This is a genomic window from Pseudomonas sp. MPR-R2A5 (assembly GCF_058793055.1).
In genome coordinates, this window is the sequence record NZ_JBXAFK010000058.1 from 1 (window position 1) to 47162 (window position 47162).

A 47162-nucleotide genomic window follows, 5' to 3' on the forward strand; every position below is an offset into this window, starting at 1 on the left:
GTTAGCCGTCCTGGGCCAGGGATGGCCCATGACGGCGGCCCACGCTCCAAAGCCGGAGTGAGGGCACACCGAGCCTAAGCGAGGTGCCGAGTGGTGGGGCACAAACCTTTTGGTTACTTTTGGCTGGGCCGGCATCCCGGGCGTTTGCCAAAAGTGACCCGCTGTAAGAGCGGAACCATAGGTGGCCGTTACCGCAGCAACGGATATGCCCCCAAACCTCCAACCCACCCACCAAGAGAACACCACCCCAAGGGAACTTTGCCAACAAATAACCACCTGAATCCGGTACGCTCACCTTTTTATTCAAGGAGTTACTCCCATGGCCAAAGCCACTGCCCGTCACATCCTGGTTGCCACTGAAGACAAGTGCAACGAACTCAAGGCCCAAATCGAAGGCGGCGCCGATTTCGCAGAAATCGCCAAAGCCAACTCCACCTGCCCGTCCAGCCGCCAAGGCGGCGACCTGGGTTCGTTCGGTCCAGGCCAGATGGTCAAGGAATTCGACACCGTCGTGTTCAGCGCCCCGGTCAACACCGTGCAAGGCCCGGTGAAAACCCAGTTCGGTTATCACCTGCTGGAAGTGACCAGCCGTCAGGACTGATCCCGTCCGCGCTGATGCTTGAAACAACGGCCCGCCTTTTTGGTGGGCCGTTGTGCATGGGATGACTGGCGATGCCCTGGCCGTTAGCGTACAAATCCCTATTCTTCTTCACCCGGCGCTCAAGGCTGATAATGCGACTGGCTTTTTCGACTCTGTTTGGCTCCGCCCTGGCCCTGCTGCTGGCCAGCACGGCCGTGATCGCGGCCCCGCAAACCTACCTGACGGTGTACGGCGAACCGGCCAAGTACGCTGCCGGCTTCACCCATTTCGACTACGCCAACCCCAACGCGCCCAAGGGCGGCAGCCTGCGGCGTTCGGCGATCGAGATCGGGCGTTTCGACCATGTGCTGCCCTATATCGACAAAGGTATCGGCGTGTCTCAGGTCGACGGCTGGCTGTATTCGCCCCTGGCCCTGCGCTCCCTCGATGAGCCCTACACGGTCTATGGCCTGGTGGCCGAAAAGATGGAACGGGCCGACGACGGCCTGTCGTTGCGTTTCTACCTCAACCCCAAGGCGCGCTTTGCCGATGGCAAGCCGATCACCGCCGAAGACGTGCGCTACAGCTTCGATTTGCTGATGACCCAGGGCAGCCTGCGCTTTCGCACCCTGTTCGCAGACGTGAAACACGTCGAAGTCGAAGGCGAGCGCCAGGTGCGTTTCGAATTTTCCAGCAATGAAAACCGCACCCTGCCCCTGGATATCGCCACCCTGCCGGTGTTCCCCGAGCACTGGTGGAAGACCCGCGACTTCGCCAATGGCGGCGGCTACGAAGCGCCACTGGGCAGCGGCCCGTACAAGGTCGGCAAGATCGACTCGGGCAGCACCATTACCTTTACCCGTAACCCAGACTGGTGGGGCAAGGACCTGCCCGTCAGCCGCGGCCTGTACAACTTCGATCACCTGAGCCTGGAATACTTCGGCGACACCGAAGTGGCGCGCCAGGTATTGCGCGGCGGCGCCTATGACTTCAACCGCGAATTCTCCGCCACCGGTTACTCCATCGGCTACAACGGCCCGGCCCTGGATGACGGGCGCCTGCAACGTGCACACCTGGCCAAGGAAATGCCGCAACCGGCCCAGGGCTATGTGTTCAACGTGCAGAAACCGATGTTCAAGGACCGCCGCGTGCGCCAGGCCCTGGCGATGCTCTGGGATTTCGAATGGGCCAACCGGCAGATGATGCGCAACCTGTACATCCGCCAGCAGAGCTACTTTTCCAATAGCCCGCTGGCCGCCAGCCAGTTGCCCACCCAGGAAGAACTGAAAATCCTCGAACCGCTGCGCGGCCAAGTGCCCGACGAAGTGTTCACCCAGGTGTTCAAGGCGCCGGTCACCGACGGCAGCGGCATGATCCGCGACAAGCAACTGCAAGCCCTGGCCCTGTTGGAAGAGGCCGGCTGGAAGCCCGAAGGCGACAAATTGGTCAACGCCGAAGGCGAGCCGCTGGAGTTCACCTTCCTCAATGCCCAGGCCGGCCTGGAACGCCTGTTGCTGCCCTACAAGCGCAACCTGGCGCAGATCGGCATCACCCTGAATATCCGCCGCATCGACTCCTCGCAGTACGTCAACCGCCTGATGACCCGCGACTACGACATGATCGTCACCGGTTTCCCGGTCACCACCTCGCCGGGGATGGAGCTGTACAACTACTTCGGCTCCAGCGCTGCGTTCGACCCGGGCGCGAACAACTACATGGTGCTCAAGGACCCGGCCGTCGACACGCTGATCAAGGGCCTGGTCAAGGCCGACACCCAGGCGCAGATGCTCACGTATGCCCACGCCCTGGACCGCGTGCTGCAATGGAATTACCTGTGGATTCCCAACTACTACCCGCCCGGCACCTCTGCCGCGTGGTGGAACCGCTTCGGGCGCCCCGCCATCGAGGCCAAGAACGACGAGGCCTTGGAAACCTGGTGGGAAATCAGCCCCACGCCACTGACGAATGAACAGATGAATGCCGAGCTGAAAAAACGCGGGGGGACGCGCTGATGTTTGCCTATATCGTGCGGCGCCTGCTGCTGATCATCCCAACCCTGGTGATCATCCTGTTGGTGAATTTCGTGATCGTACAGGCGGCGCCCGGTGGCCCGGTGGAACAGGCCATTGCCCACCTGCAAGGCATCGGCGGCGGTGCCGTCGGGGGTTCCTCCGGCGAAGGCCTCAGCAGCGGCTCGCGGGCCAGCCGTGGCCTGGACCCGAAACTGATCAAGGACATCGAGAAACAGTACGGCTTCGACAAGCCGGCCCCGGAACGCCTGTGGTTGATGCTCAAGAGCTACGCCCAGCTGGATTTCGGCAACAGCTTCTTCCGGGGTTCAACGGTGATCGACCTGATCCTGGAAAAGATGCCGGTGACCATCTCCCTCGGCCTATGGGCCACGCTGATCACCTACCTGGTGTCGATCCCCCTGGGCATTCGCAAGGCGGTGCGCCATGGCAGCAACTTCGATGTGTGGAGCAGCACCGCCATCGTCATCGGCTATGCCATGCCGGCGTTCCTGTTTGCCATGTTCCTGATCGTGGTCTTCGCCGGCGGCACGTCGCTGAACTGGTTCCCGGTACGGGGCCTGGTCTCGGAAAACTTCGACGAGCTGAGCACCGTGGGCAAGATCGCCGACTACTTCTGGCACCTGGTATTGCCGGTCACGTCACTGGTGATCGGCGGGTTTGCCACCTTGACCATCCTGACCAAGAACTCGTTTCTCAATGAAATCACACGCCAGTACGTGGTCACCGCCCGTGCCAAGGGCCTGAGCGAACGCCGCGTGCTGTACGGCCATGTGTTTCGCAATGCGATGCTGCTGGTGATCTCCGGGATTCCCCAGGCGTTTATCAGCGTGTTCTTTGCCGGCTCGCTGCTGATCGAGGTGATCTTTTCCCTCGACGGGCTCGGGCGCATGAGCTACGAAGCCGCCGTGTCCCGCGACTATCCGGTGGTGTTCGGTTCGCTGTTCATCTTCACCCTGTTCGGTCTCTTGATAAAACTGATCGGCGACCTCTGCTACACCCTGGTGGACCCGCGTATCGACTTCGCCGCGAGGAACGCCTGATGCTCAACCTGTCTCCCGTGGCCCGTCGACGCTTCGAGCGGTTCAAACAGAACCGGCGCGGCTGGTGGTCGCTGTGGCTGTTCATCGGCCTGTTTATCCTGACCCTGGGCGGCGAGTTGATCGCCAACGACAAGCCCCTGGTGCTCAGCTACAAAAACGAGCTGTATTTCCCGGTGTTCAAACGCTACACCGAGCAGCAGTTCGGTGGCCAACTGCCGTTCCAGGCCGACTACCGCAGCGACTACGTACAGAAGCTGATCAAGCAGGACGGCGGCTGGATGCTGTTCCCACCGATCCCGTTCAGCGACGACACGCCCAACTACGAGCTGACCCGCCCTGCCCCGAGCCCGCCCTCGGCAGTGAACTGGCTGGGCACCGACGATCAATCGCGCGATGTGCTGGCTCGGGTGATCTTTGGCGCACGGGTGTCGATCCTGTTTGCCCTGGCGCTCACGGCGATCAGCGCGAGCATCGGCATCGCCGCCGGCGCCTTGCAGGGCTACTACGGCGGCTGGGTCGACTTGCTTGGCCAGCGCATCCTCGAAGTCTGGTCCGGGCTGCCGGTGCTGTACCTGCTGATCATCCTGTCGGGCTTTGTCGAACCGAATTTCTGGTGGCTGCTGGGGATCATGGCGCTGTTCTCCTGGCTGGCCCTGGTGGACGTGGTGCGCGCCGAGTTCCTGCGCGGGCGCAACCTGGAGTACGTCAAGGCCGCACGGGCATTGGGCCTGGGCGACGGCAAGATCATCCGCCGGCATATCCTGCCCAACGCGATGACCGCCACCCTGAGCTACCTGCCGTTTATCTTGACCGGGGCGATCTCCACCTTGAGCGCCCTGGACTTCCTCGGCTTCGGCATGCCGGCCGGCAGCGCGTCGCTGGGTGAGTTGATCGCCCAGGGCAAGCAGAACCTGCAAGCGCCGTGGCTCGGCTTGACGGCGTTTTTCACCTTGGCGCTGATCCTGTCGCTGCTGGTCTTTATCGGCGAGGCATTACGTGATGCCTTCGACCCCCGTTCATGAGTGACTGCAGATGAACCTGATCGAAATTCGTGACCTGTGCGTCGCCTTCAGTGGCCAGACCGTGGTGCACAACCTGAGCCTGGACGTGCGCCCCGGCGAGTGCCTGGCGCTGGTGGGCGAGTCGGGCTCGGGCAAGTCGGTGACCGCTCACTCGATCCTGCAACTGTTGCCCGAGGCCGGTACGCAAACCACCGGTTCGGTGAAATATCGCGGCCAGGAACTGATCGGCGCGCCGGCGACCACCCTGCAAAAGCTACGCGGCAATCGCATCGCGATGATCTTCCAGGAGCCGATGACCTCGCTCAACCCGTTGCACAGCATCGAAAAGCAGATCGGCGAAACCCTGCTGCTGCACAAGGGCCTGGGCGGCAAGGCGGCGCAGGCGCGCATCCTCGAACTGTTGGGCCTGGTGGGCATCCAGAAACCCCAGGAACGCCTCAAGGCGTATCCGCACCAACTGTCCGGCGGCCAGCGCCAACGGGTGATGATCGCCATGGCCCTGGCCTGCGAGCCACAACTGCTGATTGCCGACGAACCCACCACCGCGCTGGACGTCACCGTGCAGCGCAAGATCCTGCTGCTGCTCAAGTCCCTGCAACAACGCCTGGGCATGTCGATGCTGCTGATCAGCCACGACCTCAACCTGGTGCGCAGCATCGCCCAGCGGGTGTGCGTGATGCATGCCGGCGAGATTGTCGAGCAGGCCGCCTGCGAGACCTTGTTCACCGCGCCGCAGCATCCCTACAGCCGCCTGCTGCTGGATGCGGAGCCGGCGGGCGACGTGTTGTGCGGCGAGGAGCGCGAGACCGTGTTGCAGGTGGACGACCTGAGCGTGCAATTTCCTCTCAGCGGTGGGTTGTTCCAGCGCAAGACCTACCTGCGCGCCGTGGACGGCATCAGCCTCAGCGTGCAGCGCGGCAAGACCCTGGGCATCGTCGGTGAGTCGGGCTCGGGTAAATCCACCCTGGGCCAGGCGATCCTGCGCCTGCTCGACTCCACCGGCAGCATCCGCTTCCAGGGTAAAGCCCTCGACCCGCTCAACCACCACCAGATGCGCCCGTGGCGCAAGCAGATGCAGGTGGTGTTCCAGGACCCCTACGGCAGCCTCAGCCCGCGCATGTCGGTGCAGCAGATCATCAGCGAAGGCCTGGAAGTGCATGCACCGTGCAGCCTGGCCGACCGCGAAGCGCAGGTGATCCAGGTGCTCAAGGAGGTGGGCCTCGACCCCGCCAGCCGGCATCGCTACCCACACGAGTTTTCCGGCGGCCAGCGCCAACGCATCGCCATCGCCCGCGCGCTGGTGCTCAAGCCGGCGCTGATACTGCTCGACGAACCCACCTCGGCCCTGGACCGCACGGTGCAGAAGCAAGTGGTGGCATTGCTGCGCGAGTTGCAGGAAAAATACGGCCTGACCTACCTGTTTATCAGCCATGACCTCGCGGTGGTGCGCGCCATGGCCCATGACATGATCGTGATCAAGGATGGCAAGGTGGTGGAGCGCGGGCCGAGCCATGCGGTATTTGAATCGCCACAACATCCCTATACCAAGGAACTGCTGGCCGCCGCGCACATCCCCTTGTAGGAGCGAGCTTGCTCGCGAAGAATCCAAGTACGCCACGTTCTTCCAGATGTACCGCGTTATCGTTGACGACCTTCGCGAGCAAGGACTAGCCGTCCGCCTCGCTCCTACAGGATTCTGCCGGCATGAACATCACCGAAAACCTCAAGGATTACGAACAGGTTCGCGGCCTGGCGATCCAGTCGCTGTTCGAGATCATCGAGCAGTCCAGCGAAGGCACGGTGATTGTCGATCGCGACGCGAATATCGTGTGGATGAACGAGCGCTACGCCAAGCGCTTCGGCCTCAAAAGCGCTGACGAAGCCATCGGCCAGCCCTGCGAACAGGTGATCTCCAACAGCCTGTTGCGCCAGGTGGTGCGCAACGACCAACCGATTCTGCTGGATATCCAGGACACGCCCAAAGGCCCGCTGGTGGTGATGCGCCTGCCGATCCACAACAATGCCGGCACGGTGATTGGCGCGATAGGCTTTGCGCTGTTCGATGAGCTGCGCAACCTGTCGCCGCTGATCGAGCGCTACCTGAGCATGCAGGCAGAACTGGCCTCCACCCGCTCACTGCTGCGTTCGCGGCAGAGCAAGTACAACTTTGCACACTTTATCGGCACCAGCGCCGCCAGCCTCGACGTCAAACGCCGGGCGCGGCGCAGTGCGAGTGCCGAGTCGCCGGTGTTGCTGCTCGGCGAAACCGGCACCGGCAAAGAGCTGCTGGCCCAGGCGATCCACGGCGCATCCAAGCGTGCGCACAAGGCGTTTGTCAGCATCAACAGCGCGGCCGTCCCCCACGACCTGCTGGAAGCCGAGTTCTTCGGCACCGCCCCCGGCGCGTTTACCGGTGCCGACCGCAAGGGCCGGCCCGGCAAATTCCAGATCGCCCAGGGCGGCACGCTGTTCCTTGATGAAATTGGTGACATGCCCCTGCCCCTGCAAAGCAAGCTGCTGCGGGTGTTGCAGGAAAAAGAATTCGAACCGGTGGGCTCCAACGAGATGCTGCACAGTGATGTACGGGTCATCGCCGCCACCTCCATGGACCTGGAGGCGGCGATCAAGCGCGGTGAGTTTCGCGCGGATTTGTACTACCGCCTGAATGTGCTGCCCATTCAGGTGCCGCCATTGCGTGAGCGCCTGGAGGATATTCCCGCGCTGAGCGAAGCGATCCTCGAAGAACTGCACAGCCAGCATGAACTGGACCGTGAAGCCCTCGTGTTGTTGGCGCAGCATGCGTGGCCGGGGAATATCCGTGAACTGCGCAATGTGCTGGAGCGGGCAGCCTTGTTGAGCGATGACCTGGTATTGAATGCCGCCGAGATTCGCGCGGCGATCGGCACGTTCAGCCCGGTAGCGCGCAACGAAGTGAAAACGGTCGAAGGCGAGACGTTCGCGGCGGCGCGAGCGCGGTTCGATCGGCAGCTGATTGCGGCGACGCTCGAGGCCTGTGAAGGGAATGTGGTGGAGGCGGCCAAGCGATTGGGGCTCGGGCGGTCGACGTTGTACAAGAAGATGGTGGCACTGGGCATCGCCTAGTCTCAAAGTAGAGACTTTATTCTCCAAACAAAGACAATCCCTGTGGGAGGGGGCTTGCCCGCGATAGCGCCGGATCAGTTAACAAATAAGTGACTGATACTCCCTCATCGGGGGCAAGCCCCCTCCCACATTTGAGCTGTGCTTGTCTCCAGATTGAGACAGAATCTGGAGCCCTGCCCGAAAAACTCAAAAATACCCATATATTTCAACAAGTTAAATAATTGGCATACATCTCGCTATAGCCCTCCCCACAGCTTTACCCACAACAATAACAATCCGATGGAGACACACCATGAGTGTGATCATTGCCCTGGCAGCCCTCGCGCTGCTGATGCTGGCTGCCTACCGTGGCTATAGCGTTATCCTGTTTGCCCCCATCGCCGCCCTCGGCGCTGTCCTGCTCACCGACCCGTCCGCTGTCGCCCCTGCGTTTACCGGGGTGTTCATGGAAAAAATGGTTGGCTTTATCAAACTGTACTTCCCGGTATTCCTACTCGGTGCGGTGTTCGGCAAGCTGATTGAGCTGTCGGGCTTCTCGCGCTCGATCGTGGCCGCGGCGATCCGCTTGCTCGGTACGCGCCAGGCGATGCTGGTGATCGTGCTGGTCTGCGCCCTGCTCACCTACGGCGGCGTGTCGCTGTTTGTGGTGGTGTTTGCGGTGTACCCGTTCGCGGCAGAGATGTTCCGCCAGAGCAATATCCCCAAGCGCTTGATCCCGGCGACCATCGCCCTCGGTGCGTTCTCATTCACCATGGACGCCCTGCCCGGCACGCCGCAGATCCAGAACATCATCCCCAGCACCTTCTTCAACACCACCGCCTGGGCGGCCCCCTGGCTGGGGCTGATCGGTACGATCTTCGTGTTCTGCGCCGGCATGCTCTACCTCGCCCGCCAACGCAACAAAGCGCAACGGGCCGGCGAAGGCTACGGCACCGAGCTGCGCAACGAGCCGGAAACCGCCGAGAACCTGACCCTGCCCAACCCGTGGATCGCGCTGTCGCCGCTGATCCTGGTGGGGGTGATGAACCTGCTGTTCACCCATTGGATTCCACTGTGGTACGGCAAGACCCACAGCCTCAGCCTGCCGGGCATGAGTACGCCAGTGACGACCGAAATCGCCAAGCTCACCGCGATCTGGGCGGTGCAGGCGGCATTGCTGGTGGGCATCGTGATCGTGCTGGTGTTTGGCTGGTCGGCAATCAAAAGCAAGCTGGCCGAAGGCAGTAAAAGCGCGGTCAGCGGTGCGCTGCTGGCGGCGATGAACACCGCCTCGGAATACGGCTTTGGCGCGGTGATCGCCTCGCTGCCGGGCTTTCTGGTGCTGGCGGACTGGCTCAAGGGCATCCCCAACCCGCTGGTCAACGAAGCGATTACCGTGACCCTGCTGGCGGGGATCACCGGCTCCGCGTCCGGCGGCATGAGCATCGCCCTGGCGGCCATGTCCGAGAGCTTTATTTCAGCGGCCCATGCGGCCAATATCCCCCTTGAAGTGCTGCACCGGGTCGCGGCCATGGCCAGCGGCGGCATGGACACCCTGCCCCACAACGGCGCGGTGATCACGCTGCTGGCGGTCACCGGGCTGACCCACCGCGAAGCCTACAAGGACATTTTCGGCATCACGATTATCAAGACCCTCGCGGTGTTCGTGGTGATCGGTACTTTCTATGCCACCGGCATTGTGTGAGGTTTTCATGACGACATTGAACGGCAAGACCGCCCTGGTCACCGGCTCCACCAGCGGTATCGGCCTGGGCATCGCCTTGAGCCTGGCCAAGGCCGGCGCCAACCTGATCCTCAACGGCTTTGGCGACGCCAGCGCGGTGATCGCCCAGGTGCAGGCGTTCGGCGGCAAGGTCGGGCATCACCCCGCCGACGTCAGCGACCCGGCGCAGATCGCCGACATGATCGCCTATGCCGAGCGCGAATTCGGCGGCGTGGACATTCTGGTGAACAACGCCGGCATCCAGCATGTGGCGGCGGTGGAAGACTTCCCGGTGGAACGCTGGGACGCGATCATTGCGATCAACCTGTCTTCGGTATTCCACAGCACGCGCTTGAGCCTGCCGGGCATGAAGGCCAAGGGCTGGGGGCGTATCGTCAATATCGCCTCGGTGCACGGCCTGGTCGGTTCGGTGGGCAAGGCCGCGTATGTGGCGGCCAAGCATGGCGTGATCGGCCTGACCAAGGTGGTGGGCCTGGAGACCGCGACCGGTAACGTGACCTGCAACGCAATCTGCCCAGGCTGGGTGCTGACCCCGCTGGTGCAGAAGCAGATCGATGACCGCGCGGCCAGTGGCGTCGACCCGCAACAGGCGCAGCATGATTTGCTTGCCGAGAAGCAGCCGTCGCTGGAGTTCGTGACACCGCCGCAGTTGGGCGAACTGGTGATGTTTTTGTGCAGTGAGGCCGGCGCCCAGGTGCGGGGCGCGGCGTGGAATATCGATGGTGGTTGGCTGGCTCAATAAAACCTGACACTGGAGATCTAAACTGTGGGAGGGGCGGTGCGACGATTCGACTTGTCCCCGATGAGGGAGTGTCAGCACATGCATTTGTGACTGACTCACCGCTATCGGGGGCAAGTCGAATCGTCGCACCGCCCCTCCCACATTGGAACTCTATCGTTTGAAAGACCTGTACAAGAACAAGAGACCTTGCTGATGTCCGAGATCCTCTGGCAACCCTCCCCCGAACGCATCCGTAACACCCGGATGGACCAGTTCCGGCGCTTTATCAATGATCGCCACGGCGTGCAGCTCAGCGACTACCCGGCCCTGCACCAGTGGAGCATCGACCAGCGCCCGGACTTCTGGCAGGCGATCGTGGCCTTTTTCGACGTGCAGTTTCGCAGCCCGCCCAGCGCGGCACTGATCGAAGGCGCCGAGATGCCCAGCGCCCAGTGGTTCCCCGGCGCGACCCTGAACTTTGCCGAACACCTGCTGCGCCGTCGCGACGATCACCCCGCCGTGGTCGCCATCAGCGAAGACGGCCAGCGCGAACAACTGACCTACGCCGAACTGGCCGCCCATGTCGCCGGCCTGCAAAAAAGCCTGCGCGCGGCCGGCGTCGGGGTGGGCGACCGGGTGGCGGCATGCATGCCCAACACCTGGCAAACCCTGGTCGGCATGCTTGCCACCACCAGCCTGGGCGCGATCTGGTCGTGTTCATCGCCGGACTTCGGCACCCAAGGTGTGATCGACCGTTTCGGCCAGATCGAGCCCAAGGTGCTGATCACCTGCGCCGGTTACCGCTACGCCGGCAAGGACATCGACCAGAGCGCCAAACTCAACGAGATCCTCGCACGCCTGCCGTCCCTGCAGCAGTTGATCATCGTGCCGTATGCCCGGCCCCAGGCGCGGGTCGAGGACTATCGGACCGAGGCCCGCGTCGCGCTGTGGAGTGACTTCTACCAACCCGGCGGCGCTCCTGAATTCGTCGCGGTGCCGTTCGACCATCCGCTGTACATCCTCTATTCCAGCGGCACCACCGGCGTGCCCAAGTGCATCATCCACGGCACCGGCGGCGTGCTGCTCACCCACCTCAAGGAGCACGGCCTGCATGCTGACCTGTCCGGCGAGGACTGCTTGTTTTACTACACCACCTGCGGCTGGATGATGTGGAACTGGCTGGTCTCGGTATTGGCCTTGGGTGCCACGGCGGTGCTGTATGACGGCTCGCCCTTCCACCCCGGCCCCGAGCGTTTGATTGACCTGATCGACGCAGAAAAAATCAGCGTATTCGGCACCAGCCCCAAGTTCCTCGTCACCCTGGAAAAGGCCGGATTGCAACCGCGCCTGAGCCATGACCTGGGCAGCCTCAAAGGGCTGATTTCCACCGGCTCGCCGCTGTCGCCGCAGAGCTACGACTATGTGTACCGCGAGATCAAGGCAGAGCTGTGCCTGTCGTCGATGTCTGGCGGCACCGATATCGTCTCCTGCTTTGTGATCGGCAACCCGGTACTGCCTGTGCGCCGCGGCGAAATGCAATGCAAGAGCCTGGCGATGGCGATCGAAGTGTGGGACGACCAGGGCCGGCCCTTGATCGGTGAAAAAGGCGAACTGGTGTGTACCCGGCACTTCCCGGCCATGCCCATCGGCCTGTGGAATGACCCGCAGCAGCAAAAACTGCGCGCCTCGTATTTCAGCCAGTTCCCGGGCGTCTGGGCCCAGGGCGACTATGCCGAGCAACGCCCCAATGGCAGCCTGCTGATCCATGGACGCTCCGACGCAGTGCTCAACCCCGGCGGCGTGCGCATCGGCACCGCCGAGATTTATCGCCAGGTGGAAAAAGTCCCGCAGGTGCTGGAGAGCCTGGCCATCGGGCAACGCTGGCAGGACGACGTGCGCGTGGTGCTGTTCGTGCGCCTCAACGATGGCGTTGAACTGGATGCGGCCCTGGAGCAGCAAATCCGCCAGGTGATCCGCGCCAACACCACGCCACGCCATGTGCCGGCGAAGATCCTCGCCGTCACCGATATCCCCCGCACCATCAGCGGCAAGATCGTGGAACTGGCAGTGCGCAATGTGGTGCATGGCGAGCCGGTGAAAAACACCGACGCCCTGGCCAACCCCCAGGCCCTGGCGCAATTTCGCGACCGTCCTGAGCTGGCTTGAGGTGGAACGGTTTCAGCCCTGAGACACTCATTTGAAGACAACGCCCAAATGCATGCTACTTTTCGAGGGGTAGCCAGCCGTTCCCGACTCACGGGATAATCTGTTCTTTGTCATTTTCAAAGCGTTACGCTCAGGGCATTGTCATGAAGGGAACATCCACCGACAGCGAAGCCGCTGCATTGATTGCGCGGCTGGACTGGGCGCGCAGCCCTCTCGGTGAGGCCAATGATTGGCCGCAGAGCTTGCGTACCGCCGTGGATATCGTCGTCAACTCGCCGATGCCGATGCTCCTGCTGTGGGGCGACCAACTTATCCAGCTCTACAATGATGGCTTCGCGCGCCTGGCGGGCAACAAACACCCCGGCGCCCTGGGCCAGCCGGCACACGCGACCTGGCCGGAGCTGCAAGACTTCACCGCACCGATCTATGACGCCGTGCTCGGCGGCCAGGTGCGTACGTTCACCGAGCAGCGTTTCGTACTGCAACGCGATCATCGCGACACTGAAATCTGGCTCGACCTGACCTACAGCCCGATCCGCGACGAAAGCGGCGCCGTGGCCGGCATCCTGGTCACCGCCATCGAGACCAACGAACGCCGCCGCAAGGCCCTCGAACTGCAACAGCGTTCCGAAGACAGCCTCAAGGCCCAGCACAACACTGAACAACGCCTGCAACTGGCGCTGGCCGCCACCGATGCAGTGGGCACCTGGGACTGGGACATCGGCGAAGACCGCTTTATCGCCGACGCGCACTTCGCCTTCCTGCATGGCGTCGACCCCAACGAAGCGAGCCTCCTGCCCATCAGCGATTACCTGCAAGGCGTGCACCCGGAAGACCGTGGCACGGTGGCGCGCAGCATCAAGCATTGCATCACCCATGGCACCGAATACGCCGAGGAATACCGCCTGCTGCAAGCCGATGGCCAGGTGCGCTGGGTATTCGCGCGCGGGCGCTGCTATAAGGACCCGCAGGGCCGCCCGGCACGCTTCCTCGGTGCCGCGCTGGACCTTACCGAACGCAAGCATACCGAACAGGCCTTGCGCCAAAGCCAGACCGAACTGCAACTGATCATCAACGCCATGCCGGTGCTGATCGGCTACGTTGACCATGAGCAACGCTTTCGCCTGAACAACAGTGCCTACCTCGACTGGTACGGCATGACGCCCCAGGAGCTGTATGGCAAGAGCATCCGCGAAGTGCTCGGCGATGAAGTGTATGCCGGGCGCGAGGACATGATCACCGCCGCGCTGGGGGGCAAGGCGTGCAGTTTCACCACCATTACCCCCCATCACGATGGCCGGCCGCGCCATGCGTTGATGAAGTACCTGCCGCGCTTCAGCAATGACGGCTCGGTCAACGGTTTCTACATCTTTGTGATCGATGAAACCGAACGCAAGCTCACCGAAGAAGCCCTGCGCAACCTCAATGAGAACCTCGAAGAACGCGTCGCCCAGCGCACCCAGGCACTGGCCGAGGCCAACCAGCGCCTGCAAAACGAGATGTTCGAGCGTGAACGCGCCGAAGACGCCCTGCGCCACGCGCAGAAAATGGAAGCGGTGGGCCAGCTCACCGGCGGCATTGCCCATGACTTCAACAATATGCTCACCGGCATTATCGGCAGCCTGGACCTGATGCAACGCTATATCGCCGCCGGGCGCAGCGACGATATCGGCCGCTTTGCCGACGCCGCCGTAGCCTCGGCCCATCGTGCCGCCGCCCTCACCCACCGTTTGCTGGCGTTCTCGCGGCGCCAGTCGCTGGACCGGCGCCCGACCGACCCCAATCAACTGGTGGCCTCCCTGGAGGACCTGTTCCGCCGCACCAAGGGCGCGCATATCACCCTGAACGTGCAGCTGGGCCGCGATATCTGGCCGGTGAACACCGATGCCAGCCAGCTGGAAAACGCCCTGCTCAACCTGGTGATCAACGCCCGCGACGCCATGCCCGACGGCGGCGAGCTGCTGATCGAAACCGCCAACAGCTACCTGGACGGCACCGACATCACCACCCTCGAACCGGTCAAGGCCGGTGACTACGTGATGCTCGGCGTGAGCGACAACGGCTCCGGGATGGCGCCGAAGATCCTTGCCAAGGCGTTCGATCCGTTCTTCACCACCAAGCCGATCGGCCAGGGCACCGGCCTGGGCCTGTCGATGATCTATGGCTTTGCCCAGCAGTCCGGCGGCCATGTGACCATTCAAAGCGAACCGGGCCAGGGCACCTGCGTGCGCCTGTACCTGCCGCGGCTGCATGGCACCGCCCTGGAAAGCAGCCTGCCGCCGCACTCGAGCGAAGCGCCAGTGGCCCTGGCCGGTGAAGCGGTCGTGGTCGTCGAGGACGACCCCGCCGTGCGCATGCTGGTGGTCAATGTGCTCGACGAGCTGGGCTACACCGCCCACCAGGCGGCGGATGCCCGTGCTGCGCTGCCGCTGCTGGAGTCGGACCTGCGTGTGGACCTGCTGGTGACCGACGTTGGCCTGCCCGGCATGAACGGCCGGCAACTGGCGGAAATCGCCCGCCAGCATCGCCCGGGCCTGCGCGTGCTGTTCATGACCGGTTACGCCGAGAAAGCCGCCGAGCGCCAGGGGTTCCTGGAGGACGGCATGGACATGGTGGCCAAACCGTTTTCCATCGACCTGTTGGCGACCAAGATCCGCAGCATGATCAGCGTGGTCGAATGAGTTCAGGCATAATCGCGCGCCGTCGCACACCTGGTAGAGAACCATGAAAGCCCAAGCCCGTCATATCCTGGTGAAAACCAGCGAAGAAGCCGAACAACTCAAGCAGCGCATCGCCAAGGGCGAAGCCTTTGATGTGCTGGCCAAGAAATACTCCACCTGCCCGTCCGGCAAGCGCGGCGGCGACTTGGGCGAAGTGCGGCCAGGGCAGATGGTGGGGGTGATCGACGCGGTGATCTTCAAGAAGCCGGTGAAGGTGGTTCACGGGCCGATCAAGAGCAAGTTTGGCTATCACCTGGTGCAGGTGTTTTACCGCGATTGAGGCTATGACTTAAGACCCCCATCGGGGGCAAGCCCCCTCCCACACTTGACCGCATTTCATCTGGAGGAATGCGGCCAGCTGTGGGAGGGGCGGTGCGACGATTCGACTTGCCCCCGATCCGCCGCAGGCGGCCATTCACTTACTCCCTGGGGATCAGTGCCCCCGGCACCTGGATAACCCGGCTCGCCAACCGATGCCCGGCCAACGCCGCCGCCTCCGGCGAGCCCCCCTTGAGCCGACTGGCCAAGTACGCCGCACTGAATGAATCCCCCGCCGCCGTGGTATCCACCACCGTCTCCACCTTCAGCGCCGGCACGGCAAAGCGCTTACCGTCGCAACGGATCAAACAGGCCTGCGCACCACGCTTGAGTACCACTTCGGCAATCGCCGGATACGCCGCGAACACCTGTTCGCTGTCGGCGTACCCAAACAATGCAAGCTCGTCATCTTCGGTCAGCAAGGCGATATCCACCTCGGCCAGTACTGTGCGATACGCCTCACGGGCAACGTCCACCGTGGCCCACAGCCGCGGCCGGTAGTTGTTGTCGAACACCACTTTGCCGCCACGCCGACGGGTTTCGATCAGGGCCTTGAGCAAACGCGCGCGCCCGATATCACCGATTACCGCCAGGGTAATGCCGCTGAAATACACCACGTCATAACCGGGTAATGCCGCCAGGATCGGCGCGGCGGCCGGCGTGGTAAAGCAGTCACGTACCGCCGCTTCATTACGCCAATAGAGAAACTTGCGCTCGCCGTTCGCATCCGTCTGGATGCAGTACAACCCCGGCAAACGCCCAGGCAGGCGCTGGACCCGGCCCAGGCCAAGCCCCTCTTCCTGCCATTGCGCGCACATCGTATCGCTGAAGCTGTCGTCGCCCAGGGCAGTGACATAGTCGACGCTGCCGATGTCGCCCAGCTCACGACGCAGGTACACCGCCGTGTTGAGAGTGTCGCCGCCGAAACTTTGTTGCAGGCTGCCGTCGGCGCGGTGTTGCAGTTCGATCATGCATTCGCCGATCAAGGCGATGCGGGGATGGGTGGTCATGGTTGCTGTCTCGGGGGGCTGATGGCCTCATCGCGCTTGCCCAGGGCGATCACCGCGAAGCCTGGCTCGGGCAGCGATTGCACATGGGCCCAGACTTCCAGCGCCGGCCGCAGGCCCTCGCTGAGGTCGCTGCGGCGCTCAAGTACACAGCACTGCGCCGCGTTGTAGATACCGTGGTCATGGGCCACATAGCTGCCAGGGCGCAACACGCTGAGGAAACGACCGGCAGCGTTCTGCGCCTCGAACGACTCGGCAATCAGGTCGTACCAGGCCGAGCCCGAGGCGGTGATGATAGGTTTGGCCAAGTCGAACGCACCGTTGTTTTGCAAGTCCACGGCCAGGCGTACCAGGCTGGCGGCGAAGTCACGGATGCCGCTGATGGCGTGCTCGCCATGGATCACGCCTTCATAGCCTTCGATACCGGTGAGGGCCAGGGCCGGCTGGGCCTTGATCGCCTTGGCCAGGTCTCGCACGGCCTGCTCGCTGCGGCAGCCACAACGGCCGCCGACCACGCCGTACTCGATCATCACGTTCAGGCGCAGGCCACGGGCGGCGAAGAACAGCCCCAGGTCGGCGACGTTGTCCGGGTGATCGACCAGGCAGTGGAAGTCGAAATCCCCATCGGCCAGCAGGTCGGCGATCAACGCCATGTTCGGCGCGCCCACCAGTTGGTTGGCCATCAGTACACGCCGCACGCCACCTGCATAAGCCGCGCGAGTCTGCACCGCGGTGGCCAGGGTAATGCCCCAGGCACCGGCCGCCAGCTGGCGCTGGAACAGCGCCGGCATCATGCTGGTCTTGCCGTGTGGCGCAAGCTGCGCGCCGCTGTGGCTGACGAAATCCTGCATCCAGCGGATGTTGTGCTCCAGGGCATCGCGGTGCAGGACCAGCGCTGGCAGGCTGACGTCACGGACCAGGTGGGCACCGACAGCAGCGGCGCCCTTTTCAACGGCATTGATGGCAGACATGGAAAGCTCCTATTCGTTGATGCGACGGGCCAGGTTGTTGGCGCTTTCGATCAACACCCGGCGATAGTCGTTGTAATGAGTGCTGGCATCGGCCCTCGGGGCGACGATGCACAAGGTCGCAATGCTGATGCCTTGCGCGTCCCGAACCGGGGCGGCAAAACAATGGGTGAAGGTGTCGGCCACGCTGTCGAAGGAAAAGAAGCCATCGACCGTGGCCTGGCGGATTTGTGCGAGGAAGGTCTCCAGCGGCAGGCGCTGACCGTCCGGCAGGATGAAATCCTCAGGGTCGATCAGGTCGACGATCTGCTGATCGCTCAAGTGCCCCAGCAGCAGGCGCCCGGACGCGGTCCACGGGATCGGCGCGTTCTCACCGATATCCGAAGAAATACGGAAATGCCGCTCGCCTTCGCGCATCAGCGCCACCGTGTATTTACGCCCGTTGAGCAGGCACATCTGCGCGGTTTCGTGGGTCTGGCTGACGATCTCCTGCAAGGCGTGGTCAGCCTCGCGGGTCAGGTCGAAATGACGCAAATGCGCCTGGCCGAGAAAGTACAACTGGCGGCCGAGGTAGACGTGACCGTCCTTGCCCACGGTTTCGAGAATGCGCCGTTCCAGCAAGGACGCGACCAGTTCGTAGACGGTGGACTTGGGGCTGCCGATACCGTTGGCAATATCATTCGGGCGCAGGGGCTGCCCGATTTCCTTGAGAAAGTCGAGGATATCGAACGCACGGTCCAGGCCTTTGGCGCGACGTTTGATGGTGTCTTCGGTCATGGCAATTTTCGATCCGGTCGAAAGGGTGGGGCTGGCGCAGGTCCATTGTGGGAGGGGGGCAAGCCCTAATGCCGTTCAGTTAAGCGTACATCGCCTTCTGTAGGAGCGAGGGGGACGCCTAGTTCTTGCTCGCGAAAAACTCACAGGCGCCGCGTTCATTCAGGAAACACGCGTTATCGTTGACGTTTTTCGCGAGCAAGCTCGCTCCTACAAAAAAGCCTTAACTGAACGGCATTAGGGCAAGCCCCCTCCCACATTGGATTTCCTGTGGTCTCAAGAGTGGGGCAATTTAGCCTTTTTTCTTGTAGGCCACGCAATCAATCTCGACCTTGCAATCAACCATCATGTTGGCCTGCACACAGGCCCGCGCCGGGGCGTGTTCGGGGGTGAAGTATTCGCCGAACACTTTGTTGAAACTCCAGAAGTCCCGGGGGTCTTCCAGCCACACGCCCACCCGTACCACGTCTTTCAATTCGTAGCCGGCTTCTTCAAGGATCGCCACCACGTTGCGCATGGTCTGCCGGGTTTGCTCGATGATCCCGCCCGTGATGATTTCACCGTCCACCGCTGGCACCTGGCCCGAGACGTAGAGCCAGCCGTCCGCTTCCACCGCGCGGGCGAAAGGACGCGGCTGACCACCGCCGGCGGTGCTGCCGGCGCCGTAACGAGTAATGCTCATAACTGTTTCTCCTGCTGACTGACCATTTAAAAACGAATGTTTTTCAGAAATTCCGCCAGGCGCGGCGATTGCGGCCGTTCGAAGATGTCCTTCGCCGAGCCCTGCTCTTCAATACGCCCCTGGTTCATGAAGACGATCTTGTCCGACACCTCATAGGCAAAGCGCATTTCGTGGGTGACCAGCAACATGGTCATGCCCTCCTCCGCCAGGCCCTTGATCACACTGAGCACCTCGCCCACCAATTCCGGGTCGAGGGCCGAAGTGACTTCGTCGAACAGCATCAGGCTCGGGTTCATCGCAATCGCGCGGGCGATCGCCACACGCTGCTGCTGGCCGCCTGAGAGCTGACCGGGAAAGTGATTGCGGCGTTCCAGCAAGCCAACGCGATCCAGCCATTTTTCGGCCAGGGCCACCGCTTCGTCCTTACCCATCTTCTTGACCTTGAGCAGGCCAAGGGTGACGTTCTGCAACGCGCTCAGGTGCGGGAACAGGTTGAACTGCTGGAACGCCATGCCGGTCATCGCGCGGTGCTGGGCAATCACCCGCTCCGGGTGACGTACACGCTTGCCGGCGATTTCGCTGTAGCCGATGGACTCACCGTCGAGGGTAATCTGCCCGCCCTGGAATTCTTCCAGCAGGTTGACGCAACGCAACAACGTGGTCTTGCCCGAGCCGCTGGAGCCGATCAACGTCACCACGTTGCCGCGCTGCATGGACAGGTCGACGCCCTTGAGCACTTCGACCTGCCCGTATTGTTTACGCAGGCCGCGAATGTTCAGCAGCGGTTCGGTTGTTTGAGGTTGGTTCATGGCAAGGCCACCCGCTTTTCAATGTAGCGCCCGAATAACTCGATGGCGTAGTTGATGACAAAGAACATAAAGCCTGCGAACAGGTAGAACTCCAGGGTCATGAAGGTGCGCGCGATCACCTGCTGGGTACTCAACAGCAGTTCGGCCACGCCGATCACCGACAACAGGGTCGAGGCCTTGACGATTTCCGTGGAGGAATTGACCCAGGTCGGCAGGATCTGCCGCAGCGCCTGGGGCAACAGCACGTAGCCCAGGGACTGGTAGAACGTCAGGCCAATCGCCTTGCCCGCTTCCAGTTGCCCACGGGGAATGGCTTGCAGCGCGCCGCGCACGATTTCCGAGACGTGGGAACCGCAGAACAGCGTCAACCCGACGGCACCGGCCTGGAACGCGGTGATTTGCCAGCCGAGCGCCGGCAGCATGTAGAAACACGCCAGCACCAGCACAAACACCGGCGTGCCACGGATCAAGTCGACATACACGCGAAACGGCGCCCGCATCCAGAATTTGCCGTAGGTCAGGATCAACCCGGCGACGATGCCGATCAGGGTGCCGAAGATAATTGCCAGCGCCGACACGTACACACTGGTCTGGAAACCCGCCCAGAGGGTGTCCCGGGCGATCCACAACTCATGCAACCAGCTGGGGGATTCGTACATGGAAACCTTCCTTAACGACGGATCGCCAGACGCTGTTCCAGGTAACGGAGCAGCATGGCAATGAGGTAACAGGCAGCCACATAGAGCGCGGTCGTGACCAGCCAGGTTTCAATCACCCGGTAGCTTTCGACGTTGATCTTGCGGGCGTAATAGGTCAGCTCCGGCACCGCGATCGCGGCCGCCAGTGAGGTGTCCTTGAACAGCGAGATAAAGTTGTTGGACAGCGCGGGCAGCACGTTGCGCAGCATCACTGGCACGGTGATGTAGGCACGGATTCGCCACTCGCCCAGGCCAATCGCCAGCCCGGCTTCACGCAACCCCTTGGGAATATTCAACAACCCGGCACGGAACACTTCGGTCAGGTAAGCACCGGCGTACAGCGACAAGGTAATGATGAACGAGGGGATCTTGTCCAAGCGGATGCCCAGGCTGGGCAAGGCGAAGTAGATCAACAGGATCAGCACCAGGATCGGCGTGTTGCGTACTACCGTCACGTACACCGAGGCGAGGATACGCAACGCCCGGTGCCTGGACAGCATGGCAAACGCCATCAACAGGCCGATCACGCAGCCGATGGCGATCGACAGCAGTGCCAGCTCAAGGCCCAGCCACAACCCCGCGAGCAAGGTGTCGAAATCACGCCACACGGCGGCAAAGTTCAACTGATAGTTCATGGTCAACGGTACCTGATGGGGGCGCCAGGCGCGGCGCCCCGGTTTTCACGAATCACTTGAACTCGACGGGGAAACCAATGGCAGGTTCTGGCAGGTCCACACCGAACCACTGCTTGAACGAAGCCTTGTAGGTGGGGAACTCCACACCGGTCATGGCTTCATGCAGCGCGGTGTTGACGAAGTTCAGCCAGTCCTGGTCGCCACGCTTGACCGCGCACGCATAGGTCTGCGGGCTCCAGGCATAGGCGGGGCTGCGATAGCGGCCAGGGTTCTGCACCATCAGGTATTTGACCGAAGACTGGTCGGTGGCGGCGGCATCGGCGCGACCGGAGTTCACGGCCTGGTACATCAGGTCGACGCTGTCGTACTGGTCGACCTTGGCCTTGGGCAGTGCCTGGTGCACCAGTTCTTCGGCATAGACGTTTTGCAACACCGCCACGGTGACGCCATCGCCGGCGGCTTGCAGGTCTTCGATTTCCTTGTACTTGCTGTTGTTGGGCAGCAGCAGGCCCACGCCTTCGCGGTAGTACGGCAAGGTAAAGGCCACTTGCTGCGCGCGGCTGGCGGTGACGGTAATGAACTGGCAACTCATGTCGACCTTGTCGGTCAGCAGGTTGGGAATCCGGGCGTCGGACGACTGCACCACAAACTCGACCTTGCTCGGGTCGTTGAACAGCCCCTTGGCCACGATGCGGCCAATATCAATATCAAACCCCTGCAACTTGCCATCCGCTCCCTGGAAGTGCCACGGCGCATTGGTACTGCCTGTACCCACGATCAGGTGCCCACGCTTGAGCACGTTATCGAGCTTGCTGTCCGCCGCCTGCACGAGGCCTGCGAGGGATGCCGATGCGGCGAAAAGAAAAACACACGCTTTAAACACGGAAGGTCGGTGATGCATGACAAGCACTCCAGGAGTTGTGTATTCCGCTATACCGGAACTTAGTATGTAACAACGGAATAGACAGCAGAAAGTGTGCCACAGGCAGTAACGGAAAAATATGCGGGGAATAAATGGTTTATAAATCAGACGGATAAACAGCCTTCTGGCTAACGGCGTTACGCCAGCAGCTGAAATCAGCTTGCTACCCAGGGCCCCATCCGACCGCGACGGTCCCCTGCACATGCGCCACAACGGTGTTACCGCGCACCAACACCGGGCACGTTTCAATCATGGAAAAACCACCGTGCTGTGGCCAGCGTTGGCACATCACCGCCGACCAGGCGCGCAAGGCGTGGGAATGGGGGGAGCGTGCGGACGACGCTTGCCCCCTGGCTACCTGTGAAGGTTGACAGTAGACGACACTGATTCCTGGTCGTAGCGTTGGCAAAAACCCGCATCATCCAAAGGGAGGCCCTCATGGAAATTGCCACCGCAACCATCGCCAATGCCAAGGATTACCGGCGCGCGTTGAGCACCTCGCGCCCGGTATTCATGCTGTTTGTTTCCGATCACTGCCCAGCCTGTGCGTGCTCAGGGCCATTATTTGAGCTGATCGCTGGCAAGTACCGCTCCGTTGTCAGCCTGGTGCTCGATTGCGCCAAGACGCCGAGGCACCCCGACGTTACGGGCACCCCGACGCTGCTGATCTTCCTCAACGGCACGCTGATGGAAAAGTTCAAAGGCTTTGGCCCCGAAGACCAGCAAGCGCAGTTTCTCGAGGACACCTTCAAGCGCTATGCCCGTCGCAAGGGCGCAAGAGCACCTGCGTCACCCGCCGCTCCTCCACCGTCGCCACCGTCAGGCGCCAGCCCGCATGCTCCAGGCTATCGCCCACCATCGGCAGGCGGTCGAGCAGACTCATTACCAGACCGGCCAGGGTCTGGTAATCCTCGGTCGCCGCAGCATTGAAGCCGGTGCGCTGACGAATCTGGTTGAGGTTCAAGGCACCGTTGACGCAGAAGCCATCCCCCTGCGCGACGATGTCCGGCCCCTCGATTTCACTCGCGTCCGGCAATTCACCGGCGATGGATTCGAGGATGTCGGTCATGCTCAGCACCCCCATGAAGTCACCAAATTCGTTGATCACGAAGGCGATGTGGGTCGACTCCTGACGCATCTGCTCCAGGGCGTTGAGGATCGAAAAGCTCTCCAGCAGGTTGATCGCCCGGCGAGCCAGGTGCTCCAGGTTCGGCTCGTTGCCGGCCAGGTATTCCTTGAGCAATTCCTTCTTGTGCACAAAGCCTAAGGGCTCATCAACGGCACCGTCGCGGATCAACGGCAGCCGCGAATAGGACGAATGCATCAATTTCAGGCGAATCGTGTCGGGATCATCCGCCAAGTCGATAAAGTCGACCTTGGCCCGCGGCGTCATCAAGGTGCGGATCGGCCGTTCGGCCAACTGCAGCACACCACTGATCATCACGCGCTCGCGCCGATCAAACAACGGGCCCTGGCTGGCATCCGGTTCGCCCAGCAGGTCAGCCACGTCTTCGCCCACCTCCTCCACCGCCAGGCTGCGCCCGCCCAGCAAGCGCATCACCGCATGGGCCGTACGCTCACGCACCGGCAACGCACCCTGCGCCGACTTCTTGCGCCGGGCCCGGGCAATCTGGTTGAACACCTCGATCAGGATCGAAAAACCAATGGCCGCGTACAGGTAGCCTTTGGGAATGTGGAAGCCCAGGCCTTCGGCGGTCAGGGCGAAACCGATCATCATCAAAAAGCCCAGGCACAGCATGATCACCGTCGGGTGCGCGTTGACGAAACGGGTCAACGGTTTGCTCGCGACGATCATCAAGCCGATGGAAATGATCACCGCGATCATCATCACCGCCAGCTCATCCACCATGCCGACTGCAGTGATCACCGCGTCGAGGGAGAACACCGCGTCGAGGACGACGATCTGCGCCACGATCGGCCAGAACATCGCATAGGCCACATTCCCCGTGCGCTGCGCCACATGCCCTTCCAGGCGCTCATGCAATTCCATGGTGGCCTTGAACAACAGGAACACACCACCAAACAGCATGATCAGGTCACGCCCGGAGAAGCTCTTGTCGAACACCTCAAACAGCGGCTGGGTGAGCGTCACCAGCCAGGAAATACTCGCCAGCAAGCCCAGGCGCATCAGTAGCGCCAAGGACAAACCGATCAACCGCGCACGGTCGCGCTGCTCCGGCGGCAGCTTGTCCGCCAGGATCGCGATAAACACCAGGTTGTCGATGCCCAGCACCAGTTCCAGCACAATCAAGGTCAACAGGCCGAGCCAGGCCGTTGGATCCGCTAACCATTCCATTTATTAAAGTCTCTATCTAGATGTCAGGATGCCGGGCACGGCAAAGCGCGGTCGGTGGACCGGAACACGGTTAGCAATCGAAATACGGGGTGCTTGAAAGGGAACAGCGGCAGCGGTTGTCTTGGGGAAAGACGACTGGGGGGCTCCGAGAGGGTGTTCATGCAAGTCCTGAAGTCACAAAAGGACTTGAATCCTACAATTGAAATACAAATTTCCCACAACACAAAACTATTACAAAACCTGTCCCCCCCTCCCACATTTTGACCTGTGTTGAATCAGGACTTTCTGGTCGCATCATCCAACGCCAGGATGGTGTGGGCATTCGTCACCGTAGTCGCCAACGTATTGATCACCCCCGACCGCAACGCGCCCAGCGTCGCCGCCGCCTTGGTGTTCTCACTCGCGATCGCGACCACATCCGGAATCCGGAACAACTCCTGCACCGTCAACCCGATCACTCGCCCTTGAATGGCGTTGACCGCCGGCTGGCCATGAATATCGATAAAGTCATAGCCCATCATGTCGCCCACCGTACCGGACAACCGCGCCTGCGCGATCTCCTGGGGCGAGAACCAGCCCATGCGCACCATATTGCTGTTTTCGCTCATATCGCCGATGCCAATCAATGCAATATCGGCCCGCCGCGCTCGATCCAGGGTCGAGCGCACCGTGTCGTTATTGATCAGCACGCCGCGCAGTTCCGGGTTGGCCACCAGGGCCGGGGCATACAGACTTTCACTCTCGCCGCCAAAGCGCAGGGCCAGGCGCCGGCAGATATGGTCCGGGTTCATATATTCGCCAGCCTTGAGCGAACCGCCGATGGCGCAGACAAATGTGCAATTGCGCGTCACCGGTAAAAATACATTATCGGCCACCGCTCCCACGTTGCGCCCCATGCCCACGGCGACGATCATGCCGTCGCTCAGGGTTTTGTTCAGGTAATTGGCCACCAGGCTGGCAACCGCCGAGCGCTGGGTGTCGGGGTCGCTGTGGTCGACGGCGATCAAGGCCCGGTCGAGCTTGAAGCGTTCCACCAGCGCTCGCTCCAGCTCGCTGTTCATCGCCGGGTGCTGCAACACGCGCACCTCGACAATCCCTTCATCCCGCGCGCGCTTGAGCAAGCGACTGACTTTTGCGCGGGACAGGTCGAGGCGCTTGGCAATCGCTTCCTGAGTGACGTTCTCGAGGTAATAGAGCATCGCCACTTCGGTCATCTGATCGATATCGCTGGCAATGCGCTGGGTGCTGTCACTCATGGGGACGGGCTTCCGTTTCGGCGTCAAAGGCGCATTCTCCCGACTCTTGCCCCGTCACGTCCACTACTGATGCCCATCGCGCTCGATCGCATTGATGCGCTCGACCTTGGCCCCGGAACGTGCCGCTTCGAACTCCGACTCCAGGAACGACTTGACGATGCTTTTCGCCAGCTCGGCGCCGATCACCCGTGCGCCGATGGACAGGATCTGCGCATCGTTGCTCTTGCGTGCACGCTCGGCCGAATAGGTGTCATGGGCCTGGGCCGCACGAATGCCCAACACCTTGTTAGCGGAAATCGCCATGCCGATCCCGGTACCGCACACCAGTACGCCCAGGCGCTGTTGCCCGGCATTGATCGCGGTGGCCACCGCAAGGGCGATGTCGGGGTACAGCACCGGCGCGGTGGAATGGGTGCCGAAGTCGGTCACCGGGTAACCCAGCGCTTCGATATGGCGCTTTAACAACTCCTTGAGCTCAAAACCCGCTTCATCGCATCCGATAGCCACCGGAAAAGGTGTGTTCATGGCGTCTGGCTCCGCTGCCGTGATCGTACTGATGACTGATCATATGATCAGCCAGTGAAATTTTGCCCAGTCATTTCTCTGACATCACACCCTTTCTGTCAAGCATGTTTTAACTGACTCGCCAGTCAAAGCCGCCTAAAAAGCCATTATTTGGGCTAAAGATGAGAATCAGCGCTTTTACATGAAAGATATTGACTGATCAGAATTTCATTTGATACACATATGATCACAGCGAAACATGACTGTGCGACCTAATAAGAATTCACAGCACGAGGACACGCCGATGGCTACGCCATTACTGCTCCAGGCTGAACACGTCGCCAAGGCTTACGCCGGGGTTCCCGCCCTGCGTGACGGGCGCCTCTCTCTGCGGTCCGGCAGCGTCCACGCCCTGTGCGGCGGTAATGGCGCAGGCAAGTCGACTTTCCTGAGCATCCTGATGGGCATCACCCCGCGCGACGCCGGCACCATCCTGCTCAATGGCACCCCGGTGCAGTTCAATCGCCCGAGTGAAGCCCTCGCGGCAGGGATCGCGATGATCACCCAGGAGCTGGAACCCATCCCCTACATGACCGTTGCCGAAAACATCTGGCTGGGCCGCGAACCGCGCCGTGCCGGCTGCATCGTCGACAGCAAGGCCCTGAACCGGCGCACCCGCGAACTGCTGGACAGCCTGGAATTCGATGTAGAGGCCACCAGCCCCATGCATCGCCTCAGCGTCGCGCAAATCCAATTGGTGGAAATCGCCAAGGCGTTCAGCCATGACTGCCAGGTGATGATCATGGACGAGCCCACCTCGGCCATCGGCGAGCGCGAAGCCGAAACCCTGTTCAAGGCGATCCGCCGCCTTACCGCGCGTGGCGCCGGCATCGTGTATGTGTCGCACCGGTTGAGCGAGCTGGCGCAGATCGCCGATGACTACAGCATCTTCCGCGACGGCGCCTTTGTCGAAAGTGGGCGCATGGCCGATATTGACCGACAGCACCTGGTACGCGGCATCGTCGGCCAGGAGCTGGTACGCATCGACCACAAGGTCGGCCGCGAATGTGCCGCCGACACCTGCCTGCAAGTCGACAACCTGAGCCGCGCCGGCGAATTCCATGACATCAGCCTGCAACTGCGCCAGGGTGAAATCCTCGGCATCTATGGCCTGATGGGGTCAGGGCGCAGCGAGTTCCTCAATTGCATCTATGGGCTGACGGTCGCCGATTCCGGCAGCGTCACCCTCCAAGGCAAGCCCCTGCCGATCGGGCTGCCCAAGGCGACGATCAACGCGGGCATGTCACTAGTCACCGAAGACCGCAAGGACAGCGGCCTGGTGCTCAGTTCCAGCATTCTTTCCAACATTGCACTGTCGGCCTACAAGCGCCTGTCGAGCTGGTCACTGATCAATGCACGCAAGGAAACCCAACTGGCCCAGGACATGGTCAAGCGCCTGCATATCAAGGCCACCTCCCTGGAACTGCCGGTGGCCTCCATGAGCGGCGGTAACCAGCAGAAGGTGGTGCTCGCCAAGTGCCTGTCGACCGAACCGGTGTGCCTGCTGTGCGACGAACCCACTCGCGGCATCGACGAAGGCGCCAAGCAGGAGATCTACCACCTGCTCGACCAGTTCGTGCGCGCCGGCGGCGCCGCCATCGTGGTGTCGTCGGAGGCCCCGGAACTGCTGCACCTGAGTGATCGCATCGCTGTATTCAAAGGCGGCCGGCTGGTGACCATCAGCACCGACACCGCCCTTTCCCAGGAAGCCTTGTTGAGTCTTGCCTCATGAATGCCAAAACCATAGCCGCCCCCATCACTGCCGCGCCACGCAGCCACCTGCGCCTGACCCTCGACCGCTTCGGCCTGCCGCTGGTGTTTATCCTGCTGTGCGTGGTGATGGCGTTTTCCAGCGAATACTTCATGACCTGGCGCAACTGGATGGACATCCTGCGCCAGACCTCCATCAACGGCATCCTTGCCGTGGGCATGACCTACGTGATCCTGACCAAGGGCATTGACCTGTCCGTGGGCTCGATCCTGGCGTTTGCCGGGCTGTGCAGCGCGATGGTCGCAACCCAAGGCTACGGCCTGCTGGCGGCGGTGAGCGCCGGGATGTTCGCCGGGGCGATGCTCGGCGTGGTGAATGGCTTCATGGTCGCCAACCTGTCGATCCCGCCGTTCGTGGCCACCCTCGGCATGCTCAGCGTGGCGCGAGGCATGACGTTCATCCTCAATGACGGCAGCCCGATCACCGACCTGCCCGACGCCTACCTCGCCCTGGGCATCGGCAAGATCGGCCCGATTGGCGTGCCGATCATCATCTTCGCGGTGGTCGCGCTGATCTTCTGGATGGTGCTGCGCTACACCACCTACGGCCGCTATGTGTACGCCGTGGGCGGCAATGAAAAGAGCGCGCGCACCTCCGGCATTGGCGTGCGCAAAGTGATGTTTTCGGTGTACGTGGTCTCGGGCCTGCTCGCCGGCCTGGCCGGCGTGGTGCTGTCGGCACGCACGACCTCTGCCCTGCCCCAGGCCGGGGTTTCCTATGAGCTGGACGCGATTGCCGCAGTGGTGATCGGTGGCACCAGCCTGTCCGGCGGCACTGGCAGCATTGTCGGCACGCTGTTCGGCGCGCTGTTGATCGGCGTGATCAACAACGGGCTCAACCTGCTCGGCGTGTCCTCGTATTACCAGCAGGTCGCCAAGGGCCTGATCATCGTGTTTGCAGTACTGATCGACGTGTGGCGCAAGAAAAAACGCTAGAGAACGAACCACTACAACAATAACGGAGTTCAACTCATGAAAATTGGTATGCCCTTCGCCGCGGTCGCGGCGCTCTCCCTGCTCGCCAGCAGTATCGCCCTGGCCGCCGATGGCAAGACCTACAAGGTCGGCGCTGCTGTCTACGGGCTCAAGGGCCAGTTCATGCAGAACTGGGTCCGCGAGCTCAAGGAGCACCCGGCCGTCAAGGATGGCACCGTGCAGTTGACCGTATTCGACGGCAACTACGATGCCCTGACCCAGAACAACCAGATCGAAAACATGGTGACCCAGCACTACGACGCCATCCTGTTCGTGCCGATCGACACCAAGGCCGGCGTCGGTACGGTGAAACAGGCCATGAGCAACGACGTAGTGGTCATCGCCTCCAATACGAAAGTAGCCGATGCCGCCGTCCCTTACGTGGGTAACGATGATGTGGAAGGCGGCCGCCTGCAGGCCCAGGCCATGGTCGACAAGCTCAACGGCAAGGGCAACGTGGTGATCATCCAGGGGCCGATTGGCCAGTCGGCGCAGATCGACCGGGAAAAAGGCGAGCTGGAAGTGCTGGGCAAACACCCCGACATCAAGATCATCGAGAAAAAGACCGCCAACTGGGACCGCGCCCAGGCCCTGGCACTGACTGAAGACTGGCTCAACGCTCACCCCAAAGGCATCAACGGCGTGATCGCGCAGAACGACGACATGGCCCTCGGCGCCGTACAGGCCCTGAAGTCCCATGGCTTGACCTCCAAGGACGTACCCGTCACCTCCATCGACGGCATGCCGGATGCGATCCAGGCCGCGAAGAAAGACGAAGTCACCACCTTCCTGCAGGACGCCCAGGCCCAGTCCCAAGGCGCCCTGGACGTGGCCCTGCGTGCGCTTGCCGGCAAGGACTACAAGCCGCAGTCGGTGATCTGGGAGCGCTATGCCAAGGACGTGAAATGGGGTGATGGCACCGCCAAGACCTACATCCTGCCGTGGGTGCCAGTGACTAACGCCAACGCCGATGCGCTGTACAAGCAAGTCAGCGGCGGCAAGTAGTTATTGACTTGAAATACTGTCAAATGTGGGAGGGGGCTTGCTCCCGATGGCGGTGTAACAGTGGTAGATCAGGTGACTGACACACCGCCATCGGGAGCAAGCCCCCTCCCACACGTTGATCTCCACCCTATTCAAAAATGGAGTCATGCATGTCTGGATTCTGGAACCAAGCCTTCGACCTCAGCGGCCGTTGCGCGGTGATCACCGGTGGTGCCGCCGGGATCGGCCTGGCCTGTGCCAACCTGCTGGTGGAGCGTGGTGCCCGCGTAGCATTGCTGGATCGCGACCCGGCGGTGGTCGACGTCGCCGCCAGCCTCGGTGCCGGGCACCTGGGCATTGCCGTCGACCTCAGCCGGATCGGCGAGGTGCAACACACCATCGACCAGGTCGTCGAACGCTTCCAGCGCCTGGACTACCTGATCAACAGCGCGGGTGTCGTCCTGCTGGACAAGGCTGTCGATGTCAGCGAAAGCGCCTGGGACACCACCCTGGACATCAACCTCAAGGCCAGCTTCTTCGTGGCCCAGGCCTGCGCCAGGCACATGCTCGCCCAAGGCCGCGGGCGTATCGTCAACCTCGCCTCCCAGGCCGCCGTAATCGGCCTGGATCGTCATGTCGCCTACTGCGCGAGCAAGGCAGCCATCGTCGGCATGACCAAGGTGCTGGCCATGGAATGGGCACCGCACATCTCCGTCAACGCCATCTCCCCCACCATCGTCGAGACCGCCCTGGGCAAGAAGGCGTGGGCCGGAGAAGTGGGTGAGCGGGCCAAATTGCAGATCCCGGCGGGCCGCTTTGCCCAGCCGGAAGAAATCGCCGGGCTGGCGTTGTACCTGCTCAGCGACGCCGCCCAGATGATCACCGGCGCGAACATGGTGATCGACGGCGGCTACAGCATTCAGTAATTCATTTTTTGTCGTGAGGTTTTGTCATGTCCACCGTCATCGAACGCACACCTGAACAACTCTCCCCGAGCATCCCGAAAACCATGCAGGCCGTGGTCTGCCATGGCCCGGAAGACTATCGCCTGGAAACGGTCGAGGTGCCCACCCCCGGCCCCGAGGAAATCCTCACCAAGGTCGAGCTGTGCGGTATTTGCATGGGCGACATCAAGACCTACCGCGGCGCACCGTCATTCTGGGGCGATGCCGAGCAACCGCGCTATGTGAAACCACCGATGATTCCCGGGCATGAGTTCGTCTGTCGCGTGGTCGCCCTCGGCCCCGGCGCAGAGAAACGCGGAGTGAAGGTCGGCGACCGGGTGATCTCCGAGCAGATCGTGCCGTGCTGGGGTTGCCGTTTCTGTAATCACGGCCAGTACTGGATGTGCCAGAAGCATGACCTGTATGGCTTCCAGAACAACGTGCAGGGGGCCATGGCCCAATACATGATCTTCACCAAGGAAGGCATCATCCATAAAGTGCCGGATTCGATAGCACCGGACGAAGCCATCCTGATCGAACCGCTGGCCTGCTCGCTGCATGCGGCCGAGCGCGCCAACGTGGATTTCGATGACGTGGTGGTGGTTGCCGGCGCCGGCACCCTGGGCCTGGGCATCATCGGCGCGGTGCGCATGCGCAACCCGAAAAAGCTGATCGTGCTGGACATGAAACCCGAACGCGCCGCCCTCGCCCTACGCATGGGCGCCGACGAAGTATGGAACCCCGCCGAGGTGGACGTGCTGGCGAAGATCCGCGAGATCACCGAGGGCTACGGCTGCGACATCTATATCGAGGCCACCGGTCATCACAAGGCCGTCAACCAGGGCCTGGCGATGCTGCGCAAACTCGGGCGCTTCGTTGAGTTCAGCGTGTTCAACGACGAGGCCACGGTGGATTGGTCGATTATTGGCGACCGCAAGGAACTCGATGTACTCGGCTCGCACCTGGGGCCGTATATGTACCCGAGGGCCATCGACTTTATCGGCAGCCGCAAGATCGACATGCGTGACGTGGTGACCCACACGTTCGCCCTGGCGGATTTCAAGGAGGCGTTTGCGGTGATGGAGCGTGGCGACAAGTCGCTCAAAGTTGTACTGCAACCTTAGGCACATCACACCTCCCACACTGAATGGCTGTGAATCCATAGAACAAGAACACAGGAACCCGCGTTATGAATCGAGTCATCAACGATCCAGACCAAGTGGTAGAGGACATGCTGCGCGGCATCCTCGTCGCGCACCCGCAGTTGCGTCAATACGAAACCAATCCACGGGTCATCGTCAAAGCCAGGCCTTCGGCGCAAGGCCGCGTCGGCATTGTCACGGGCGGCGGCTCGGGCCATGAGCCGGCCTTCCTCGGCTACGTCGGGCCCGGCCTGGTCGACGCCGTGGCTGTCGGTGAGATTTTTTCCTCACCGACCGCCAAAAGTTTCTTCGATGCCTTCCGCGCCGCCGACCACGGCGCGGGCGTGGCCTGCCTGTACGGCAACTATGCCGGCGACAACATGAACGTGAAGCTGGCGATGAAAATGGCCGCCAGCAAAGACATGCGCATCCGTACCGTGGTCGCCAACGACGACGTCGCCTCTGCGCCCAAGGCTGAGATTGCCAAGCGGCGCGGCGTGGCCGGGGAAATCTTCATGTGGAAGATCGGCGGGGCCGCAGCCGCCCAGCATTACGACCTGGACGGGGTGATCCGCGTCGCACAAAAAGCCGTCGACCATTGCCGCTCCATTGGCATCGGCCTCACGCCGTGCACCATTGCCGCCGTGGGCAAGCCGAACTTCCAGATCCCCGACGGCCAGATGGAACTGGGCATCGGCCATCACGGTGAGCCGGGCATCGAAGTGATCCCCATCGAATCCGCCGCCGCCATGGCCGAACGCATGCTCGCGCCGATCCTCGCCGACCGAGATTTCAGCCAGGACGACAGTGTGGTGGTGCTGGTCTCCGGTCTTGGCGCCACGCCGGTGATGGAGTTGTACATTTTCTACGCCGAGGTGGAACGCCAACTCACGGCCAAGGGCTTGAAGATCCACCGTTGCTACGTGGGCAACTACTTCACCTCCCTGGAAATGATGGGCGTGACCCTGACCCTGCTCGGCCTCGACGCCGAGCTGAAAACCCTGATCGACCAACCCTGCCGCTCCATCGGCATGACCCAGGCGGAGTGAACCATGAGCCAGCATTTTTCCACCCGCGATGGCAGCGCCATCGTCACCGACCTGGTCAGTGTGATCGTGGCCAACCGTGAATACCTCAGCGCAGTCGACGGCGCCATTGGCGATGGCGACCACGGCATCAATATGGCCAAGGGCTTTGCCCATTGCGGGCGCACGATCGAAGGTCGCCAACTGAGCCTGGCCGAAGCACTGGATGAATTGACCCTGAGCCTGATGGAAGGGATTGGCGGCTCCATGGGGCCGCTGTACGGCAGCCTGTTTATCGGCATGGCCGACGAAGTGCGCGGCTGTGAAGAGATTGACGCGGCCACCTTCGCCCACTTGCTGCGCGGCGGCCTGACCTCGTTGCAGGACATCACTGAAGCCGGCGTGGGCGACAAATGCCTGATGGACACCTTGATCCCGGCGGTCGAAGCGTTCGAGCAGGCGCATGCCGCGGGGTCGTCCTTCAACGATGCGCTCGAGGCAATGAAAGCCGCCGCGTCCCAAGGGCGCGATTCGACCAAGGACCTGGTGGCGAAGATCGGCCGCGCCAGTCGCTTGGGCGAGCGCTCACTGGGCGTGCTGGATGCCGGGGCGGTGTCGTGCTGCCTGATCCTTACGCGCCTGGCGGACTCGGTGCAGCCGCGACTGAGTGCTTGACCTGCTGGACATACCGCGCCACCGCCGGCGCCTGCTCAAAGCGCCGGTGAATCAATGACAGCCACGACGACGCATCACTGCCCTGGATGCTGCGGTACACCACGCCCGGCAAACTCACATGCCCCATCACCGATGTCGGCACCACCGCGACACCCTGGCCCAACGACACTAACGCCAACACCGCAACCAACCCACCGGGCTGTGGCCCTAGGCGCGGCGCGTAGCCGCCTTGCGCCGCCACTTGCAAGGTGCCACTGATCTGCTCCGGCAGGATAAACGTCTCGTTTTGCAGGTGTTCACAGCCGATGGCCTTGAGCCCCAGCAGCCAGGAAGCCTGGGGCAGCGCCAACACAAAGCCCTCACTGTCCAGGCGCACCGCCTCGACCCCTTCGGGCAGGGTCATCGGCGAGCGGATATAGCCAATGTCATAGCGTCCATCGGCCACCGCACTTGGCAAGGTGGCCATGGGGCATTCGCGCACATTCACGCTCACATCGGGAAACGTTTGGCTGAACGCCTGCATTTGCCGCTGCAATAACCCCGAATACACCGCCGAAGCGACGTAACCCAACTCGAGGTGGCCGATCTCCCCACGCCCGGCACGCTGGGCGTTGCGCTGGGCGAATTCGAACTGGCGCACGGTGGCCTCGGCCTCGCCCAGCAAGGCGCTACCGGCCTCGGTCAGGCTCACTTCGCGCTGCCGGCGAATGAACAGGCGCGTGCCCAGGCTGGTTTCCATGTCCTGGATCTGCCGGCTCAACGTCGGTGGCGCGATGCCCAGTTGCTCGGCGGCGCGGGTGAAATTGCGCTGCCGGGCAACCGCCAGGAAGTAGCGAAAGTGGCGTATTTCCATCACAGGATTAGCTCAAAGGTAACAAAGTGCTCCACAACGGCTAACAAGACCATTGCGTGGCGCAGATAATCTTGCAGCAGATCAACACTAGAGAGACCTTGCGATGCCCGTCAACTGCTATTTCCATATTACCCGTAAGGTAATTTCATTATGAAACCGGCCAGCCAGCGCCTCACGTTACTGACCGCCTCTGGCGTCTGTTCGCTGATCGTGCTCGACACCAATATTGTCGCCGTGACCCTGCCGAGCATCGCCCGTGACCTGGGGGCGAACTTTGCCGATATCGAGTGGGTGGTCAGCGCCTATATGCTGGCTTTCGCCGCCCTCTTGTTGCCGGCAGGCAGCGTTGCCGACCGTTTCGGGCGCAAGAAAACCCTGGTCTGGGGCCTGGGCATTTTCATCCTGGCCTCCCTCGGCTGCGGCGCCGCACCCAACGCGCTGTTCCTCGATATCGCCCGCGCACTGAAAGGCGTCGGCGCGGCGCTGTTGCTGACCTCGGCCCTGGCGTCCATCGGCCACACGTTCCACGATGAAGGAGAACGCGCCAAGGCCTGGGCGTTCTGGGGGGCGTGCATGGGCGTGGCGATGACCGCCGCGCCGACCCTCGGCGGGCTGATCACCGAGTACTTGGGCTGGCGCTGGATCTTCTACCTGAACCTGCCCGTGGGCCTGGGGCTGATGGCCTTGGTGCTGCGTGTCATCCCGGAATCTCGCGACACCCAGTCGGCACGGCTCGACCCATGGGGCAGCCTGGCCTTCAGTGCCAGCCTGCTGTGCTTGATCTGGGGTTTGATCGAGGCCAACCGCATCGGCTGGGACAATCCGCTGACCTTTGCGCGCCTGAGCGCTGGCGCACTGTTGCTGGGCGTGTTTGTGTGGGTCGAGCGCGTGCAGCGGCGGCCGATGGTCGACCTGCAACTGCTGCGTCACCCGCGCTTTATTGGCGCCTTGCTGGGCATGTTCGCCTATGCCGGCTGCGCCCAGGTGATGATGACGCTGCTACCGTTTTACCTGCAAAACGGCCTGGGGTTCTCCGCCATTGCCTCGGGCCTGGGCATGTTGCCATTTGCCCTGACCATGCTGATTTGCCCACGCATCGGTGCGCGCCTGGCAGGCCGCTTTGCGCCGGCGACGATGATGGCGGCCGGCTTGACGCTGGTCGGCAGCGGCAACCTGTTGAGCGCGTGGGCGGTGAATGTGGGCGGCTACCTGCCCTTCGCCCTGGCCATTGCGGTCACCGGCGCGGGAGCAGGGTTCCTCAATGGCGACACACAGAAAAACATCATGGCCTGCGTACCGAGGGATCGCGCGGGGATGGCCTCGGGCATGAGCACCACCATGCGGTTCAGCGCGATCATGCTGGCGATCGGCGTGTACGGGGCGCTGTTGAACAGCCATAGCGAACAGTTGTTGCGCGCCAGCCTCGACGAACAGTGGCAAGGCCAGGCAGCCGACATTGCTTCACGGGTGGTGGCCGGGGATATGTCAGCGGCGTTGGGCCGGTTGCCGGAGGCGGCACGGGCGGCGGTGCAACCGCTGGCGCGGCAGGCGTTTGTGGGTGGGTTCAGCAAGGTGTTGTGGGTGGCAGGGTTATTGGGGCTGCTCGGGGCGCTGGTGGTAGGAAGGTTGATGCGCAAGCCGATACCCACACCGAACTGAATGTGGGAGGGGCTTGCCGCCGATGAGGGTGTGTCAGTAAATGCAACTGTGACTGAACCACCGCCATCGGGGGCAAGCCCCCTCCCACAGGTATTACCTATCCCCTAAGAGGCTTACCAGAAACGTTGCTGGGTCAGGCGGTTCCACCAGGTCAGCAGCACACGGTCCACCGAGCCGCTGGCGGCCAGGCCGACGCGTTCTTGCAGGCTCTTGCGCTCGGCGTAGTGCAAGTGGAACACCTCGGCCGTCTTGGCCTTGGTCGCCAGGTATTCGTCGCTGGTTTGCAGCTCGTCGACCAACTGCTTGTCGAGCGCGGCAACACCCAGCCACACCTCTCCGGTCGCCACTTCATCAATCGCCAGTTGCGGGCGATAGCGCGACACGAAGTTCTTGAACAACTGATGGGTGATGTCCAGGTCTTCCTGGAACTTCTCGCGGCCCTTCTCGGTGTTTTCGCCAAACACGGTGAGGGTGCGCTTGTATTCGCCGGCGGTCAGTACTTCAAAGTCTATGTCGTGCTTTTTCAGCAGGCGGTTGACGTTGGGCAACTGCGCCACCACACCGATGGAGCCAAGGATGGCAAAGGGGGCGCTGATGATCTTCTCGCCGATGCACGCCATCATGTAGCCGCCGCTGGCCGCAACCTTGTCGATGCACACGGTCAACGGCACGCCCGCCTGGCGAATCCGCGCCAGTTGCGACGACGCCAGGCCGTAGCTGTGCACCATGCCGCCGCCGCTTTCCAGGCGCAGTACCACTTCGTCCTTGGGCGTGGCCAGGCTCAGCAATGCGGTGATTTCATGGCGCAGGCTCTCGGTGGCCGAGGCCTTGATGTCGCCGTCGAAATCCAGCACGAATACCCGTGGCTTGGCCTCAGGGGCCTTCTTGCCCTTCTTCTTTTCGGCTTTGCTTTCGGACTTGCGCAGGGCTTTGAGCTGGTCCTTGTCGAGCAGGGTCGACTCCAGGCGCTCACGCAACCCCTTGTAGAAATCATTCAGTTTGCTGACGTGCAACTGGCCGGCGGACTTGCGACGGCCTTTGCTGCGCAGTGCCGCGAAGCTGATCAGTACCACCAGGATCGCGACCACCAGGGTGACGGTCTTCGCCAGAAAGCTTGCGTATTCAGCCAGAAAATCCATGTGTCTCCTTAAAAATGCACTGCGCCAGGCGCTGATTGCCCAAGCATACCGACGGGACCGCCGGGGAGCCAGTGCTCAAACCGCCAGCAGCGCGGTGCTCTAACGCACTTTTAAAACAAGCGTATGTTTTTTCATTGACAGCTCGAAGCCATCCTCATAACCTCGCCAGACTTTCAACGTACCGGGAAAACGGACGTGGGCAGCATCTATCTGATTCGACATGGCCAAGCCTCCTTCGGTGCAGACGACTATGACGTGCTGTCGCCCGTCGGCGTGGAGCAGGCGCAAGTACTCGGTCGCCACCTGGCAGACATGGGCCTGGTATTCGACCGCTGCATAGCCGGCGACCTGCGCCGCCAACAGCACACGGCCACTGCTGCCTTCGATCAATACAGCACCCTCGGCCTGCCTGTCCCTGCTGTGGAAACCGACAGCGCCTTCAACGAATTCGACGCCGACGCGATCATCCGTGCCCTGCTGCCCGACCTGCTCGGCAGCGAACCCGACGCCCTGGAGATCCTGCGCAACGCGGCACAGAACCGCAGCGAGTTCCAACGCATCTTCGCCCTGATCATCGAGCGCTGGCTGGCCGGCACCTATGACACGCCGGGGCTGGAAAGCTGGTTGGGCTTCGTGGAGCGCGTCCAGGGAGGCCTGCAACGCATTCTTGAAGCCGCGGACAACACGCAGAAGATCGCCGTGTTCACCTCCGGCGGCACCATCACCGCCCTGCTCCACCTGATTACCCGGATGCCTGCCGCCCAGGCGTTCGAACTGAACTGGCAAATTGTTAACACCTCGCTCAACCAGCTGAAATTCCGCGGGCGCGAGGTGGCACTGGCTTCCTTCAACAGCCATACCCACTTGCAACTGTTGAAGGCGCCGCAGCTCATCACCTTCCGATGAGTTGTGGCCCACCGTGACCCCAAGGTCACTGGACTCTACCCTAAAGGATCGAAACCATGACTGAAGTAGCTAAAGCCGTAGAAGCAATGAAAGCCAAATTCAACCCAGACGCCGCCAACGGCCTGGACCTGGTATTCGGTTTCCGTATCGACGACACCCAGAACTTCTCGCTGGTGGTGAAGAACAACACCTGCGAACTGCTGGAAGGCGAAAACCCTGAGGCCCAAGTGACCCTGGTCATGGACGGAGAAACCATGAAAGGCATCGTCGACGGCTCCACCGACGGCATGCAGGCCTTCATGAGCGGCAAGCTGCGTACCGAAGGCGACATGATGCTGGCCATGAAGCTGAGCGAGCTGTTCCCTTCCTGATTCACGGGCAATCTTGAATCCCTGTGGGAGTGGGCTTGCTCCCGATAGCGGTTTGTCAGTCGCCTCTCAGTTGACTGTCACACCGCTATCGGGGGCAAGCCCCCTCCCACATTGGGTCTGCGGTGGTATTTAGTTTCTGGGTTGCAGCAGTAGCGCCACCAACGCACTCCACCCCGTCTGATGGGACGCGCCCAACCCACGCCCGGTTTCGCCATGGAAATACTCATGGAACAACACCAGGTCACGGCTGGCCGGGTCCGCCTCCAGCTGCGCGTACCCGACCATCGAGGGCCGCGAACCGTTTTCGTCACGCAGAAACAAGCGCGTCAGCCGCTGGCTGAGGCTGTCGGCGACGTCCTCCAGGGATGACAGGTAACCACTGCCCGTCGGGTACTCCACCGAGAAGTTATCCGCGTAGTACCGATGAAATTCGCGCAGCGATTCGATCAGCATGTAGTTCACCGGCATCCACAACGGCCCGCGCCAGTTGGAGTTGCCGCCATACAAGCGTGAATCGGATTCCCCCGCCTGGTAACGGGCGCACAGCGTGTTGCCATTCATCTTCAATGCCAGGGGTTGTTCGGCGAACGCCTTGGACAAGGAGCGCACGCCAAACGGCGAGAGAAATTCATCGTCATCCAGCATGCGCCGCAGCAGGTCCTTGGTACGCTCACCGCGCAGCAACGCCAGCAACAGCCGATTGCCCTGCCCCGGTTCATTCCAGCGCGACACCAGCTTGGCCAGGTCCGGCCGATGGCGCATGAAACCCAGCAAGCGCTCGCGCAAGCCTTCGAGGCCTTCGTGCTCACGCTGCTCCAGCACCAGCACGGCGAACAACGGCATCAGGCCAACGATGGAGCGCAGGCGCACCGGTTCGTTCTGGCCGTCGGGGCGGTGCAGCACGTCGTAGAAGAACAGGTCCTGCTCATCCCACAGGCCCTCGGCGCTGTCATCGACACGGTTGATGGCACCGGCGATATACAGGAAGTGCTCGAAAAATTTCACCGCGATGTCTACGTACACCCCATTGCGCTTGGCCAGCTCCAGCGCGATCCGCATCAGGTCCAGCGCATAGGCAGCCACCCATGCCGTACCATCGGCCTGGTCCAGCTGGTAACCCGGCGGCAGCGTGGCCGAGCGATCGAACAAGGCGATATTGTCCAACCCCAGGAACCCACCCTGGAACAGGTTGCGCCCCTCGGCATCCTTGCGGTTGACCCACCAGGAAAAATTCAACAGCAGCTTGTGGAAGATCCGTTCCAGGAAGTCCATGTCACCGACGCCGCTCAGTGCCTTGTCCTGCTGATACACGCGCCAGCTGGCCCAGGCATGCACCGGTGGGTTGGCATCATCAAAGCGCCATTCGTAGGCCGGCAACTGGCCGTTGGGGTGCATGAAGCGGTCCTTCACCAGTAACAACAACTGCTGCTTGGCATACCCCGGATCGATCAACGCGATGGCCACTGCCTGAAAGCCCTGGTCCCAGGAGGCGTACCACGGGTATTCCCAGGTGTCGGGCATGGAGAGGATGTCGAAGTTGGACAGGTGCCGCCAATGGGTATTGCGGATATGCAGGCGCTCGGGCGGCGGCGCGGGTTGGGCCGGGTCGCCGTCGAGCCATTGGTTCACGTCGAAATAGTACAGCTGCTTGGACCACAGCAACCCGGCCAGGGCCTGGCGCTGCACGTTGCGCGCGTCTTCATCGGTAATGCCATGTTGCAAGGCGGCATAGAAGTCGTCGGCCTCCTGACGACGCAGCTCGAACAGCTTGCGGGCGTTGACCTCGGGCGCATCCGTGGGCGCAAAACGCAGATAGAGGGTCTGGCTTTCCAGCCCTGCCAGTTCGAGGATGAAACGCGCGGCCACCTTGGTACCCGAATCGCGGCGGATCGCTGATTGCACAGCATTCACGACGTAATCATTGATGCCGTCCTTGAATGGCCCCGCCGCCGATTGTCCGTCCAGCTTGGAAACGTTGGTCTCGTTCTCACAAAACACCCATTCGACGCCATCCCGGCCCCAGGCACTGAGATGCCGGTCATCCAGCTCATGATGACGGGCCAGCACACGGTCACCGTCCAGCGTCAACCTTGGCTTGGGCGCACCCAAGGTCCAGCTCCAGTCATTGCGTGCCCATACCTGCGGCAGCACGTGCAGGCGTGTCGGTTGGTCGCAGCGGTTGTGCACGGTGACGCGCATGAAAATATCGTCGGGCTGGTGCTTGGCGTATTCGACGCTGATGTCGCAATAGTGGTTGTCTTCAAACACGCCGGTATCGAGGATTTCATACTCGGCATCGCCCAACCCGCGCCGCGCGTTTTCGGCGATCAGGTCGGCATAGGGAAAGGCAGCATGGGGGTATTTGTAGAGCATGCGCATATAGGCATGGCTCGGTACGCCGTCGACGAAAAAGTACAGTTCCTTGACGTCTTCACCGTGGTTGCCCTCGGCGTTGTTCAGGCCGAACAGCCGCTCCTTGAGGATGGCGTCGTGCTCGTTCCACAGCGCCAGGCCCAGGCACCAGCGTTGCGCCCTGTCACTGAAACCGGCCAAGCCATCCTCGCCCCACCGGTAGGCGCGGCTGCGGGCATGTTCATGGGGGAAATAGGCCCAGGCGTCGCCGTCTGCGCTGTAGTCTTCGCGCACCGTGCCCCATTGGCGTTCGCTCAGGTAAGGGCCCCACTCGCGCCAACGCTCGGCATCCTGCGTCGCCAGGCGCTGGCCTTCAATCGTTTCAAGTATCCGGGTGTCGGGTGTCGCCGTCATTGGGTCCTCCATCGCCTGCCAGGTGCACAGCAGTGTAGAACCCAACGACGTGCGGGGCACATGAAGACTTAGAAGATGGCGTACGTGTAGTTGAAGATCAGGCGGGTTTGGTCCTGGTCGGCGGTGCCGGTGTTCTTGCCGTGATAGGTACCGGTACGCAAGGTGGTACCGAAGCCTTTCAGAGGACCTTCCTGTACGACGTAGTCCAGACGGAAGTCGGCTTCGTTTTCTTTCTGGTCAGGGCCACCGGCAACCTTCGACTTGATATCCGAACCGTCCAGGTAAGCCACGGACGCTCGCAAGCCGGGCACGTAGGCCTTGAAGTCATACGAGTACTGGCCAAAGTTGACCTGCTCGCCCGCACGGGAGAACTGGCCAACCACCGCATCGGTAAACAGATAGAAGTCGCTGCCACCGGCACCTTGCGCCTGTGGGTCGGCAAGGCTGCCCTGGTTGACCCACACAAAGCCGCCGTCATCCCCCACACCAATGTGCCCAAGCATCAGGCTGCTACCGCCCAATTGATAGGTGAACGCCGCACTGTAGGTCTTGTTGTCCACTTCGCCGGCGTGCCTGGCGTAGCCGCCGTTGTTGTTGAACTGATAGCCGGTCTCGCCATTCTTGCCGTCGCTGGAGCTGTCGAAGTAGCGCAGGTCGGTCTTGAACGACTGGTCATTGCCCAAGGGCAGCACGTGGACCAGGCCGACGTAGTTCTGTTTGTAGAAGTCTTGCAGTTGGGCGTAGTAGTACTGAAGCGTCAGGTTTTTTGCGATGACGTTATCGGACGAACCAAACGGTTTGTAGTCCACACCACCGAATTTGAAACTGTCACTGTCGCGTGTCCCACCGGCCACGCTCAGGCCCGTGGAGTTGCTGGAAGCGCGGCCTTCGACGCGATTCAGCTCACCACCGGTGAAGGTCACGTTGGGAATGTCGTTCGAGGTCAGGATGCCACCGTCAAAGGTTTGCGGGGCAACGCGGCTGTCGTTCGACACCAGTATAGGCAGGATCGGCGCCAAGCCACCACCGACGTGCAACTCGGTCTGGGAGATACGGAATTTCACGTTACCCGCGGCACGACCGAATGAGTCGGCAGGCTCGGTGCCGTTGTTCTTGGTCGGGAAGAAGCTGTTGCCGTTACCCGACAGGCCGGCGCCCGCAGTGTGGCCGTCGCCACCGTCCAGGCGCAGGGCGCCGAAGGCCATGACGTCAAAACCCACACCAACGGTGCCCTGGGTGAAACCGGATTTGTAGTCAAAGCGTAGCGCTGTCGCGGCTTCGCGCAGATCGTTGTTGGTCCCCGAGCGGTTATCCGCGCTGTAGTACATGGTCCGCGAACTGACGGACGCATGGCTGTCTTCGAGAAAGCCGCTATGACCATTGCCGGTTCCCAGGGAACCGAGTCCAAAATCATCGGCGTATGCCTGTTGTGCAAGAACGGCGGCGGTGATCGACAGCGCCAGTGTAGAAATTTTCATTAACTGCGGCCCCTAAATGTTTTTTTATATGTGCGATGTGCGAAATGACGTTTTCATCCTTACAAACGTGACGATTCTTTCACGCCGGCCAGGGCGGACTCCGTGAAGAATTAGTTAGGAAAAACCCTGGAAAATGAAATTTATCCGTTGCTGATTTTTGTCATATTCACGTCATCTCATTCATTTGCAGAATGAAGTCCAGAGGAATCTTCGTTTGCAAGCCTGCCTGCCGCTCAACAAAATCCAGGCAAAGGCCACCCTCATCGCCATAGCCATCAGGAATTTTTCTATGCACACCACCGCACATGTCAGCCCCGACGAGATCCGCAAGGGCTTTTCCAAGGCCATGTCCGATATGTACCGAGATGAAGTTCCGCTGTACGGCGCGCTGATGACGCTGGTGGCCGAGATCAACGCCCGCGTGCTCGACAGCGACCCGGGCCTGGCGCAGCAATTGCAGCGCACCGGGGAAATCCAGCGCCTGGACATGGAGCGCCACGGTGCCATCCGCCTGGGCACCGCCGCGGAACTGGCCACCATCAGCCGCCTGTTCGCGGTGATGGGCATGCAGCCGGTGGGCTACTACGACCTGACCCCGGCCGGCGTGCCGGTGCACTCCACCGCGTTTCGCGCGGTGCATGAAAGTGCGCTGCAAAGCAGCCCGTTCCGCGTGTTCACCTCGCTGCTGCGCCTGGAGCTGATCGAAAATCCCGACCTGCGCGCCTTCGCTGAAAGCGCCCTGGCCAAGCGTTCGATCTTCACCCCCGCGGCCCTCGCCCTGATCGAGCAAGCGGAACGGAACGGTGGCCTCGGCGCAGCGGATGCCGACGCATTCATCCGCGAGGCCCTGGAAACCTTCCGCTGGCACCACACCGCCACCGTGACCGCCGCGCAGTACCAGCAACTCAGCGACCAGCACCGCCTGATCGCCGACGTGGTGGCGTTCAAGGGCCCGCACATCAACCACCTGACCCCGCGCACCCTGGACATCGACAAGGTCCAGGCCGCCATGCCTGGCAAGGGCATTACCCCCAAGGCAGTGATCGAAGGCCCACCGCGCCGCCGCTGCCCGATCCTGCTGCGCCAGACCAGCTTCAAGGCCCTCGATGAAGCCATCGCGTTCACCGACGCCCAAGGCAGCCACAGCGCGCGTTTCGGTGAAATTGAACAACGCGGCGTCGCGCTGACGCCCAAAGGTCGCGCCCTGTACGACCAACTGCTAAACGCTGCCCGCGATGAACTCGGCGCATTCCCGAACGAATCCAACGCCGAGCGTTATGTGCAATTGATGGAACAGCACTTCCAGGCCTTCCCCGATGACCACACGCAGATGCGCGAGCAAGGCCTCGCGTACTTCCGCTACTTCGTCACCGACAAGGGCCTGGCGGCACGCGGCCAGGCCGATCAGCCGCGCACGCTGGAAGCATTGGCCAGCGCCGGTCACGTGGCGGTAGAGCCGTTGGTATATGAAGATTTTCTGCCAGTGAGTGCGGCGGGGATCTTTCAATCAAACCTGGGGGATGCGGCGCAGAGTCACTACGCGGCTCATTCGAACCAGGCTGAATTCGAGAAGGCACTGGGGCGCCAGACGATTGATGAGTTGAAGTTGTATGAGGAGACGCAGCAGCGTTCGATGGATGCCTGCACCCAGGCACTGCTGGCATGAAATTAAGCGCCCACCCGGCCCATCAGCGCAATCCTGCGCCGCAACGGTCCCCGGAGCCGGGAGGGCGAGGGCATCATAGGTAGCGGGGATCAGGATGTCTTCCAGTCAATTCTGAAAAAATGTGCAAGGGAGCGATTGGCTCGCTCCCTCATTGAACGGATCGCCCGTTACTTCAGCAAATCCTTGATCTCATCTTTAACCAACAAGCGTCTTTCCTTCAGCTTCTTTATCTCGTCATCGCTGCCGGCTGCCTTTTCAGCGCTCACCACCAATTCGTCAACATTGTTGTATTTATCAAACAGCGCGTTCAAACGGGCGTTTTGTGCCCGGCGCCCGTCGACTTCGTCCTTGCTCAACCCCAAGTCCTGATACAGGTCGTGTTTCACTGGCATGGCCTACCTCCGCAAGTTGATCAATGGCTACGCCCTTGAAGCTAGCCCATTCCAAGGGGTCTTGTCATGTTTGCCGGCAAACCAGTCCCGTTCGTCGCAACCTGGGCAATGGGATCAAACCTTTGCCGCGCCCTGCCCTCCACTGTAGATAGCCACTTGAGGGAGACCGGTTCATGAATCAAGCTGCCAGCGCTGTCGACACCCAATGCATCAACACCCTTCGTACCCTGGCCATGGACGCCGTTCAAAAGGCCAACTCCGGCCATCCGGGCACGCCCATGGGCCTGGCGCCGGTCGGGTATACCTTGTGGAGCCGCTTCCTGCGCTATCACCCCCAGCACCCCGACTGGCCTGGCCGTGACCGCTTTGTGTTATCCGTCGGCCATGCATCGATGTTGCTGTATTCATTGCTGCACTTGGCGGGCGTGGTGGAGATGGACGCCGAGGGCAAGCGTACCGGGCACGCCGCGATCAGTCTGGACGATATCAAGCAGTTTCGGCAGGCGGGCTCCAAGACCCCTGGGCACCCGGAATACCGTATGACTACCGGGGTCGAGACCACCACCGGCCCCCTGGGCCAGGGCTGCGCCAACAGCGTCGGGATGGCAATGGCCGAGCGCTGGCTGGCCACGCGCTTCAATCGCGAAGAAAAGACACTGTTCGATTACAACGTGTACACCTTGTGCGGCGACGGCGACATGATGGAGGGCATCAGTGGCGAAGCGGCATCGATGGCCGGGCATTTGAAGCTGGACAAGCTGTGCTGGATCTATGACAACAACACCATCAGCATCGAGGGCCACACTGAGCTGGCATTCAGCGAAGACGTGATCAAGCGCTTCCAGGCCTATGGCTGGCATACCCTGCACGTGACCGATGCCAATGACTTGCAAGCCCTGACCAATGCCCTGGAGACCTTCCATTGCAACCGGGGCGCGCCGACCCTGATCGTGGTCGACAGTGTGATCGGCTATGGCTCGCCCCATAAGCACAACACCGCCGCCGCCCATGGTGAACCCTTGGGTGAGGAGGAAATCCGCCTGACCAAGGCCGCCTATGGCTGGCCACAGGATGCAAGCTTCCTGGTACCCGATGAAGCCTGCACGGCGTTGCGTGATGCGTTGCTTGAGCGCAGCGAGCCACTGTATGAAAAATGGCTCGAACACCTTTCGCTGCTCGAACAGTATGAGCCCGAGCTGGCCGATGAATTGCACCGCATGCGTGCCGGGCAAATGCCGGAACACTGGCAGAAGCACTTGCCCCACTTCGACAGCGATGCCAAGGGCATCGCCAGCCGTGCCGCCGGCGGCGAAGTATTGAATGCGTTTGCCCAGCAAATCCCCTGGCTGCTCGGCGGCTCGGCGGACTTGTCGCCGTCGACCAAGACCAACCTCACCTTCGACGGTGCCGGGCGTTTCAGTGCCGACGACTACAGCGGGCGCAACCTGCATTTCGGCATCCGCGAACACGCCATGGGCGCGATTGCCAATGGCATGGCGCTGTCGTATTTGCGGCCGTATACCTCGACATTCCTGGTGTTCAGCGACTACATGAAACCGCCGATCCGCCTGGCGGCAATCATGGAATTGCCGGTGATATTCGTGTTTACCCATGACTCGATCGGCGTCGGTGAAGACGGCCCGACCCACCAGCCCATCGAGCATCTGACCCAACTGCGCGCCACGCCGGGGTTGCTGACCCTGCGCCCGGGTGACGCCAATGAAACCCTGGAGCTGTGGAAAGTCGCCCTGGCGCAAACCCATCGGCCGAGCTGCGTGGTGTTGTCGAGACAGCCACTGCCGACGCTGGACCGCAGTAAATATGCGGCGGCGTCCGGCGCGGCCAAAGGCGCGTATGTGTTGGCGGGGGCTGAAGCGCCGGATGTCATCCTGATCGCGACGGGCAGTGAAGTCAGCCTTGCCGTGGAGGCTTATGAACAGCTCAAGGCTGAAGGGATTGCCGCGCAAGTGGTTTCAATGCCCAGTTGGGAGCTGTTCGAAGACCAGGATCAGGCTTATCGCGACAGCGTGCTGCCGCCGGCCGTGAAGGCCAGGGTCGTGGTGGAACAGGCCGGCCCCCTGGGCTGGGATCGCTATGTCGGCCAGACCGGCGCCAAGGTGGTGATGAACAGCTTCGGCGCGTCGGCACCGCTGGCGAAGCTGCAGGAGAAGTTCGGGTTTACTACAGAGAACGTGGTGAAACAGGCCAGGGCGCAGATCCAACTGACGCAACGCTGAGCAAAATGTGGGCGGCCCCACGGCCTCCTGTGGCGAGCGGGCTTGTTGTGGCGAGCGGGCTTGCCCTAATGCCGTTCAGTTAAGGCTTTTTTGTAGGAGCGAGCTTGCTCGCGAAAAACTCAC

General features: G+C 61.8%; 38 protein-coding genes and 2 pseudogenes. 24 read left to right on the top strand and 16 right to left on the bottom strand.

Annotated features, from left to right (window positions below; translation table 11 throughout):
* Nucleotides 1-319: 319 nt before the first annotated feature.
* The 11 genes from AC1Q6I_RS29960 to AC1Q6I_RS30010 all read left to right on the top strand — a co-directional run bounded on the left by AC1Q6I_RS29960 (nt 320) and on the right by AC1Q6I_RS30010 (nt 15387).
* The gene (locus AC1Q6I_RS29960) at nt 320-601 is read left to right on the top strand and encodes a peptidylprolyl isomerase (RefSeq protein WP_069075821.1); all 282 of its coding nucleotides are present in this window, start codon (nt 320-322) and stop codon (nt 599-601) included.
* A gap of 131 nt (nt 602-732) precedes the next feature.
* Nucleotides 733-2592, top strand: a complete 1860-nt coding sequence (locus AC1Q6I_RS29965; RefSeq protein WP_102625771.1) for an extracellular solute-binding protein — start codon at nt 733-735, stop codon at nt 2590-2592.
* Nucleotides 2592-3653: a microcin C ABC transporter permease YejB gene (locus AC1Q6I_RS29970; protein WP_024075094.1), complete on the top strand. Its 1062-nt coding sequence runs from the start codon at nt 2592-2594 to the stop codon at nt 3651-3653. The genes AC1Q6I_RS29965 and AC1Q6I_RS29970 overlap by 1 nt, the downstream gene beginning before the upstream one ends.
* Nucleotides 3653-4675, top strand: a complete 1023-nt coding sequence (locus tag AC1Q6I_RS29975; RefSeq protein WP_024075093.1) for an ABC transporter permease — start codon at nt 3653-3655, stop codon at nt 4673-4675. The genes AC1Q6I_RS29970 and AC1Q6I_RS29975 overlap by 1 nt, the downstream gene beginning before the upstream one ends.
* Nucleotides 4676-4685: 10 nt before the next feature.
* Nucleotides 4686-6257, top strand: a complete 1572-nt coding sequence (locus tag AC1Q6I_RS29980; protein WP_102625544.1) for an ABC transporter ATP-binding protein — start codon at nt 4686-4688, stop codon at nt 6255-6257.
* A gap of 122 nt (nt 6258-6379) precedes the next feature.
* Nucleotides 6380-7777, top strand: coding sequence for a sigma-54 interaction domain-containing protein (locus tag AC1Q6I_RS29985; RefSeq protein WP_102625545.1), 1398 nt, complete (start codon nt 6380-6382; stop codon nt 7775-7777).
* A 292-nt stretch (nt 7778-8069) separates the two neighbouring features.
* The gene (locus AC1Q6I_RS29990; RefSeq protein WP_024075090.1) at nt 8070-9461 is read left to right on the top strand and encodes a GntP family permease; all 1392 of its coding nucleotides are present in this window, start codon (nt 8070-8072) and stop codon (nt 9459-9461) included.
* Nucleotides 9462-9468: 7 nt separating this feature from the next.
* Nucleotides 9469-10242 carry a 3-hydroxybutyrate dehydrogenase gene (locus AC1Q6I_RS29995; RefSeq protein WP_102625546.1) on the top strand — a complete coding sequence of 258 codons (774 nt, stop codon included), beginning with the start codon at nt 9469-9471 and terminating at the stop codon, nt 10240-10242.
* A gap of 192 nt (nt 10243-10434) precedes the next feature.
* On the top strand, nt 10435-12387 hold the full coding sequence (locus tag AC1Q6I_RS30000) for an acetoacetate--CoA ligase (protein ID WP_102625547.1): 1953 nt from the start codon (nt 10435-10437) through the stop codon (nt 12385-12387).
* Nucleotides 12388-12530: 143 nt separating this feature from the next.
* On the top strand, nt 12531-15068 hold the full coding sequence (locus AC1Q6I_RS30005; protein ID WP_024075087.1) for a PAS domain-containing hybrid sensor histidine kinase/response regulator: 2538 nt from the start codon (nt 12531-12533) through the stop codon (nt 15066-15068).
* A 43-nt stretch (nt 15069-15111) separates the two neighbouring features.
* Complete coding sequence (locus AC1Q6I_RS30010; protein ID WP_010564624.1) at nt 15112-15387, top strand: peptidylprolyl isomerase; 276 nt, start codon at nt 15112-15114, stop codon at nt 15385-15387.
* A gap of 139 nt (nt 15388-15526) precedes the next feature.
* Here the strand turns inward: AC1Q6I_RS30010 and AC1Q6I_RS30015 are convergent, their stop codons facing one another.
* The 8 genes and pseudogenes from AC1Q6I_RS30015 to AC1Q6I_RS30050 form a co-directional block, all read right to left on the bottom strand.
* Nucleotides 15527-16435, bottom strand: a complete 909-nt coding sequence (locus tag AC1Q6I_RS30015; RefSeq protein WP_102625548.1) for a sugar kinase — start codon at nt 16433-16435, stop codon at nt 15527-15529.
* A gap of 23 nt (nt 16436-16458) precedes the next feature.
* Nucleotides 16459-17403, bottom strand: a pseudogene (locus AC1Q6I_RS30020) (alanine racemase); the annotation flags it as partial.
* A gap of 9 nt (nt 17404-17412) precedes the next feature.
* Nucleotides 17413-18177 (bottom strand): IclR family transcriptional regulator, encoded by a 765-nt coding sequence (locus AC1Q6I_RS30025; RefSeq protein ID WP_069075814.1) that lies wholly within the window; start codon nt 18175-18177, stop codon nt 17413-17415.
* 289 nt (nt 18178-18466) lie between these two features.
* Nucleotides 18467-18856, bottom strand: coding sequence for a RidA family protein (locus AC1Q6I_RS30030; protein WP_010210958.1), 390 nt, complete (start codon nt 18854-18856; stop codon nt 18467-18469).
* A gap of 26 nt (nt 18857-18882) precedes the next feature.
* Nucleotides 18883-19665: an amino acid ABC transporter ATP-binding protein gene (locus tag AC1Q6I_RS30035; RefSeq protein ID WP_102624555.1), complete on the bottom strand. Its 783-nt coding sequence runs from the start codon at nt 19663-19665 to the stop codon at nt 18883-18885.
* A complete protein-coding gene (locus AC1Q6I_RS30040) occupies nt 19662-20324 on the bottom strand; it encodes an amino acid ABC transporter permease (RefSeq protein WP_069076372.1) in 663 nt (220 codons plus the stop codon). The genes AC1Q6I_RS30035 and AC1Q6I_RS30040 overlap by 4 nt, the downstream gene beginning before the upstream one ends.
* An 11-nt stretch (nt 20325-20335) precedes the next feature.
* The gene (locus tag AC1Q6I_RS30045) at nt 20336-20998 is read right to left on the bottom strand and encodes an amino acid ABC transporter permease (RefSeq protein ID WP_010564617.1); all 663 of its coding nucleotides are present in this window, start codon (nt 20996-20998) and stop codon (nt 20336-20338) included.
* A gap of 52 nt (nt 20999-21050) precedes the next feature.
* The gene (locus tag AC1Q6I_RS30050; protein ID WP_024075081.1) at nt 21051-21899 is read right to left on the bottom strand and encodes a transporter substrate-binding protein; all 849 of its coding nucleotides are present in this window, start codon (nt 21897-21899) and stop codon (nt 21051-21053) included.
* A gap of 459 nt (nt 21900-22358) precedes the next feature.
* Between AC1Q6I_RS30050 and AC1Q6I_RS30055 the strand changes: the two are divergent.
* Nucleotides 22359-22649, top strand: a pseudogene (locus AC1Q6I_RS30055) (thioredoxin family protein); the annotation flags it as partial.
* Between the two features lie 19 nt (nt 22650-22668).
* Here AC1Q6I_RS30055 and AC1Q6I_RS30060 read toward each other — a convergent pair.
* The 3 genes from AC1Q6I_RS30060 to rpiB form a co-directional block, all read right to left on the bottom strand.
* Entirely contained in the window at nt 22669-24237 is a 1569-nt protein-coding gene (locus tag AC1Q6I_RS30060) for a TerC family protein (RefSeq protein ID WP_069076371.1), read from the bottom strand.
* Between the two features lie 275 nt (nt 24238-24512).
* Nucleotides 24513-25493 carry a sugar-binding transcriptional regulator gene (locus AC1Q6I_RS30065; RefSeq protein WP_024075078.1) on the bottom strand — a complete coding sequence of 327 codons (981 nt, stop codon included), beginning with the start codon at nt 25491-25493 and terminating at the stop codon, nt 24513-24515.
* 63 nt (nt 25494-25556) lie between these two features.
* Complete coding sequence (gene rpiB / locus AC1Q6I_RS30070; RefSeq protein ID WP_016969738.1) at nt 25557-26018, bottom strand: ribose 5-phosphate isomerase B; 462 nt, start codon at nt 26016-26018, stop codon at nt 25557-25559.
* Between the two features lie 283 nt (nt 26019-26301).
* On the opposite strand from rpiB, the gene AC1Q6I_RS30075 reads away from it, so the two are divergent.
* The 7 genes from AC1Q6I_RS30075 to dhaL all read left to right on the top strand — a co-directional run bounded on the left by AC1Q6I_RS30075 (nt 26302) and on the right by dhaL (nt 33572).
* A complete protein-coding gene (locus AC1Q6I_RS30075) occupies nt 26302-27789 on the top strand; it encodes a sugar ABC transporter ATP-binding protein (RefSeq protein WP_102624554.1) in 1488 nt (495 codons plus the stop codon).
* Complete coding sequence (locus AC1Q6I_RS30080; RefSeq protein ID WP_024075075.1) at nt 27786-28763, top strand: ABC transporter permease; 978 nt, start codon at nt 27786-27788, stop codon at nt 28761-28763. Before AC1Q6I_RS30075 ends, AC1Q6I_RS30080 begins: the two co-directional genes overlap by 4 nt.
* 36 nt (nt 28764-28799) lie before the next feature.
* The gene (locus AC1Q6I_RS30085) at nt 28800-29807 is read left to right on the top strand and encodes a substrate-binding domain-containing protein (protein WP_024075074.1); all 1008 of its coding nucleotides are present in this window, start codon (nt 28800-28802) and stop codon (nt 29805-29807) included.
* A gap of 149 nt (nt 29808-29956) precedes the next feature.
* Nucleotides 29957-30712, top strand: a complete 756-nt coding sequence (locus AC1Q6I_RS30090) for an SDR family oxidoreductase (RefSeq protein ID WP_069076369.1) — start codon at nt 29957-29959, stop codon at nt 30710-30712.
* Between the two features lie 26 nt (nt 30713-30738).
* Entirely contained in the window at nt 30739-31854 is a 1116-nt protein-coding gene (locus AC1Q6I_RS30095; protein WP_024075072.1) for an MDR/zinc-dependent alcohol dehydrogenase-like family protein, read from the top strand.
* Nucleotides 31855-31919: 65 nt separating this feature from the next.
* Nucleotides 31920-32921: a dihydroxyacetone kinase subunit DhaK gene (locus AC1Q6I_RS30100; protein WP_069076368.1), complete on the top strand. Its 1002-nt coding sequence runs from the start codon at nt 31920-31922 to the stop codon at nt 32919-32921.
* A 3-nt stretch (nt 32922-32924) separates the two neighbouring features.
* Nucleotides 32925-33572: a dihydroxyacetone kinase subunit DhaL gene (dhaL, locus tag AC1Q6I_RS30105; protein ID WP_024075070.1), complete on the top strand. Its 648-nt coding sequence runs from the start codon at nt 32925-32927 to the stop codon at nt 33570-33572.
* On the opposite strand, the gene AC1Q6I_RS30110 is transcribed toward dhaL, so the two are convergent.
* Nucleotides 33529-34425 carry a LysR family transcriptional regulator gene (locus AC1Q6I_RS30110; RefSeq protein WP_024075069.1) on the bottom strand — a complete coding sequence of 299 codons (897 nt, stop codon included), beginning with the start codon at nt 34423-34425 and terminating at the stop codon, nt 33529-33531. The genes dhaL and AC1Q6I_RS30110 overlap by 44 nt on opposite strands.
* A 150-nt stretch (nt 34426-34575) precedes the next feature.
* Between AC1Q6I_RS30110 and AC1Q6I_RS30115 the strand changes: the two genes are divergently transcribed.
* Entirely contained in the window at nt 34576-36084 is a 1509-nt protein-coding gene (locus AC1Q6I_RS30115) for an MFS transporter (protein WP_069076366.1), read from the top strand.
* A gap of 113 nt (nt 36085-36197) precedes the next feature.
* Here AC1Q6I_RS30115 and sohB read toward each other — a convergent pair whose 3' ends face one another.
* Entirely contained in the window at nt 36198-37223 is a 1026-nt protein-coding gene (gene sohB / locus AC1Q6I_RS30120; RefSeq protein ID WP_024075067.1) for a protease SohB, read from the bottom strand.
* Nucleotides 37224-37418: 195 nt separating this feature from the next.
* Here sohB and AC1Q6I_RS30125 point away from each other — a divergent pair, with 195 nt between their 5' ends.
* Complete coding sequence (locus AC1Q6I_RS30125; protein ID WP_024075066.1) at nt 37419-38129, top strand: histidine phosphatase family protein; 711 nt, start codon at nt 37419-37421, stop codon at nt 38127-38129.
* Between the two features lie 56 nt (nt 38130-38185).
* Nucleotides 38186-38500 (top strand): SCP2 sterol-binding domain-containing protein, encoded by a 315-nt coding sequence (locus tag AC1Q6I_RS30130; RefSeq protein ID WP_024075065.1) that lies wholly within the window; start codon nt 38186-38188, stop codon nt 38498-38500.
* 129 nt (nt 38501-38629) lie between these two features.
* Here the strand turns inward: AC1Q6I_RS30130 and AC1Q6I_RS30135 are convergent, their stop codons facing one another.
* Both AC1Q6I_RS30135 and AC1Q6I_RS30140 read right to left on the bottom strand, forming a co-directional pair.
* Entirely contained in the window at nt 38630-41266 is a 2637-nt protein-coding gene (locus AC1Q6I_RS30135) for an MGH1-like glycoside hydrolase domain-containing protein (RefSeq protein ID WP_024075064.1), read from the bottom strand.
* A 68-nt stretch (nt 41267-41334) separates the two neighbouring features.
* Nucleotides 41335-42744 carry an OprD family outer membrane porin gene (locus AC1Q6I_RS30140; RefSeq protein WP_069076364.1) on the bottom strand — a complete coding sequence of 470 codons (1410 nt, stop codon included), beginning with the start codon at nt 42742-42744 and terminating at the stop codon, nt 41335-41337.
* A 289-nt stretch (nt 42745-43033) separates the two neighbouring features.
* Here AC1Q6I_RS30140 and hglS point away from each other — a divergent pair, with 289 nt between their 5' ends.
* Nucleotides 43034-44410 (top strand): 2-oxoadipate dioxygenase/decarboxylase HglS, encoded by a 1377-nt coding sequence (gene hglS / locus AC1Q6I_RS30145; RefSeq protein ID WP_102624553.1) that lies wholly within the window; start codon nt 43034-43036, stop codon nt 44408-44410.
* 167 nt (nt 44411-44577) lie between these two features.
* Here hglS and AC1Q6I_RS30150 read toward each other — a convergent pair whose 3' ends face one another.
* Nucleotides 44578-44802 carry an HP1242/YdcH family protein gene (locus AC1Q6I_RS30150; protein WP_069076362.1) on the bottom strand — a complete coding sequence of 75 codons (225 nt, stop codon included), beginning with the start codon at nt 44800-44802 and terminating at the stop codon, nt 44578-44580.
* Between the two features lie 173 nt (nt 44803-44975).
* Here AC1Q6I_RS30150 and tkt point away from each other — a divergent pair, with 173 nt between their 5' ends.
* Nucleotides 44976-47039 carry a transketolase gene (tkt, locus tag AC1Q6I_RS30155; RefSeq protein ID WP_024075059.1) on the top strand — a complete coding sequence of 688 codons (2064 nt, stop codon included), beginning with the start codon at nt 44976-44978 and terminating at the stop codon, nt 47037-47039.
* Nucleotides 47040-47162: the final 123 nt, after the last annotated feature.

Excerpts from the sequence above, each read along its gene's own strand:
- AC1Q6I_RS30045 (WP_010564617.1), bottom strand. The coding sequence starts at position 20,998 with ATGAACTATCAGTTGAACTTTGCCGCCGTGTGGCGTGATTTCGACACC.
- AC1Q6I_RS30115 (WP_069076366.1), top strand. The coding sequence starts at position 34,576 with ATGAAACCGGCCAGCCAGCGCCTCACGTTACTGACCGCCTCTGGCGTC.
- hglS (WP_102624553.1), top strand. The coding sequence starts at position 43,034 with ATGCACACCACCGCACATGTCAGCCCCGACGAGATCCGCAAGGGCTTT.
- AC1Q6I_RS29960 (WP_069075821.1), top strand. The coding sequence starts at position 320 with ATGGCCAAAGCCACTGCCCGTCACATCCTGGTTGCCACTGAAGACAAG.
- rpiB (WP_016969738.1), bottom strand. The coding sequence starts at position 26,018 with ATGAACACACCTTTTCCGGTGGCTATCGGATGCGATGAAGCGGGTTTT.
- AC1Q6I_RS30065 (WP_024075078.1), bottom strand. The coding sequence starts at position 25,493 with ATGAGTGACAGCACCCAGCGCATTGCCAGCGATATCGATCAGATGACC.
- AC1Q6I_RS30095 (WP_024075072.1), top strand. The coding sequence starts at position 30,739 with ATGTCCACCGTCATCGAACGCACACCTGAACAACTCTCCCCGAGCATC.
- AC1Q6I_RS29980 (WP_102625544.1), top strand. The coding sequence starts at position 4,686 with ATGAACCTGATCGAAATTCGTGACCTGTGCGTCGCCTTCAGTGGCCAG.
- AC1Q6I_RS30150 (WP_069076362.1), bottom strand. The coding sequence starts at position 44,802 with ATGCCAGTGAAACACGACCTGTATCAGGACTTGGGGTTGAGCAAGGAC.
- tkt (WP_024075059.1), top strand. The coding sequence starts at position 44,976 with ATGAATCAAGCTGCCAGCGCTGTCGACACCCAATGCATCAACACCCTT.
- AC1Q6I_RS30050 (WP_024075081.1), bottom strand. The coding sequence starts at position 21,899 with ATGCATCACCGACCTTCCGTGTTTAAAGCGTGTGTTTTTCTTTTCGCC.
- AC1Q6I_RS30085 (WP_024075074.1), top strand. The coding sequence starts at position 28,800 with ATGAAAATTGGTATGCCCTTCGCCGCGGTCGCGGCGCTCTCCCTGCTC.
- AC1Q6I_RS30135 (WP_024075064.1), bottom strand. The coding sequence starts at position 41,266 with ATGACGGCGACACCCGACACCCGGATACTTGAAACGATTGAAGGCCAG.
- AC1Q6I_RS30075 (WP_102624554.1), top strand. The coding sequence starts at position 26,302 with ATGGCTACGCCATTACTGCTCCAGGCTGAACACGTCGCCAAGGCTTAC.
- AC1Q6I_RS29975 (WP_024075093.1), top strand. The coding sequence starts at position 3,653 with ATGCTCAACCTGTCTCCCGTGGCCCGTCGACGCTTCGAGCGGTTCAAA.
- AC1Q6I_RS30035 (WP_102624555.1), bottom strand. The coding sequence starts at position 19,665 with ATGAACCAACCTCAAACAACCGAACCGCTGCTGAACATTCGCGGCCTG.
- AC1Q6I_RS30090 (WP_069076369.1), top strand. The coding sequence starts at position 29,957 with ATGTCTGGATTCTGGAACCAAGCCTTCGACCTCAGCGGCCGTTGCGCG.
- AC1Q6I_RS30110 (WP_024075069.1), bottom strand. The coding sequence starts at position 34,425 with ATGGAAATACGCCACTTTCGCTACTTCCTGGCGGTTGCCCGGCAGCGC.
- AC1Q6I_RS30030 (WP_010210958.1), bottom strand. The coding sequence starts at position 18,856 with ATGAGCATTACTCGTTACGGCGCCGGCAGCACCGCCGGCGGTGGTCAG.
- AC1Q6I_RS30015 (WP_102625548.1), bottom strand. The coding sequence starts at position 16,435 with ATGACCACCCATCCCCGCATCGCCTTGATCGGCGAATGCATGATCGAA.
- AC1Q6I_RS29990 (WP_024075090.1), top strand. The coding sequence starts at position 8,070 with ATGAGTGTGATCATTGCCCTGGCAGCCCTCGCGCTGCTGATGCTGGCT.
- AC1Q6I_RS30130 (WP_024075065.1), top strand. The coding sequence starts at position 38,186 with ATGACTGAAGTAGCTAAAGCCGTAGAAGCAATGAAAGCCAAATTCAAC.
- AC1Q6I_RS30040 (WP_069076372.1), bottom strand. The coding sequence starts at position 20,324 with ATGTACGAATCCCCCAGCTGGTTGCATGAGTTGTGGATCGCCCGGGAC.
- AC1Q6I_RS30060 (WP_069076371.1), bottom strand. The coding sequence starts at position 24,237 with ATGGAATGGTTAGCGGATCCAACGGCCTGGCTCGGCCTGTTGACCTTG.
- AC1Q6I_RS30080 (WP_024075075.1), top strand. The coding sequence starts at position 27,786 with ATGAATGCCAAAACCATAGCCGCCCCCATCACTGCCGCGCCACGCAGC.
- AC1Q6I_RS30025 (WP_069075814.1), bottom strand. The coding sequence starts at position 18,177 with ATGACCGAAGACACCATCAAACGTCGCGCCAAAGGCCTGGACCGTGCG.
- AC1Q6I_RS29985 (WP_102625545.1), top strand. The coding sequence starts at position 6,380 with ATGAACATCACCGAAAACCTCAAGGATTACGAACAGGTTCGCGGCCTG.
- sohB (WP_024075067.1), bottom strand. The coding sequence starts at position 37,223 with ATGGATTTTCTGGCTGAATACGCAAGCTTTCTGGCGAAGACCGTCACC.
- AC1Q6I_RS30100 (WP_069076368.1), top strand. The coding sequence starts at position 31,920 with ATGAATCGAGTCATCAACGATCCAGACCAAGTGGTAGAGGACATGCTG.
- AC1Q6I_RS29970 (WP_024075094.1), top strand. The coding sequence starts at position 2,592 with ATGTTTGCCTATATCGTGCGGCGCCTGCTGCTGATCATCCCAACCCTG.
- AC1Q6I_RS30010 (WP_010564624.1), top strand. The coding sequence starts at position 15,112 with ATGAAAGCCCAAGCCCGTCATATCCTGGTGAAAACCAGCGAAGAAGCC.
- AC1Q6I_RS30140 (WP_069076364.1), bottom strand. The coding sequence starts at position 42,744 with ATGAAAATTTCTACACTGGCGCTGTCGATCACCGCCGCCGTTCTTGCA.
- dhaL (WP_024075070.1), top strand. The coding sequence starts at position 32,925 with ATGAGCCAGCATTTTTCCACCCGCGATGGCAGCGCCATCGTCACCGAC.
- AC1Q6I_RS30000 (WP_102625547.1), top strand. The coding sequence starts at position 10,435 with ATGTCCGAGATCCTCTGGCAACCCTCCCCCGAACGCATCCGTAACACC.
- AC1Q6I_RS29965 (WP_102625771.1), top strand. The coding sequence starts at position 733 with ATGCGACTGGCTTTTTCGACTCTGTTTGGCTCCGCCCTGGCCCTGCTG.
- AC1Q6I_RS29995 (WP_102625546.1), top strand. The coding sequence starts at position 9,469 with ATGACGACATTGAACGGCAAGACCGCCCTGGTCACCGGCTCCACCAGC.
- AC1Q6I_RS30005 (WP_024075087.1), top strand. The coding sequence starts at position 12,531 with ATGAAGGGAACATCCACCGACAGCGAAGCCGCTGCATTGATTGCGCGG.